This window comes from Enterococcus sp. DIV2419, assembly GCF_051711865.1.
GTDB classification, from domain to species: Bacteria; Bacillota; Bacilli; order Lactobacillales; family Enterococcaceae; genus Enterococcus; species Enterococcus faecalis.
Genome location: NZ_JBIONS010000001.1, coordinates 882,789 through 940,459, shown reverse-complemented (window position 1 = coordinate 940,459; position 57,671 = coordinate 882,789). Strand labels below are relative to the sequence as shown.

Here is a 57,671-nt window from a genome sequence, read left to right as displayed (position 1 = left end):
AACGGGCGCCCCGTAGTAAGTTCACTGCTTCGCTCACTTACTCTGCTCAAAGACCATCTTCCATCTTAAATCTGTTACCCATTCTCAGCAAACAGGGCTCTCTTCAAACGTCCTTAACATGTACTCTTCTTTTCAAAGCTTTCTTTTGATTAGATTGAGAAAATTATAGCAATAAACATTGGCCTTGTCAACGTAAGACTAAAGATTTTCAAATTCTGTTGGTTCAACATCTGCTAAAACAGCAATCCAGGCATTTTCTTCATCTAACGCACTTGGCTCTTGATCAGCCGCTTCATTAATCGCGACTACCTTACCAGATAATGGACTACTGAATTCACTGACTGCTTTTTCTGCTTCTAATTCAATTAAAGAATCACCTTTAGCTAATGTTTGTCCGACTTTTGGAAACGTTGCAAAAGTAATCTTTCCTAAATCCTCTTGGGCTTCGGCGGTTAAACCAATTTTATAACCTGCTTCTGTTGGTACGATCCATAATTGATCGATTTGTTTCATTTCACTCATTTTCCAAGCACTCCTTCGTAATCTGCTTCTTTAAAACCATTCGTTAGAAATGTATTGTCTTTTAAGAGAATTGGACGCTTAATCAACATGCCATCCGCAGCTAAACGCTGACTTGCTTCTTCAATAGAAAAACTGTCAACAAGATCTTTTAAGCCTTGTTCTCTATATAAAACCCCGCTTGTGTTAAAAAAACGACGAACAGGCAAGCCGGTCTCTTTCATCCATTTTGCTAATTGTTCACTACTAGGCGGTGTTGCTTTAATATCAATTGCTTGGTATTTAACGCCTTGTTGGTCTAACCACGCTTTCGCTTTTTTACAAGTTGAGCATTTAGGATATTCATAAAGTGTGTACATTTCTACCCCTTCTTTCTTCTTTCTTTAACGACCACTTCTGGTACGAACCGTTTCTTGTTGGTAACGCATGGACATAATTAAGCCCACCCCAATCATGTTACCTAAAATGGAAGAACCACCTTGACTAATAAACGGTAATGGAATCCCAGTTAATGGTAGTAAACCAATATTCGCTCCAATGTTTTCAAAAACATGGAACAAAATCATCATGATAATTCCTGTGGCAATGTAGGCATAGAATTCATTATTTGTATCAAAACAAACGCGAATCATGCGGTAGATTAAAATAAAATACAACAAAATAATGAAACAGCCACCAATAAAGCCAAAGTTTTCACCAACAACTGTAAAAATCATATCTGACTCACGAACAGGGACATACACATCACTCACGTTAAAGCCTTTTCCGAAAAGGCCCCCAGAACCAATTGCTGTTAATGCTAGCGCTGGTTGGAATGAGCGATCTGGATCTGTATGGAAAGGATTTAGCCATAAATCAATCCGATCAAATTGATAAGCTTTAATGCCAATTTTAGACAATAAGTCTCTTCCTGTTTCTGTTGTTACCAAGTAGATGGTTCCAGCTCCGACTAGAGCAGCTATGATAAAGGCGGGCACAATAATTTTCCAAGTAATGCCAGACATTAAGAAAACTCCCCCAAAAATGGCTAAGAAAACTAACATCGTCCCGAAGTCTTTTTGTAAAAGTACTAAAACAATTACCGGAATCGCCACTAATAGCATTTTAGCGATTAGCCAAAAGTCGCTTTTGAGTGTTCGGTCCACATATTTAACATTATGCATGGTCACTATATAGGCCAACATCAAAATAAACGCAATCTTCATCAATTCCGATGGTTGGAATGTGGTGCCACCAAAGCGAATCCAGTTTTTAGAACCTGTTTGCTCTGCTAGTACGGGGTCATAGAATTTCAGTAGTAATCCCATTAAGACTAATCCAAGTGCATAAAAAACGGGCGTTAACCGCCAGAGTAATTTTGAGCTAAAATGCATAATAATGACAATACTTAATCCTCCGACTAAATACCACAGTCCTTGTTTCATTAACAAGCTACCAATTTTAGGTTTGCTTGGATCATTGTAAAGCGCTACGTAAAGCGATAGCATACCAATTAGTGATAAAAGAAAAACTGGTAATATCACGCCGTAATCAATTCGACTATCTAAATTTGTTTTCTCTTTTCTATTCATTCGTCATCCCTTTTCCTTTGTTCATACGTTTTTTATTATATCTTTCTCACAGAAGAAAAGAAAGGAATTCTACTATATTTGAGAAAAACTTTAGAGAATTGGTCCTTCACTAGCAATTTTTTCTTTTTCTTCAATCCTATTTGGCTTTTATTTAAAATTTTTTACATCAGTGATAATGAGAAAGTTTACTATAAACATTCAGTAACAAAAAACAGTCGCAACTAAAACACGTTGCGACTGTTTTTATTCGCTTTTTCTTTGTTTCGTTTGTTGTAGCTCTTTATTAATTCGGACAATTTCGTTGCCAAAATTTTGCCAGTCACTGGCTCGCGGGGGCGCTAACCAAATTAAACATTTTACTGAAAATAACGTTTTTGGTAAATAATCCGAAACTACTAAATCAGTATCTGGTCGAATCGCTGAATGAAAGTGAATGCTGAAAGATTCGAATATTTTGATTTGTTCTTTGATAAACTGAGTATATTTTTCTCCTTGCGTAAAATTCACATAAAGATTGATCGTGCTTTTTTCATTCCTTTGGTCATAAAGACGGGATAACACTAATAGCAAATCAAAAAATAAAGAAAGCTTACTAAACTCAAACGCCGAGCAATCCAACGCAAATAAAAACTGACGACAGCTATTAAAAACAATTGGGTAGCGTTCCTGAAAAAATTCTAAATCCATAATTCGTAAGGTGATATCGATGAACGGCGTAATAAAACGATGTTGATAAATAATCGGAACAATTTCTTGATAAAATTCTTCGTCCGAAATTGTAAACGGCATATAAGAAAAGAATAATGTTTTCGTAGCCGTAATTGCCTCATTGTGAGAACTTAGCAAATGTTCCGAAATAAGTTCACTTTGATAGACCGATAAATTGCCGATAATTCCTTGAATTTCTGCGTTTTTCTCTGCATGAGTCGCCTTCATCACTTCGTTGATCCAACTTTGAATTTCTTGATAAATCGAACTTTCTTCATCAAAAGCGAATGGATTTTCTTCTTGGGATAAAAAATAATTAGCTTTTCTCTGCGTTCGTTCTAACGCCACCAATACATAATGTTTAAATAAATGAAAATTAGTGATATTTTCATAAGAGCCTTTCAATTGAGCCAATAATTGGTTCACTGCGCGAAGATCTGTTTGATTATATAATTCTTCAGAATCTTTGTAAATTCGGTAATAGAGCATAGTAAAATATTGTCTAATCGCCATTTCATTGCCGCTAAGTTGTAAATTTTTGGATAACTTAATACCGTATTGACCTAATTCTTTCCGGATATGGTCAACAATTTTGTATACAACCGTTCGACTCATCCCGTGCTTTTCGCCATATTTTTTGATTGAGGTAAACTGATGAAAGAAAATCGTTTTTAATAGATTAAATTCTAACGAGTCTTTTAAATAATATTCTTCAATAATACTTGAAGAAATACGAAGGCTTTGAGATAACAAAATTTCATTATTTTTTTCACAAATTTCCATCTCATTAATCAGACCAAAGCGTTGCAAATCTGCATTGATTTCTGTTATGTTCCGTTCTAGCAAATAAGGAGAAATAGCTAATTGCTTACATAAACGATCTTTTCGTTCAGAAAATGAATATTGTTGCTCTAACTTTCTAATAATCGCTAATTTTAAATTTTCCCGATCATCTAATAACAAGAATTCCATTTAAACTCTCCTTGTTCCATACAAAAGTGAGCCTGACAGGAAGCTTAAAGTGGTGCCAAATTGAGAGGACCCACTTGCCGCTCCTCCAGTAATTTCCACTGGGGCTATCGTATCTATTTTTTTCAACAACTCATCATTTAACAGCACCTTTTTATTTACTCGTTCCTGTTCAATTTTATTTTTCTTTTTCTCCTGTTTTGTTTGTTGCTCCTTGTCCTGTCTCGAGGCAATAATTGGTTTTTCTGGCCCAATCATTGCTTGACTATAAGGAAGCTCTGCAAGCATATTCCCCTCTGCAGCAAAATTAATAGGGTTGACATACACCTTCGCAATAGAAAGGTATGACTCGTAACGGAAGGTTACAAAATAAAGGCCTACTTTTTGAGTATTTACATTATTTTCTATAATTACATTTTCTAAATTTAAAGGGCGACCCTCTTTATCTTTTAGAAAAACGACATTGTCTAAGGGTGACCATGCTTGATTAACTCCTAAAAACGTGTCTTTTAATTTAAGTTCCGTTTGATTTTCTTTGACCGTAATGGTTGCTGTTTCAATTTTGCCATCCACTTCATAAGTCACGGTGTATTTGCCTGGTGTTGTCGCTTCGTTTGCATAGCTATTCACTGAAGCAATCAACATTCCTGAAGAAAGAAATAAGGCTGTGCCGATACTACCATAATAAATAGTTCGCTGGTTCATCTCGTTTATTATTCCTCCAAACTATTTCATAAAAATAACTATCTTAACAGAAAAACCTGCTAATAGGTGTTCTTAAAATAAAAGTCACTTGTAAAACTTCCTATTTTCCAAGGAAACAGCTACCCTCATTCATGCACTTATTCATCTTTTAAGCGTGGAACAAAAGTTACTTTAAACTTTTGCCCCACGCTCATTTAATTATTTTCGTTTCTTCTTGATGACTATACCACTAATAATCACAATAAGTAACACAACAAGTCCTAGCACACGATATAGACCATTAGTTTGTTCTCCCGTTTTTGGATAACGTCCTTGCTTGTCAGGTTTCACAATATGTGTGACATACTGACTACTTTTTATCGTGGTTTGATTCGTTGAAGAACTAGTCTGGTTGTTCTCATTTTTATCTGGTAGCGGTGTAGGATTACGATCAATCACATGAACAGTTGCTACTGTCGTTAATTGACGAGGTGTTTCGTTTGAAAATATTGAGAAAAGTCGTGACTGCACAGCTGGTTTGGTTTCATTAACTGGCTCAGTGGTATAGGAAATCTGGTACTCTCCTGTTTTCTTTGTATCAACTTCCCCTTTTACTTGAACCTTATCAAAGGATATAGCATGACCATCACGATCTGTCGCTGAAACGAAATTATCTTCTGGTTTCCAAGAATCACCAACATAAATCGTTGTATCTTTAACCTCTAACTTAGATTGGTCGGGTTTGACAGTCACATTAGCTGTTTCTTCTTTACCTTCGTAACTGTATACGATTGGATAAACGCCTGCTTTGCTAGTATCAACTTGACCTGAAACAGTGATTTTTTCGAATGGGACATCTTGGCCTGTTTTATCTGTTGCTGAAACAAAGTTCTCTTCTGGTTTCCATTTATCGCCGACATAAATCGTTGTATCCTTGACTTGTAAACGACGATCATCACGGACATGAACGATTGCTTTCGCTTCTTTTGTGCCATTTTTATAGACAATTTCATAATCGCCTATTTTATCAACATTCACTGTTCCCTGAACATCAATTTTTTCAAACGGAACGTCTTGACCTGTTTTGTCTGTCGCTGAAACGAAATTATCTTCTGGTTTCCACGAATCACCAACATAAATCGTTGTATCTTTGACCTCTAACTTAGATTGGTCGGGTTTGACGGTCACATGGGCTGTTTCTTCTTTACCTTCGTAACTGTATACGATTGGATAAACGCCTGCTTTGGTGTTATCAACTTGACCTGAAACAGTGATTTTTTCGAATGGGACATCTTGACCTGTTTTATCTGTTGCTGAAACAAAGTTCTCTTCTGGTTTCCATGAATCGCCGACATAAATCGTTGAATCTTTGACTTGTAAACGACTGTGATCAATTGTTTTAGTTAATGGAATTTTTAGTTGGTTGTCTCCTTTGACCAGCTTAATGGCTTTTCCTGTCAAATACTCTTCATCCACGGAATATTCCTGCGGTACATTCGTTACTCGCAAAGTATAATCACCTGTCATGATGGCATCAAAGGAGTATTGACCTTTTTCATCTGTTGTAAATTCGGTTGCTGTATGCGTGACATTATCAATTAGTTCAAAAGAAACCTTCGCAATTGCTTGGTTTTCATCCTCTATGTTATGCGTATAGAATGTGGCAGTTGCTAAATAAACAATACCTTCCGCATCGCCTTCTGAGAATTTCAATGTGATTGGTGCAGTGGTGACTTTTTTCTTGTTAGCAGACATCTGGTTCAATGTTTCAGAGTCGATTGTTGTTTCTGTATAGATTTGGCCAGCGTTTGCAGAGACAGTATTGTATTCAATCGTAATGTTTTCTGTCAATGTATAGTCTTTAAAAATAATTTTCGCACCGTTTGTAGTCTTCTCTAATGAATAAGCATCTTCTGGCACGCCTTTCACGGTAATAGAATTCAAATCGATTTGAGCATTGGTTGTGCCTTTTGGTGTTAATTCAATCGTTGGATTTTTCACACGATGTGTTTTATTATCAATATTTTTTGTTGTTACTGTTGTTTTTGTTACATTTTTTAATGTTGGATTCGCCGCTTGTGTTGCACTCAAAATGTCTAACGCTTCATTTTGAACAGAAACCGAAGCAGACCCTTCATTATTATTCGATTGTGGTTCTTTAGCTGTCCCTGTTATATAAAGAGTTGGCACGTCGATCCAGCCATTGGCGTTTTTATACTCAATAATGTAACGTTTGTTGGTTTTTCCAAAATCAAACGTGTAACTATTGGTATTTTCGTCAAAAGTAATCGTTGGGTATCCAGGACTGTCTGGTGACATTGGTTTATCAAAATAATAGCCACGATCCCAGTATTGTGGATAAATTGAATCTACCTGATCGTTTGAAACATCATAAATGTCAAAAAGAACATCGGCGCCAGCTGGAATTTTTGTACGGACGCTTAGTGAGTCAAAAGAATCATTTCGTGCATTGACAAGGAATTGATTTTTACTACTTTGAAGTGTTCGTTCAGAACCACGCTTACTATTAGTAGTTACTGTCGTATCAACTGGAGTTAAACCTTCAGCACTCATTGTTATCGGTATCGTATCGACTGGGATACTTTTATCTTTTGGCAAACTATCTGGCACGTAATTAAAACCTATTGGAATTTGGATTTCGTTGGTTATTGGCGTAGTGAACTTAATAACTGAACCATCTGACGTTGGCGTTACTGTATAATCCGTTCCTAACTTGTAATAAAAATAAATTTCTTTTGTAGCTCGTAATGAAAGATAATTAGGATGCTTTACTTTAATTTCTAAATTTTGAATCGGTGTCTCTTTGCTTCCCATAACTGAGACAGTTGTTCTTGATGAATAGGCACCATTTTGATCATAATTACCCCAAGCAGTTTCAGCATTCAAAGGATTAACAACACTAATTGGTTCAATATATTGATCAGATACTAATTGAATGGCTTTATTGGGACCAATTACAGGTGTACTTAATGATAGATTGATATCTTTCTTGTCAAAATCCATTGTTAAATCAGAAATATTTATTCTTAAATAGCTATCTTTTGTGGCCGTTAAAGTGAGCTTGCCACCTTCAGTTTTAATATCAAAATAGTCTTCCAATTTTACATTTTCATATAAAGGACCATACGCCGTAAATTTAGGATTCTTAATTTCTTGACCGTTTGTACTCTCTAATACGATTTGTTGACCCACTTTTGTTTCTGTTAACGTGCCATAAATTGTTACATAATATTTCCCTTTGCTTTGAAAACTGATATAGGACATACTACGCATTTCACGATCAGCAATTACTTTACTTGTTTGACTCGTCTTAGCAGTAAAATCGGTTGTTTGTTTAGTTCCTGTCGTACTTTTCAAGGAAATTGACCCAATTTTTGTGGTTGGATACTGCTGCGAATATAAGTAGTTATAGTCCGAAGCACTCTCTAAATAAATTGTCCGATTAATCGATAAGGAATAGGCTTTTTGTTGATTCATGTTTGGAACGGTTACAGCAATCCGCCCTAGCGAATTATCGCTTAATGTATAATCTTTGCCAGGTGTTAACAGGGTTTGCGTTTCTGGTAAAATTTGACCATTAATGTCGACATCGTAACTGAAAACTTGAGGTTCCAAGTTATCTTGTTTTCCAAAGAAAGCGCCTGGCGTCTCTGTTGTTAATAATTCTAATGTTTGATTGCCAGTTAACGTCCGGTCTAAATTATAAAAAATTTCGCCATCTAACCCTGTCGTTCTGGTTCGTTCGTTATATTGAATTGGTTCTACTTGTTCATATAAATCAAACGAGTAGGTTTTTTTATTTTTTCCTGGAGTTTCAATTTTGATTAATGGTTCCGCCTCTGTTGTTAGATAACTTTTTAGTTCTACTTTAAAGGAGGTATCCGAAACTCGCTGATTAAACGTAATACTTAATGTTTTGGTTGCCGCATCGACTGCCCAAGTTGCGCCAATGCCTGTCACTTCTCCGCTGACAGTTGAATAACCTAAATGTTCTGGTAATTGAACTGTATAAACTGATCCAGGTGCATAACCTGTGTTTCCAACAGCAAATTGGAACGTAGCGGTTACTGGTGTTGTATTTAATTCGCGGTGAACCTCTGTTTGGCTATATTCTGTTCCACCAATCGGCGCAAGACTCATACTGTCAAGTAGTTCATCTGTAATTGGCGCTTGAACATCTGGTAGGGCTTTTTCATTAAGTGAGGTGTCCTTGTCCTCCGTTGTTTGTTGTTCAGATGGTGTAGCAGCATCACTGGAAGCTGTTGTGCTCGCCTCTGTGGTTTGCGATTCAGTTATTGCAGTTGGTTGATTCATTTCTGAAGTATTCGTTGTTTCTAAAGGTAAAGATGGTGTTGAGTTCGATAACTCTGCCTCTTTTTTTGCTGTATCAGTGGTCTCTGTTTGTGCTTCTGTCGTTGTTACAGCATAGGCATTTACGGCAAACCCGAAATTTTGTGCGAGAAGTATACTCAACATCACAAAAGAAAAAGTTTTTTTCTTCATACTAATCCCCTTTCAATAAAATTCATATAACCTAATAATAGCTTGTTAAAAATGAAACAATTGATTAATTTTTTTTGAATCTTCGAAAAAAAAAAACAGCTTTTCATAAAAAAATACTTGGAAAATCAGCCACAATCACTGTTTTTCCAAGTATTTTTTTATTAATATTTGTAAATTATCGTTTCTTTTGACGAAAAACGACCACGAAATAAACTGCAATAAACAATAACACTAAGAGCGAGTTACTATTTTTAATGAAAGTTAAAAATTGACTTGTTTGCATTGAAATACCTTTGCCGCCAGTCAATTCTAATAAAAATTGTGTCGTGCCACCTTTGCCTACTACAGTGACTAACATAAGCGCCATCAAAATAAATTGATGGAATAAACTCCCTTTTGTTTGTGTTGTATATTTGATAAGGATGCGGCTATCTTTTGGCAAATCTGTCTCTTGATAATATCGCCTAGCTAAAAAGCTGTTCAATGTGCTTTTGAAAAAACTCAAGAGAAACAGGCCTAAAATAGTCCACGAGGTAAGAAGTAATATTCCCAAACTTCCCGCCAGTCCAACCATTGGTATGTTGTTTGACCATTGTTTCGTTTTACTAGCTGCAATCATTGCAAAAATCATCCCTAAAACATAAGGTAAATAGAGATAGATGCCCATATGAGCTCTGCCGTAAACCCCTGCAACATAAATGGAACCAAATAAAAATAAATAGTTCCCGACAATCCCGTTAATCAAGGTCGCAAGATTCATTTCTAATGATACTTTATATGCGCCGCGTTTGCCATAATGACTAACGAAAAGGACAGCCACCACAAAGAAACAGCAGGCGCCAACAATCGCGTAATCAAATTCCACCGCATTCGTTAATAAGCGACCACTTCTTAATAAAAGTAATAACACAAAAAAGATAACAAACAGAATTAATTCTTTTCGTGAAACTTCTGCTGATTCTTCTTCTAGCTCGTTTAATGAAACAGGATAGCTCTTGATTGCTACTAAAGCAACCAGAAAATAGAGCGCGTACACCAATAACGCCAGTCCAATCTCAGTCGCTTTAAAAAATAAAGCGCCAAATAAAACAGCGGTCAATAAGACTGTCGTTAAAAGATTGCTATGACTGATTTTTTGACCTTCTTCTTTTAAGAAAAAGCGAATTGATTGATTACTTGGTGGCAACAATGCCCCACTAAGTCCTAACAACATTCCTGAAATACTATAAAGCGGGAAAGAATAAGCGCCGGCAATCCCAATTAAGGAGCCTGCCAAGCCTAACAATAGAGAAATCTTTAGTAGACCTAGACTAGTTAAAGACAAATTAATTCCTCGAACCAGAAAAATGCCTGTCATACGCAATGTATAAAATAAGACAAATGGTAAAATTGTTAAAAGGTTGTGTCCATCACTTAATTGAATGTAAAGTAAATAAGGCACAACAATAATCGTATTACTTAGTAAACTTAATGCTGTATTACCAAGACTTTCAATTTTTTTATTCATTTTGACCTCTTCTTTTATCTTTCATTTTCTATTATTTTTAGGGTAGCATTGTTTACTTTTTTTGTCCATAAAATAACAGATGTAGCAATTTCCTAATGTCTATTTTCCACTGTTACGTATAATAGTTAATGACGACTGCTTGGACTTTCTCTGTTCCGTCATTTATATACGTGTGTACTTGATTAGCATCAAAATACATAGCGGCGTCTTTTGGAAGAAGGTATCTCTGACCGCCCACTTCAATAGCTAATGTTCCTTGAATAACCATGACATATTCTGTCGAACGTTTTGAATGCCCAACAGCTTGATACTTTTTCCCTGGATCTAATTCAAACTGAAAGAGTTCAAAGTTTCTTTCCTGGTTGTCTGAGTAGTAATTAAAGACTCGATAGGAGTGATCTTCAGAATGTTGTGTTACCGTCTCAGTTTTTTTTACCACGGGATTTTCTTTAACATAGTCATCTTCTAATAAATACGTATATGGAACATTGAGTCCATTACTTATTTTCCAAATTGTATTTATGGTAGGATTAGTGGTTCCTTTTTCAATCTGCGAAAGCATCCCTTTACTCACTCCGGTTATCCCAGCTAGTTCATCTAACGTAAGTTTTTTTTCTTGTCTAATTTTTTTTAAATTATTGCCAATAATTGTATTAATCTCCAAAATAGTTGCTCCTTCTGTTTCTTTTTATTATCTAAAAGTTTAATATATTGAACAAAAGTATTCTTTATTGTATTATACAATATATATCTTAGTTGTTCAAAAGGAGTGGTTAATAATGAAAACGCTCATTCGCTCGTTGTGTCTCATTATCGAAGGTCTAGATTTTCAGACACACGTGTTTAAATTTTATACAGAAAGAAGGAAAAAAAGAGAATGAACCACCAATTAGATGCACGCACTGGCATTCGTGAAGCCTTGCCAACGGTTTTTGGCTATATTGGTATTGGCATTGCTTTTGGTATCGTAGGACAAGCAGCAGGTTTTTCCCCTCTTATTGTTAGTGCGATGTCGTTTTTTATTTTTGCAGGATCTGCTCAGTTTGTAACAGTTAGTATGTTGACTGGTGGCAGCCCTATTTTATCCATTGTGTTAGCGACTTTCTTAGTAAATGCGCGTATGATTCTTATGGGAATGACCATTGCGCCTTACTTTAAAGCCGAATCTCTCGGTAAAAATCTCTGGTTGGGAACCTTACTGACGGATGAAAGTTTTGCACTAGGAATGAATAAATTAAACCACACCAAAGGACGTTTAAGTTTTGAGTGGTTTAATGCTGCCAATTTGATTTCCTATGCGACTTGGGTTTTTTCGACGATCATCGGTGCCTATCTAGGGCGCTTTATTGCAAACCCTCAAGCATTAGGTCTTGAGTTTGCGGTTGTGGCTATGTTCATTGGTTTACTCTATCTGCAGATAATTAGTGATCGTTCCATGAAAATCGCTTTACAACTCATCATGGTCCTGATTACTTTTGGGTTGATGTCTATTGGTCTAATTTTTATTCCCAGTAATTTAATTGTCTTAGTTGTCACGTTAATCGGTTGTGGAATAGGAGTGATGATAAAACATGCCTTCTTCTGAGTATCTCTTTTTAACAATTTTAGGCTGTACCGTTGCAACCTGGCTTTCAAGAATACTGCCATTTTTACTTTTAAAAAAAATCAGTCTGCCACAGAAATTATTAGAATATCTAAGTTTTGTTCCCATTGTGATTATGTCCGCCTTATGGTTTAGTAGCTTATTTGAACAAAGAATAGGGCATTTACCAAGCCTCAATCTTCCTTATTTATTCGCTTCATTTCCTACCATTTTAGCCGCAATACTTACTAAAAACTTATTGCTTATTGTACTGGTAGGCATTGCTTCATTTGCACTAATCCAATATTTTATCTAAAAAAACAGACAGGCACTACCATCTGGTAGTGCCTGTCTGTTTTTTTAGATGCCAGCTGCAGGGATCGAACCTGTGACCTACGCGTTACGAGTGCGTTGCTCTACCAACTGAGCTAAGCTGGCCTGAAACAAATCTATTATAGGACTTTCTACTTTATTTGTAAAGTCTGTTTGTTATTTATTTATGCAAAATCTCTTTAAAATAAGCCAAATAGCGACTTTACAAACTTTTTTCTGAAAATGTGGTATAATAGAGATATCAAGAAAGGATGGTTTTTTGTATGTCAAATTTTAATGGTATGGTTACTCCTGTTGTTCCATCGGATGCTGGTAAGGATTTCGCCGTTGACACCCATGTTACTTTTCTTGTTCACGGACAGCCACAAACAGGCGTTGTTACGAAACAATTAAAAAATGCCGCTGTCGTCGAAATTGACGAAACGCAAAAAAACAATCACTTAATGGTGCACAGCAATGGTGTGATTGTTATTAATTACAAACAATTGAAAAAGATTTAATTCTTCAAGCGTGGGAAATTTCCCCCGCTCTTTTTTATGTACAGAATTGGAATACTTTCCAATTCGTCGGAAACTATAATGCTGTAATAAACGCAAAAAAACCAAAAATAATTCCAGGAACATTAGCAAAAATAATGGACTTATCTCGTGTCTCTCCATCGTCTCCATATAACCCATGAATCGTCCAAAAAATACAATTAATCATTGCCACTAATGGTTGCGTCGGATTGCCTTTTTCCCCATGTAAATTTCCATAAATTTGTGGAATATATGAAACATACATCAAAACTGACATCACACTAGCAATCACAGCGATAGCGTGTAAGACTTTTTTATTCTTTTTCATAGCTACTCCTTTGTTTTTTTATTTTTTATTATACACCTAGAAAAGTTCTTTAAGCAAAAGAAAACCGTTAGTAACCATAATCGGTTATCTAACGGTTTTTTGTTATTATTTTGTTCCAAATAAACGGTCACCAGCATCCCCTAAACCAGGAACGATATAGCCGTCTTCGTTTAAGCGCTCATCTAAAGCTGCTGTATAAATATCTACATCTGGGTGCGCTTCTTGTAAAGCTTTCACACCTTCTGGAACGGCCACTAGACATACAAATTTAATGTTGCTAGCACCACGTTCTTTTAATGAATCGATGGCCATAATTGCGGAACCACCTGTTGCTAGCATTGGGTCAACAACAAATAATTGACGACTTGCAATGTCTTCAGGTAATTTCACGAAGTATTCATGTGGTTGCAATGTTTCTTCATCACGGTAAAGTCCAACGTGTCCAACTTTCGCTGCTGGAATTAATTCTAAAATCCCATCAACCATGCCAATGCCGGCACGTAAAATAGGAATGATTGCTACTTTTTTCCCTGAAAGTGTTTTTTGTGTTGATTTACCCATCGGTGTTTCGATGACAACATCCTCTAAAGGCATATCCCGTGATACTTCATAAGCCATTAACATAGCAATTTCGTTGACAACTTCGCGGAAAACCTTTGTCCCACAGTTCTTTTCGCGAATCATTGTTAGTTTGTGTTGAATTAGCGGATGATCAATTACTTGAAATTTTCCCATATCTATTCTCCTTCATTATTTTATTCTTTCTTATTGTAAAACAAAAGAGCCTAGGACACAAGTTGAATTCCTTAAATCCTAAGCTCCGACTCTTATTTGTACAGAGAATCGCGCTTCAGCTATCCCTGATGTTAGTTATATAATGGATATTTTTTAGTTAGCGCTGCTACAGCTGCTTTGACTTCATCATGAACTGCTGTATTTTCTGGATCTTTTAAGACTTGAACGATTAATTTAGCAACTTCTACCGCATCTTCTTCTTTAAAACCACGTGAAGTAATCGCAGGCGTTCCAATACGGATACCACTTGTTTTAAATGGACTTAATTGTTCAAACGGAATTGAATTTTTATTGACAGTAATATTTACACTATCTAAAATAGCTTCTGCTTCTTTTCCATTTAAACCAAAACCTGTCACTTCAATCAGTAATAAGTGGTTGTCTGTTGCCCCACTAATTAAACGAGCTTCTGGCGCTTGATTGAAAACTTTCGTCATCGCTTGCGCATTTGCAATCACTTGCTGACTATATTCAGCAAAACTTGGATCCAATGCTTCTTTAAAAGCTGCGGCTTTTCCGGCAATCACATGTTCCAATGGGCCACCTTGAATGCCTGGGAAAATACTACTATTTACTTTTTTCGCCAATTCTTCGCTATTTGTCAAAATTAAACCGCCACGAGGACCACGCAATGTTTTATGGGTCGTACTTGTTACGATATCAGCATACGGAACTGGATTTGGGTGCAACCCTGAAGCTACCAAGCCTGCAATATGCGCCATATCAACCATTAACTTGGCATCTACTTCATCAGCGATTTCACGGAAACGTTTGAAATCAATCGTTCGTGAATACGCACTTGCGCCAGCAACAATTAATTTTGGACGATGTTCTCTTGCTAAAATTCGCACAACATCGTAATCGATTACTTCTGTTGAAGGATCCACTCCATAACTGACAAAATTATAGGTTTTTCCACTAAAGTTAACGGGCGAACCATGTGTTAAGTGACCACCAGCTGATAAATCCATCCCCAAAATGGTATCACCTGGTTCAACCAATGAAAGGTATGCCGCTGTATTGGCTTGAGAACCTGAATGGGCTTGTACATTCGCGAATTTTGCACCAAATAATTCTTTGGCACGATCAATAGCTAAATTTTCTACGATATCGATAAATTCACAACCACCATAGTACCGTTTGCCAGGGTAACCTTCTGCGTATTTATTCGTTAAAATACTTCCTTGAGCAGCCATAACTGCTTTTGACACAACATTCTCAGATGCGATTAGTTCCAAGTTATTTTCTTGGCGCTCTTCTTCTCTTGCAATTGCATTCCATAAATCTGGGTCATACGTTTTGTAATCCATTCAAACAACACTCCATTTTGTTTTCTTTTGTCTGATTGTATCATACTTCTGTGTCAGCTTCGTTACAAATACCTCTTATTTTTCAAAAAATTTTTGATTGGCTGATTTTTTCAAGCGATTCATGTAAGCAGTGCCTAAACCAGTTTCTGCAAATCCTTGTGCAAAAATCGTGGTAGCTCCTTGCTCATCTAACGCTCTTAACCCTGCAAATAGTTCTTTTGTGGCATTTTCAACCGTTTCTGCACCATAAGAATAAACAAATACATTTTCTGTATCTAGTTGTGCTGCCTGTTCATCACTTAAAAATAAGCCGATTTTTTCCTGTTGCTCTTTTGCTTGCTGAATCGCCGCTTGCCATTCTGCTGTTTGACCGCTTATAATCCAAACTTCCGCATCAGGAGAATAGTGTTTGTATTTCATCCCTGGCGCTTTGGGTGCTGCAGTTTCACTAATCAAATGTGTATCGATTTTCACTTGAGGAATAATGCTTTCCAACTGCTCTTTGGTAATTGCTCCTGGTCGTAAAATAACTGGCACACCATCTTCCGCCGTTAAATCTAAGACCGTTGACTCCACCCCAATCTGCGTTGGGCCATCATCTAATATGGCAGCAATTTTCCCCTGCAAATCATGATAAACATGCTCTGCAGATGTTGGACTAGGCTTGCCAGAAGTGTTCGCACTTGGTCCAACCAACGGAACATTGGCTTGTTCAATCAAAGCTAAGGTCGCTTGGTTATCTGGCATACGAAAAGCGACTGTCTCTAAACCACCTGTTACTGTTTTAGAAAATGTATCGCTAGGCACATTAAAAATTAAAGTTAATGGTCCCGGCCAAAAGGCAGACACCAATTTTGTAGCGACTTCTGGTAAGGTCGCTACGTATTTTTTGACCATTTCAACGTTGTTCACATGAACAATCAATGGATTATCACTGGGGCGGCCTTTTACTTGGTAAACTTTTTTTACTGCCGCTTCATTTAAGGCATCGGCACCTAAGCCATAAACAGTTTCTGTTGGAAAAGCCACTAGCTCGCCTGCTTGAATGGCTGCTGCTGCTTGGGCTATTTCTTGTTTGGTTATTTTTTTTGTTTCCATTGCAAATCGCTCCTTCTAGAAAAGTGGCGACGAAGAACCTTAGTTACTCGGCTATCGCGAGGCGATCGTTGCCAGATAAATCTTTTTCAATTTTAATTGTTTTTTGTGGATAAGCGGCGCTCAATAATTCTTGGAGGGCCGCGCCTTGTTGAAACCCTATTTCAAAATAAATTTTACCGTCTGCTTTAAGCATCGTTTGACTTTCATGAATTAATTGTTGGTATAAAGCCAAACCGTTATTTTCAGCGAATAAAGCGGTTTTAGGTTCATACGTTCGGACACTTGCATCCATTAAATGCCATTCTTGTTCACTAATATAGGGCGGATTAGAAATAAGCAGATCAATTTTTTCAGAAGCAACTGGCTGTAAGCCATTCCCATGATAAAATTCGATGCCAGCACCTAATGCTTGCGCGTTTTGTTTAGCGACAGTCAACGCTTCCTCTGAAAGATCAATGGCAATAACTCGCCAGTTGGGCCGTGCCAGTTTCAAGCTAATCGCAATGGCACCTGTCCCTGTTCCGACATCCACGACCGTCAAAGGAGTATCTGGATTGGCTTTTAAGCAACGCTCGACTAATTCTTCTGTTTCTGGCCTAGGAATCAAAGTATGTTCATTAACAATAAAGGAATGTCCATAAAATTCAGCTTGTCCTAGCAAATATTGTGCTGGGTAATCTGTCAATAATTGGGCTAAATCCGTTTTTAATTGTTCCTCTTCTTCTTTGGGCATTTCTTCTTGCATATGCAGGAGCCACTGCGTTTTATCCCAACCTTTACGTTCTAAAAAAACATAGTGAATAGCATAGCCTTCTTTGCCTTGCGCCTCTAAAAAAGAAGAAGCCCAGTTAAGGACTTCAAAGTAACGTTTAGCCATTTTGCATCTCTTCTAATTTCGATGTTTGATCATATAAGACTAATGCATCAATGATTTCATCTAATTTGCCAGCAAGAATCTGGTCTAGTTTTTGGATGGTTAAACCAATACGATGATCCGTTACTCGATTTTGTGGGAAGTTATACGTTCTGATTCGTTCTGAACGATCTCCGGTCCCCACCGCCGATTTACGGTTAGCATCATATTCACTTTGTGCTTCTTGTTGAATTTGGTCATACACACGAGCACGCAAAACTTTCATTGCTTTTTCGCGGTTTTTTAGCTGTGAACGTTCATCTTGCATTGCGACTACGATTCCTGTTGGTAAATGGGTTAAACGAACAGCCGAAGCGGTTTTATTGACGTGCTGTCCACCAGCGCCACTTGCATGATAAATATCGACACGGATATCTTTATCAGCTAATTCGATTTCGACTTCTTCCGCTTCCGGCATAACTACAACGGTTGCTGTCGATGTATGAATCCGTCCTTGTGATTCTGTTGAAGGAACTCGTTGCACGCGGTGAGCGCCACTTTCGTATTTTAATTTTGAAAAGACGTTATCTCCTGAAATCATCATAATTACTTCTTTATATCCACCGATTCCAGTGACGTTCGCTTCTAAAACTTCCGCTTTCCACCCTTGTGCTTCTGCATATTTTTGGTACATATTAAATAAGTCGCCAGCAAAAAGTGCGGCTTCATCGCCACCGGCTGCACCACGGATTTCCATGATGATATTTTTATCATCATTTGGGTCTTTTGGTAATAATAAAATTTTAATGCGGTCTTCTAACACTTCTTTTTCTTTTTTCAAATCAGAAAGTTCTTCTTTCGCCATTTCGGCCATTTCCGCATCTAAGTTTTCACTTAAAAGTTCTTCGGCATCGCTAATCCCTTCAACAACTTGTTTATATCGGCGATAAACCTCAACCGTCTCACGTGTATTAGCTTCTTCCTTCGATAATTCCATGAAACGTTTTGTATCACTAATGACTGCTGGGTCACTTAATAATTCGCCCAATTCCTCATAGCGATCTTCAATAGATTGTAATTGATCGTACATAGTGTCTCTCCTTACTGTTCTTCATTCACTGTTTTTGGATGAAAATAATGTTTGCGACAAACAGGATAGTAGGCTTCATTCCCACCAATTTGGACTTGATCCCCTTCATAAACGGGTTTGCCATCAATATAGTGCAAGTTCATAGTTGCTTTTTTATGACAGAACCAGCAAATCGTTTTTAATTCTTCTAATTTGTCTGCATATAAAAGTAAATACTTTGAGCCTTCAAATAATTCATTTCTAAAATCATTCTTTAGCCCAAATGCCATTACTGGAATATCTAATTCGTCAACAATTCGTGCAAATTCAATGACATGATGCTTGTTTAAAAATTGACATTCATCGACTAATACGCAAAAAGGTTTGTAAGACAAATCATTAATCAAGTCAAAGACATTGGTTTCTTCAAAAATTGGAATAGCATCTCTGCGTAATCCGATGCGACTGGATACTTTCCCGACACCATCACGTGTATCTAGTCCACTGGTCATCAAAACAACTGGTTTGTCTTGTTCTTCGTAATTGTGTGCTACTTTTAAGATTTCAATGGTTTTACCACTGTTCATTGCGCCATACTTGAAAAATAATTGAGCCATGTTCACTACACCTTTCCGTTAGTTCCTTACGTATTTTACTATATTTTCAGCAAAAAAGCAGTATTTTTAGCTAAAATGGTCGTGCATTTTTCTGAAAAAAACAGAATCTACGCCAAAGTCATTTTAGCAGAGCTGTTTATACTCCAACTAATGATCCTGCTAGTATGCAATAAAAAAGCCCGAAATTGTAGTTATTTGACTACAATTTCAGACTTTTTAATGCTAGTTATTTTTGAGCAGAGGCAAATTCTGCTGATTGCGTACCTGCTTGACGACCATAAATGATAATATCGGCGATGGCATTGCCTCCGATACGGTTTTGACCATGTAAGCCACCTGTTAATTCACCAGCAGCATATAGACCTTTAATTGGTGTGCCATCTTCACGTAAAACTTCTGTTTTCGTGTTGATTTTCACGCCACCCATTGTGTGGTGAATCCCTGGTGCAATTTTAATTGCGTAGTAAGGCGCTGTGCTTAAGTCAGCTTCCATTCCAGTTGTCCGGCCAAATTGTTTGTCATCTTTGGCATTAACATCTTGGTTCCAAGTATCAATCGTTGCTTTCAATGTATCGGCAGGCATGCCAATTTTTTCAGCTAATTCTTCAATCGTTTCACCTTTTTCCACGAAGCCTTTTTGATCATAGAAATCAATGGCTTTTGCACGGTCGCGTACGCCTTGGTCAAAGACTAAATAAGCTGATTTTTCTGGTAAGGCATTGATTGCTGCGGAAACTTTGTCGCGTGTATCTAACTCATTAACAAAACGTTCTCCTTTTTGAGAAGCCAAGATTGCGCCTTCTCCACGAACTGCTTCACCAATTAAGAAAGCATCGCTTTGTTGAACAGTTGGGTGAATTTGAATTTCTTTCATATCCACTAACGCACCGCCAACTTTTTGAATCATTTGGATACCGTCACCTGTTGTTCCTTCTTGGTTCGTTGTAACATAGTTTTTCAATTCTGGTTTGTATTGTGTAATTAATTTTTCGTTGGCACCGAAACCACCTGTTGTGACAACGACTGCTTTTGCTTTAACTGTTTTTTCTTTATCATCTTTCATTTTCACTTTTACGCCATCGATTTGACCGTTTTCTTCAACTAAGTCTGTGACGTCAGCATCAACAAACAATGGAATTTTTTCTTCGCGAACGTTACGTACTAAACCGTCAACTAGATAGCCCCCAATTGCTGATCCGTCAGCAGGACGGTGTGTGCGTTTTTCGCTCATTCCACCTGTAATCGTTAAATTGCTCAATGTAATTCCTTTTGTATCTAACCAATCAATTGCTTCAGCTGAATGATCAACAAAATAACGTAGTAATTCTTGATCGTTGGTTCCTTTACCGCCTTTTAGTGTTTCTTCAAAGAATTTATCGTTGCTATCTTTAATGCCTTCTTTTTCTTGGAATTTTGTTTGTGAAGCATTCATTCCTGAAGACGATTTAATTGTATTCCCACCTGCAACAGGCATTTTTTCTAAAATAACTGGATTCATGCCAGCTTCTTTGGCTTGTAATGCAGCGGTCATCCCCGCACCACCTGAACCAACAATAACAACATCATAACTGTCTTTTAATTCACTTGGATCTGTATAACCATTAGCAGAGGCACCAGATGTTGCTTCTGTTTTTTCAGAAGACGCTTTTGTTTTACCAGCGGCTTTTTCTTGATCGCTTGTACAACCTGTTGCTGCACCTAATAATAACCCTAGGGAAAGAACTCCCATTAACACTTTTTTCATTGTTTTCCCACCTTATAAACTATTGATTTCTACCAACACAATTTCTTATTTTTCATTTGAATAAAAATAACAGTTTGTTACATAAAGTGAACACATTCACATATCAACCGAAATAAAAAAGCTACCACTACTTTTTAAAGTTGTATCGTTAGACAAACTGACCAATTATTAATAAGTTGTTTGGGGAACAACCTATTTTTCTATTCTTTCATAAAATATCATGTTCTCGCTTGTTTGTGGATGTTTTCCAATTATTTCTAACGAATTTCTTATTTTTATTTGTCATTTCAAGGATTTTCTGGCAGAATTATTCGTTTGAGGCGAAAAGTTTTGGTATACTTAGTTTAATTAGAATTGGGAGGTTATCTAGTGAACCATACACGTTTGCTGTGGCTGGCACAGCGAAAAAGCGATCGATTTATTCGCAAAAATTTTTCATCTATTCAAATCATCGTCGCTTACTACATATTAATGACGGTTATTTCTTATTTATTGTTTTGCCTCCCTATTTTCAGAGAACCTGACTCGCATGTTCCTTTTATTGATTTATTTTTCTTAGCAATCAGTACAGTCAGTGTTACTGGACTCACCACAGTCGATATTAATTCGGTTTTTAATGATCGTGGGATCGTCTTATTGGAGGTTCTTTTCCAAGTTGGTGGCTTAGGGATTATGATGATTTCAACGGTCTTTTTTATTTTATCAAAACGGCGAATCACATTAAAGCAACGTCAGTTAATTATGACTGACATGAATCAGCCGCGACTGAGCGGAATTGTTCGACTGATCCGCACCACTTTTTTGATTTTAATATGGTTCCAAGTAATCTTCGGCTCGCTCTTTTCGCTTTATTTTTATATAAGTGGTTATTATACGAACTGGCGAGATGCGATATTTTATGGATTTTATCAAGCTATTTCTGCAGTGACTAATTCAGGCTTTGATATTTCAGGTGATTCAATTATTCCTTTTGCTCATGATTATCTCTTTTTACTGGCAATTATGTTCTTAATTTTTATCGGCGGAATTGGATTTCCCGTTTTACTGGAAATTCATGAGTGGTTACATTTTAAGAAAAAGAACTTTCGTAAGAAGAAACGAGGCTTGCCTTTCCGCTTCTCATTGTTTAGTAAAATTGCTTTGCTAGCGTTTATTGTTCTGTTTATTGGTGGGACTATTTTGATTTACTTATTAGAAAAAGATCACCTATTTTTGACAATGAATGAAAGTGGCCGTTGGGTAAGTTCGATGTTTTATTCGATGACTACACGAAACGCTGGCCTCCAAATTAATGATTTAGGGGACTTCCAAATTACAACGTTGATTATTTTCTCTGTGTTAATGTTTATTGGTTGTAGTCCTAGCTCTGTTGGTGGTGGTGTTCGAACAACGACTGTTGCGATTATTGGTTTGTATTTGTTAGCCTTTTTAAAAAGTGAAGATGATATTAGCGTCTTTAGCCGTAAAATAGATGACGATGATGTCAAAAAATCGATTGTCGTCTTCATGTTATCTTTGATTATGTGCTTTTTCGCTGTCGTCTTTTTGTCAGCGACTGAAAATCTGCCCTTGATTTCAATCATTGTGGAAGTCGCTTCTGCCTTTGGGACAACCGGTCTTTCTTTGGGCATTACAGACGATTTAACAACAGTAGGTAAATTAATGATTGCCTTATTAATGTTTATTGGACGTATTGGTATGCTTTATACCTTAATGATTTTTGTACCAAAAGAAACACGTGACTTAGGCTACGAATACCCTTCAGAAAAAATTATTATTGGATAAAAAAACAAAGCCTCTCAAGGAAGAGGCTTTGTTTTTTTATTTTTTCATATGTGTGGCTAGTTTGTTATAACTTTCAGAGCGTTCAATTGCATCTTCTTTAGTTTTATCAAGTAAATGTTCGACTACTTCTTGATTCTCTTTAATTGTATGCAACGCAGAGTAACGTGTTTGTTTTTCAAGAAAATCACGCATTTTGTCAAAATCTGTTTTCTTGTAGTCAATGACCATCGGATCTTTGCCTTTCTTAACTAACTCTGGATTATAGCGATAAAGTGGCCAATAGCCAGATTCAACGGCTTCTTTGGCTTGATCTAACGTCCGAACCATTCCGCCTTTGACCCCGTGATTAATACATGGGGTATAACCAATGATAATTGATGGGCCTGGGTACCGCTCCGCTTCGTCAATTGCTTTAATCGTTTGCATTGAGTTTGCGCCTAAAGCCACTTGTGCAACATAGACATTCCCATAAGTGATTGCCATCATCCCTAAATCTTTTTTAGAGGTATGTTTCCCACCCGCTGAGAATTTGGCAATGGCTGAAGCTGGTGTAGCTTTAGATGTTTGTCCGCCTGTATTGGCATACACTTCGTTATCCATAACAAAAATATTAACATCTTCCCCACTAGCAAGAACATGATCGATGCCGCTAAACCCGATATCATAGGCCCAACCATCGCCGCCGACAATCCATTGACTCGTTTTCACTAATAAATCTTTTTGTTCGTAAATTTTTGTTAAAAGTGGATCTTCATCGGCTTCTTCACTTAATGCCGCCGCTAGTTTGGTTGCTCGCTGTTGTGTTCCTTCCCCTTCAGCCATGTGTTCCAACCAATCATTTAACAAGGCTTGAAGTGAATCTGATCCGACGTTTTTAGCAAGACTTTCTTCAACCAGACTAGCTAAATGTTGACGTTTCGTTCGATTGGCAATATACATACCATAACCATATTCCGCATTATCTTCAAACAGCGAATTACTCCAAGCTGGTCCTTGGCCACATTCGTTCGTTGTATAAGGTGTCACTGGTGACGAACCACCCCAAATTGATGAACAGCCTGTTGCGTTAGCAATCATCATTCGATCACCAAATAGTTGCGTCAACAACTTAATATAAGGTGTTTCGCCACAGCCTTCACAAGCACCTGAAAATTCCATCAATGGCTGGTTAAATTGGGAACCTTTAACAGAAAGTTTTTTGACTGGGTTGGCTTTTTGTTTAAGAGTCATCGCAAAGGCCCAATTCATTGCTTGCTCTTTCTGAGTTTCATAAGGTTTCATTAAAATCGCCTTGTCTTTCACAGGGCAAGCCTGAACACAAAGACCACAACCTGTACAGTCTTCTAAAGAAACTTGGATACGATACATCAACCCATCTGTGCCACGCATTTCGCGCATGGCAAAACCTGCAGGTGCTTCTTTCAGTTCTTCTTCATCCGCTAAAAACGGTCGAATAGCCGCATGTGGACAAACAAAGGCACATTCATTACACATCGTACACTTATCCATTTGCCACTCAGGTACTTCTAACGCAATGCCACGTTTTTCATAAGCCGCAGTGCCCATAGGAATGGCACCGCCCTTCATTCCGTTTTCAATCAAATCTGAAACGGTCAGCTGATCCCCTTCTTGACGATTGATTGGTTCTAAAATATTTGTCACAAAAGCTGGAGCTTCCGACTCTTGATTTTCTGGCTCTAAAACAATGGTTGCCCAATCTTCTGGAACTACAATTTCTTGCAGCGATTCAAAGGTAGCATCAATCGCTTGGTAATTTTTTTCAACAATTTCCATTGATTTTTTTCCATAAGTCTTTTTCACTTCTTCTTTAAGTAACGGTAAATATTGCTCTTTCGTTAAAATATCTGTTACTTCAAAAAAGGCAGTAGACATCACTGTATTGATCCGACGACCTAAGCCTACTTTGCGAGCTAACTCAACCGCATTGATAATGTAAAATTTGATTTGGTGCTCCCCAATATATTTTTTTAACTTAGCCGGTAATAAACGGTGAACCTTTTCTTGATCCCAAATAGTATTCAGTAAAAACGTTCCGCCATCTTTTAAACCTTTTAACAGGTCGTATTTATGCAAATAGGACGCATTGTGACAAGCGATGAAATCTGCTTGTTCAATTAAATACGTAGAAGTAATTGGCTCTTTACCAAAACGCAGATGCGAAACGGTTAAACCGCCTGATTTTTTAGAATCATAACTAAAGTAAGCTTGTGCATAAAGGTCGGTATGATCTCCGATAATTTTAATCGCTTGCTTGTTTGCTCCCACAGTTCCGTCAGAACCAAAGCCCCAAAATTTTGCTTGGAAGGTAGTATCTGGCGTTAAATCTAAAGTAGGTTCTTCTGGCAATGATTGATAGGTTACATCATCAACGATCCCTACCGTAAAGCGTTGTTTTAATTCTTTAAATGGCAATAACAAATGGTCATAGATCGCTTTAATTTGATTAGGCGCTACGTCTTTAGAACCTAACCCATAACGTCCACCAATCACAATTGGACGATTTTCATGTTGATAGAGAGCGCTTTGAACATCTAGCAATAACGGTTCCCCTTCGGCTCCTGATTCTTTTGTTCGATCTAAAACCGCAACCTTTTCTACTGTAGCTGGTAATTTTTCAAGAAGGTTTTCGGTAGGAAATGGACGATATAAATGAATATTGATAAAACCAACTTTGCGTCCTTGTTGATTGAGATAGTCAACTGTTTGTTTGATTACTGGCGAAGCCGACCCCATTGAAATAATGACTTCTGTTGCATCTTCAACCCCGTAATAATCGGTTAAATCATACGTTGTTCCACGAAGATTGTTAATTTTTTTCATGTATTTTTGAACAATTTTTGGCATTTCTTCGTAATTTTTATTGACTGTTTCTCTTTGTTGAAAATGAATGTCAGGATTTTGAGCTGTCCCTGAAACAGTGGGATGATTAGGATTCATGCCTCCCATTCTAAAACGAGTTACAGCTTCCTGATTCACCATTTCTTTCAGGTCATCATAATCAATCACTTCGATTTTTTGTAGTTCATGGCTCGTTCTAAAACCATCAAAAAAGTTTACAAAAGGTAAACTACCTTCTAAGCTAGCTAAATGAGCAACTGCCGACAAATCCATCACTTCTTGAACACTCGATTCTGCTAACATACAAAAACCTGTTTGGCGGGTAGCCATCACATCGCCATGATCACCAAAAATACTCAACGCACTTGTCGTTACTGCCCGAGCCGCCACGTGGAACACAGAAGGCAGCAATTCTCCTGCGATTTTATACATATTGGGAATCATCAACAGTAAACCTTGCGAAGCAGTATAAGTAGTGGTTAACGCACCTGTTTTTAACGAACCATGAACTACTCCCGCTGCCCCAGCTTCTGATTGCATTTCAATAACTTGAACTTTTTGACCATAAATATTTTTTAAACCACTTTCCGCCCATTCATCTACCAACTCAGCCATTGTTGAACTTGGTGTGATAGGATAAATAGCGGCAACTTCTGTAAACGCATATGAAATATAAGCCGCTGCGGTGTTTCCATCCATTGTTTTTTTCATTTTTTCACCTTTTATCTTTCCTAAACATTGCTTGTGACTGTTGTTTTTTGTGTTTTGACATACTGATCAATTGCATTAGCTGCGATTTTCCCAGCGCCCATCGCTAAAATAACGGTGGCAGCACCTGTGACTATATCGCCCCCAGCAAAAACGCCAGGTATTGAGGTTGCTCCTGTTTTAGGATCAGCTTGAATGTAACCCCATTGGTTTAGTTCTATTTCTGGATATGTTGATAACAAGACTCGATTTGCCCCTTGGCCAATTGCCTCGATTACTGCATCAGCAGGAATGGTAAACGTGCTGTCTGGAACCGGTTCTGGCCGTCGTCTTCCAGACGCATCTGGTTCACCTAAAACCATTTTGACACATTCAACACCGGCTAGATTTCCTTGTTGGTCATCTAAATAAGCAATTGGATTCGTTAACCAATAATAGTTAATTCCTTCTTCAAGGGAATGGTGATATTCTTCAATTCTTGCTGGCAATTCTTCTAACGAACGACGATACACAATGTTCACATTTTCAGCGCCTAATCGTTTGGCTGAACGAGCGGCATCCATTGCAACATTCCCGCCGCCAATCACAACAACATTTTTAGCACGTTTAATCGGTGTATCATATTCTGGAAACTCATAGCTATGCATTAAATTGATTCGTGTTAAAAATTCACTAGAAGAATAAACCCCATTTAAGCTAGTCCCTGGGATTCCCATAAAATTTGGTGCCCCTGCACCAACCGATAGATAACAGGCATCAAACTCTGACATTATTTCTTCCATCGTAATCGTTTTACCTACTACCACATTGGTTTCTATTGTTACACCTAAGGCTTCAATACTCGCAATTTCTTGTTTAACAATTTTTTTCGGTAATCGAAATTCAGGTATGCCATAGGTTAATACGCCGCCAGCTTCATGAAGCGCTTCAAAAATAATTACTTCGTAGCCGAGCTTTGCCAAATCCCCCGCAACTGTTAACCCAGAAGGACCAGAACCGACCACTGCGATTTTCCCTTTTGTTGGTTCCGCTGTTTTCTTAGGAAACTTGTGATTTTCTAATGCCCAATCGGCAACTAAACGTTCTAATTTGCCAATTGCCACTGGTTCAAAGTTTTTGGCTTTCCCTAATTTACAAACTTGTTCACATTGTTTCTCTTGCGGACAAACGCGTCCACAAATAGCAGGTAAATTCGTATATTTACTTAAAATATCGGCTGCTTGTTCCATGTTTCCTTCACGAATAGCTAAAATAAATCCAGGAATATCAATCATCACGGGGCATTTAGCAATACAAGGTGCATTTTTACATTGTAAACAGCGAATCGCTTCTTCTTGCCCTTCTGCTAATGTATAGCCTAAGCAAACCTCTTCAAAATTATTTTTTCTGATAGTAGGTGCTTGTTCCGCAATCGGTGTTTTTATACGACTTTTTCTAGCCATTTTTCTCCACCTGCTCTTTCAAACGATCTGTAAAGCAAACTGCTTCTTCTTCCTGATATTGCTTCATTCGATTAATGAATTCATCCCAATTTACTTCATTGCCTTTAAACTCAGGTCCATCAACACAGGCAAATTTCATGGTGCCATCAACAGTGACCCGACAACCGCCACACATGCCTGTTCCGTCAATCATAATAGGATTCAAGGAAACATAAATTGGTAATTGATGTTTTTCAGCTGTCAAGGTACAAAATTTCATCATGATGCTGGGCCCAATCGCCCAACTGCACGCTACAGATTCACGTGCAATAACTTCTTCCATCGCTTCTGTTACTAAGCCCTTTTTACCTAATGAACCATCATCCGTTGTAATGATTAGTTCATCCGAATAACGACGGCATTCTTCTTGTAACAGAACTAACTCAGCTGTTCGTGCCCCCAAAATCGTAATCACTCGGTTGCCTGCTTCTTTTAAAGCCTTGATAATTGGATAAATAGCCGCGATACCAACCCCGCCACCGACAACCATCACCGTTCCATATTGCTTCACTTCTGTGGGCATACCTAAAGGTCCAGTGACATCCAACAAAGAGTCTGAAGTTTTAAGTTGGGAAAGTGCAGCTGTTGTCTTACCGATTACTTGGAAAATAATTCGAATACTGCCTGCTTGTGGATTTGTCTCCGCAATCGTTAAGGGGATCCGTTCTCCCTTTTCGTCAATTCTTAAAATAACAAACTGTCCAGCCTTGGCATGTGTCGCTATTCTTGGCGCTTCCAGCCAAAAATCAAATGTATTACTAGATAATTGAGTCGACTGAAGAATATTAAACATTGAAATACCTACCTTCATCATTCCTTTTCATTCTGACTCCTACTTTCTTAAACCTTTAGGCAACGCTATCAGATAAAGTTGTGGCGACACTTTTAACAAATGTTTTTAGCATTTCGATGTCTTCTTCTTCTGCATTGTTTTCAATTTCAACTGTTTCAGCTACTTTTTTAGCACCAGCTTTTTCAAAAGCTCCTACAAAATCATGCGCTGATTTACAGAAAAATTCACCATATTCACGATCACCGGAGCCAACAACGCCAAATGGCTTACCTGCTAAATCCTTTTCAGTTAATTCATCAAAGAAATCTTCAAATTCAAAAGGCAGTTCTCCATCACCATAAGTATACGTTGCGATAATACAGGCATCTGCATCATCAAAGAAGTCTACATCAACTTCTGAACATTCTTCACGTTCTACTTCAACTCCAGCTTCTTGAAACTGTTCTTCCAAAATCTCGGAAATTTCTTCTGTGTTTCCAGTCATACTTGCATAAACAATTTTTACTAGTGCCATCTTCATTCATTTCCTTTCTTTTTTCCTAAATATTTCAATGCATTCAAATGCAATTGTAACCCCTTACATTAATTCTTAAAAAAATAACTTTTACAAATGATTTTATTCACAAACTAATCTAACTAAGTATGTACTCTTCCCCTTTCGAGATAGAGTATTTTTTACTACGTCTTTACTATACCACATTCCAAACCTTTTTAACAATATTTTTAAGGTAAAAAAAATATTATTTAGGTTCTTTTTTATAAAACGTTTTTCCTTCTTCCAATCATAAAAATTGCTTCTAAAACCGCTCCCCCTAATGCACGAGCTTTGTCGGAGATCGTCAAGCAATCGACTTTCTCAACTGGTCGAGGATCTACATCTGCACACTTCAACCCTTGATAACATGTTACCTTTTCTGAAATCAATCCTCTCAAAGTCCCTGTCAGAGGCGAATAAACTGGAACCTGATCGATTAAAAATAATGCTTCCCCTTTCAACACGAGATCCCCTATGTTTTTAAGGTGGGTGACTTGTCCTGAAGCAGGGGCATGGACAACTCGTTCCGCACTTTTTCCGCCAATTTCACCTGGAATACCTGTATTAGGTAAAGCTGTTCCTTCAAAGTATAAACGTCCCAACCTATGTCCACGCATTGTCTCAATCACAACATCGACATCTTGCGGTGCTGAAAAGCCTGGTCCTAAAGCAATCGTAATCGGTGCCATTCCTCGATGCGTACCTAAATTTTTCTTAGCCAAAATCGCATCGATAACAATCAGTGGTTTCAATTGTTGAATAGCACTTGCTGTTTGATCGACAAAAACAGGCAGCTTATTTTGCTGCCAACATTTCGTACAATCCTTTAATGAAGTAATTCGAACAGAAACCAAATCTTCCACTCTTTGTTCTTTCTGGAAAATAGCATCACAAACTGAAACAGTCCGCCGAATGGCCAGAGGACATTCTGTTTCTAATACTAGTATTTTAAAGCCAACGTGCCATAATTTTTGGATAACGCCTGTCGCTAGATCGCCCCCTCCGCGAACAATCACTAATTTTTCTTGGATGTTTTGACTGATTTCTCCCATAAAATAAGTCCTTTCTCTAATTCCATATTGCAAGCAATAATCTTGTCTAATTTTTCAAAACAGCTTTTGGGTAATTGAAGGCAGACATTCATCGCTTGAACGAACTCTCTTCGCGTATGGGTTTGATTTAAACACAAAATTCGTTTGCCTTGGCTCTCTTTAAACAATCCTTTTGGATGAGCAATGAGTTGAGCTAACAATGTTTCTGTGATTGGTTCTTGTTGTTGCGCATCGGTTAATTCCAAAAAAAGCGGCAACCGATGAATGGTCGTTTCATCTATCTTTTGACCAATTACAGAAATCGGAAGCACACCAATTGTGGTGGTTGTTTCCTTTAATATCACAGGTTCATAAGAGGACCAGCCTTTCAAAGGTCGTTGTTTGGACCCATCCGCTTCTAAAAAAACTTTCGTGAAGTGCTGAAACAATGTTTGAAACGAGGTCATTGCAGGCATCGTTAGTTTTGTTTGGTTGTTGATAGCGGTTCCTGCTAAAGTGATTCCGCAGATATTCGGCGTTATTTTTTCAAAATGGTTTGTATAAAAATAATCATACAATTGACGTTGGGGAAACCCAATTTTTGTAGTTGTACTAACCAGAACAGCTTCCTTTCGATATGTTTTTGCTAGCGCCCACATTAAGCTTGTTTTCCCACCGCTACCAACAATCGACACAATCTCCTTTCCTTGTAAATCAAAACACTTTTTTAAGGACTCCACAGTTGGTACCTCCTTTCCCCAAGATCATTTTTCACAGAAAAAATAGAGGCTACGCGTACTTTTGCTTCTTCTAAAAAACATACACTGTGAGTTATTTCTGCTTCATTAATGAGTAAACCGATCCCACAGCCATCCGTCAATGATGGTGGCAAAGTAAAGACGCGAACAGCCACCTTTCTTGTCAACAGTACTTGTTCTGCCTGAACAGCATAATGTGTATTCGGAAAGGTTAGCAAATACTCCATCTTTTCACCTTCTTTTTTGTTAAAGCGTAATTACTTTAGCCGCTTGATTCATTGTTTCAACAATTTCGTACATATTAGTAATAGAGCCGATAGCTAAGGTGTCTGTTAAATGATAAAAATCTAAACAGGCCCCACACGTTTGAATCGTGGTTCCCTTCTCCGCTAATTGTTGCAAATCAGCTAAGGTATTCGCTGCTTGATTCGTTAAAAACGCCCCTCGATTAAAGAATAATAGCTGTGTAGGAACAGTTTCTGCTTCTGATAATGATTGAAGATAACTTTTCATTAATAGTCGTCCTAGCTGCTCGTCTCCAGTACCTAATTGATCGGAACCAATCGTAATTACTAAATCTGTTGCTGACTGACTTGTTTGTTGAGTCGCTTCTTCAGGTACCGTAATTTTGACAGAGAAAACCGTGGCTTCTATCTGCTTCGCAGTCAAAGTGGCCTGTTTTTTAGCAGCTAATTTTTTTAAATTTTCAATGGCTACTTCGTTATCGACTAAAACCTCGATAGTGCCTCCAGCTAAACCTAACTCCGCCAAAGCTTTTTTTGTTTCAATCACAGGTATTGGGCAAGGTTTTCCCAACGCATCTACTAATTTCATATTTGGCCCTTCTCTCTATAAAAGTACTACTGCTTGTTGTTCTTTTGGCAGAACCTCGCCAATAATTTTGGCAACAGGGTCCTCTTTTTGAATAGCTGCTAAACAGGCTACCGCTTCATCAGCAGCGACACTAATTAACAGTCCGCCAGATGTTTGTGGATCAAACAAAAGTTCTTGCATTTCCATAGAAATTTTTGAATAATCGATTGTCGTTCCGATTGTTTGGCGGTTTCTTTGCCCAGCTGCAGTAACTAAACATTCTGCGGCGTAGGCCAACGCTCCTGTAATGGTTGGTAATGTTTCTGTATCAATCAGTAATGTTACCTGATTATCAGCCATTTCTTTTGCATGAATTAATAGACCAAACCCAGTCACGTCAGTACAAGCATGTACTGCGTAGGATCGAGCATTCGCAGCGGCATATTTATTTAAACGTTCCATCGAATCTTGTGCGATTTTTTGTTCCGTCTGCTTCGCCAATTGCCCCCGAACAGCCGCTTGAATAATTCCTACACCTAATGCTTTAGTTAAAATCAAGACATCCCCCACCTGTGGCGTATTATTATGCCACAAATTTTCTGGATGAACTTCTCCAGTTACCGCTAAGCCATACTTGGGTTCATGGTCATAAATCGAATGGCCTCCCGCCAGTAAAGCACCCGCTTCCTTTAATTTTAAACTGCCACCCAAGAGCATTTGTTCCAACCATTCTTTTGACATCTTTTGTGGAAAACAAACAAGATTTAACGCATAAAGGACTGTACCGCCCATGGCATAGACATCACTTAAAGCATTAGCGACCGCAATTTTTCCAAATGATAACGGATCATTGACCATTGGCGAAAAAAAATCTACCGTTGAAATCAAAGCTTTTTCAGACGTTATTTGGTAAACAGCGGCGTCGTCGGCATGTTCAAATCCGACGAGTAGCCGCTCATTTGCCGGTGTTTCAGGTAAGTGTTGCAACAATTGGTTCAGTACACGGGATTCAATTTTTGCCCCGCAGCCACCTGATGTACATTGTGATAAAAAATCCATGCTGTCCGCTCCTTCTCAAATTAGTAGTTCTTGTAAAGCGTGAATTGTCCAAGTAATTTCTTCAGGCGTTGTCTGCCAACCAAAGCTAAAACGTAAGGTGCCAGTTGCTAAAGTCCCAGCTGTTTCATGGGCTAATGGTGCACAATGCAAACCTGCGCGCGTCATAATGCCATATTGTTCTGCTAGTTGCTGTGCCACCACTGTTTCTTCCTGATTCCACAGTGTGATAGAAACAACAGGGACAGTTTGTGCCACGTCCTTGGTTCCTAAAATTGTGACAGGTAACCCTGATAAACCATTTAAAAAATTCTGCATTAAGGTTCGTTCGTGCTTTTGAATCGCTGCTAAACCAATTTTATTCAACTCTTTAACAGAACTATTTAAGCTTAGAATACCTAAACTGTTTAACGTACCAGCTTCAAATTTATCTGGTAAAAAAGAGGGTTGATCAAAGGAATTAGAATGGCTACCAGTGCCGCCCGTTATCAGTGGTTTGACCGCTTCAGCCCCTCGCTCACTAAAAGCTAACCCACCAATACCTGCTAATCCATATAAGCTTTTATGTCCAGTAAAGGCTAACACATCAATGGCCATCTGAGTCATTTTTATTGGTAGAAAGCCCGCCGTTTGAGCCGCATCCAAAACGGTTAATAATCCTTTCTGTTGAGCCCATTGAAAACATTCTTCAATGGGTAAAATGGTGCCTAAGACATTGGATGCGTGTGTCATCACCAAGGCTTTTGTATTCGTTCGCCAGGCTCGCTGAATATCTTCTACATCTAACAGGCCCGTTTTTTGACAAGCAACATACGTCACTGAAATGCCTCGTTCTTTCTCAAGTAAGTGAAGCGGTCTAGCTACTGCATGATGTTCTAACATGGTCGTAATCACATGATCGCCAGGTTGTAAAAGACCTGCTAATGCAAGATTTAAGGAAGTTGTTGCGTTATTCGTAAACGTAATCTGAGCCGCACTGGGTGCCTGAAAAAAGTCTGCTAACAATTGACGTGTCTCTAAAAGAGGAAGCCCCTCTCTAAGCAAAGGGGCATTTCTTCCGTAATTCATGAACTGATTTTCTGCTAAATAGGCAGTCAAAGCCTCAATGGTTGCTGGAAATTTTTTATAGGAAGTCGCTGCATAATTTAAATAAACCAAGTCCTTCATACGTTTTTCCTCTCTAACTATTGGTTTCTTGAATTAATTTTCTGTACTCTTCTGGCGTATCGATATCTTTTAAACGGCCAGGAGTCGCTATTCTCAGCATCTGAACTGCTTCTGGAAAGCGTTCATAAATCATGCGTCCGCCTTTTTCACCAGTCAATGTTAATAGTTCTTGTCGAAATTGATTACCGAATAACACTGGACTACTAGGACAGCCATCTTTTTGTAATGGCACTACAATTTTATTTCTCTGACATTTATCTAACACGGGTTGTAGCATTTTAGGTGTTAACAATGGTTGATCACTAGGTAAGTATAAATAGCCAGCTCCCCGAGCTTGTTCGGTTCCTAAACGAATACTGCTACTTTGCCCTTCTTGCCATTGATGATTGAGAATCAACTGAATGTTCTTAGGTAAAGGAAACGCTGGCTGATTCTCAGGCGAAACAACTAAAATCCGTTCTAATACGTCTAATTGATTCACTAAGGTTAACGTGTGCTCTAAAAATGTTTTTCCTTGATATTTTAAGAACAATTTATTTTGGCCCATCCGTTGTGAATTGCCCGATGCTAGAATAATGACACTAACGAGTGACATGAGTTGTCTCCTTTTATCTTTTTTTCTTTTGATAAGGGGTATTTTCTAAAGGCAGACTTGGTCGGAGCTGACCATCCAAGGCAAAATATGCGCCTGCTAAAGCTGGTGCGGTAGGGATCGTTGCTAACTCACCTACGCCTTTAATTCCATAGGCTAAACCTTCGTGAAGATTGTCAGCATGAACCAAAATTGTTTCGATTGGTGGTACTTGAGTGGCGTTCACTAATCCTAGCGTTGCATATTTTGCTTTAACATAGCCTTCTTCTAAGGCAAATTTTTCAGTTAAAGCATACCCCATGCCCATCGCAATCCCACCTTCAATTTGACCTTCAGCAGCTCGTGGATTCACCACTTGCCCCATATCATACGCAGCCACAAATTTAGCTACTTTTCCTTTGTCATCTAGAATAGCTACTTCAGCAGCATAACCATAACCAGCATGACTAACTGGACTTTTTTTATCATTAATTAATGGATCCGTTTTCGCTGAATATTCCCCATAAAATTCTTCGCCTTCCAAATCACTTAAAGCACGTCCCATATCAAGCTCATACCGTAATTGCATTGCCGCTCTTCTAGTTGCTTCTCCTGTGAAGAGTGACTGCCTCGAAGCCGTTGTCGTTCCTGAATTCGGCGTTCTTCTCGTATCAGGTGCTTCCGCAACAATCATTTCTGGTGGTAAATTTAATGTTTCACAGGCAATTTGCGTCGTAACGGTTGCCATCCCTTGACCGATACAAGCAGCACTTGTGCGGACATGTATTTTTCCTTCTTCAACAGAAATAATACAACGCCCTGTATCAGGTAGCCCCACACCCACACCACTATTTTTAAAGAAACTAGAAATTCCAGCAACTTCCGCTTGTTCATAGACGTCTTTAACCGCTAACAAGGCTTCTTTTAACGCCGCATTTTTCGAGACCAATTGTCCATTCGGTAAAGTATCTCCTGGGGCGACGGCATTTTTAAAGCGTAATTCCCATGGTGATAGTCCGACTTTTTCTGCTAACAAGTTTAAATTACTTTCAATTGCAAAAGCCGTTTGGCAAACACCAAATCCACGAAATGCACCTGCTGGCGGATTATTAGTATATACAGCAAACCCTTCCACATCAATCGTTTGATACTTGTAAGGACCTGCCGCATGTGTACAAGCCCGTTGCAATACCGGTCCTCCTAAAGAAGCATAGGCCCCAGTATCCGCATAAATCACTGCTTTCATTGCAGTTAAATTGCCTTCTTCATCACAGCCGGTCGTAAAGTCCATTTCCATGCCATGGCGTTTGGGATGAACCATCAAACTTTCTTCACGGCTTAGCAGTACTTTTACTGGTTTCTTCAATAACCAAGCGACTAAGGATGCATGATGCTGAACACTCATGTCTTCTTTTCCACCAAAACCACCACCAACAAGTTTTGATTGAACATGAATTTTTTCCTTGTCCAGACCTAACATCCGAGCCACTTCCCGTTGTTCATCATAGATACTTTGACCCGCACTAAAGAGTAAAATGCCCTCACCTTCAGGCTGTGCAATCGCACACTCGGGTTCCATAAAGGCATGTTCGTTAATTGGTACGGAATAATGTTCTGTCACTACAAACGCAGAATTTGCTAATACTTCCTCTGCATTGCCACGTACCAAGTGTTCATGAGACAAGATATTGCCCTTTTCATGAATAGCTGGTGCACCTTCTGCTAAAGCAGCTTCACAAGAAGTAAGCGGTATCATTTCTTCGTAATCAACTTCCACTAAATTTTTTATCTCTGGTAAGGTTTCTTTTCTTTTTGAAACAACGAGTGCCACTGCATCCCCAACATACCGTGTTATTTCTCCTTCTGGAATCATTACATCCCAATCGGAAATAAATTCTAAATGACCAATTTTATTATTTCCTGGAACGTCTTTAGCTGTGAACACAGCCACACAGTCAGGATGCGCCAATGCTTGGGTACTATCGATTGATAGAACTTTTGCGCGAGGATAGGCACTCCGCAAAGCAGATGCATGAAGCATTCCTTCTATGTCAATGTCATCTACATAAATCCCTGTCCCTAAGGTTTTCTCCACTGCATCGACCCGTTGGAAGTCTTCCCCTAATTTACCATTTGAATGTTCTTCTTGAATGCTCGCTTCTTCACAAAACATTTTAGCAGCTAACTGAATGGCTTCTATTATTTTCACATATCCTGTACAACGACAAATGTTTCCTCGTATAGCTTTCTGAATGTCTTCTTTTGTGGGTTCGGGTTTCTTGTTCAATAATCCTTGTGCCGAAATAACCATCCCAGGGATGCAATACCCGCACTGAACTGCACCCGTTTTTGCGAACGCATAGGCGTAGACATCTTTTTGCCGTTGGCTTAAACCTTCGATTGTCGTGACTTCTTTACCAGCTAATTTTTCTAGAGTAAACAAACACGCTTTGGAAGCCTTTCCATTTACTAACACCGTACATGCACCACAAGAACCTTGGTTACAGCCATCTTTTGTTCCAGTTAGGCCCAGATCCTCCCGCAAAAAGTCCATTAATTTTTTGTTTGTTTCACAGGTTTCACTTTGACCATTTACAATAATTGAATACATTTCTTGCACCTCGATTTCTGATATAGTTTAGTGTTCAATCACCTAGATTATACCACAAATCTTCATTCTAAAAATTATTTTTTAGCAAAAAAAAGTTTTTTATTTAACTTAAAGGTCCTCATTATTGATAGCGCTGTTGAATTAATTCTCCCGCGATGCTAATCGCTAACTCTTCTGGTGTTTCGGCTGCAATGTCTAAGCCAATTGGCATGAAAATTCTTTCAATTTCATTCATTGTATAACCGACCTCTTTTAACCGTCGAACTTGTGAAGCAATTTTGTGTTTGCTCCCCATCACACCAATATATTTGGCTGGTGTTTCCAATAACTGTTTGGCAACGATGAAATCAAAATTGTGTCCTCTGGTAATTACTATACCATAATCGTCCGCCGTTATTTCAATAAATGCAGCTAAATTTTCTAAAGGAATCACCCGTAGTTCCTCAGCTTGTGGAAAAGCTTGTGCCGTCAAAAATTCTGGACGATCGTCCACTACAACGCAATAAAACGATAAATAGTTTAAAATAGGTACCAATGCGCGTGCGACATGTCCACTTCCAAAAATATATACTTTCCCTACTTGGAGGATCGCTTCTGTTAAAAAAGTGATTTCCTCTTTTTGCTCACAATGGATACCTTTAGGTAGCAAACTTAATTCCCCCTCCCAAGAAGTGGAACCAATCAATTCGCCTGTTTCACTATAAAAGGATACTTTTCCTAAATTGTTTTGATCTAGTTCAGTCATTAACCAACCTTGTTGATTATTTTGAAAATGCGTTTCTATGGACTCACACAACTCTTTTAAAAATGGCGTTTCCCATGAAAGATAATGGAAAAAAATCGTGACATTCCCGCCACAGACCATGCCTAAATCAGCAATATTATTCGGTGCTAAAATAAATTGACGTTGTGCATTTTCTTTCTCAATAAGTAGCTTTTTTGCCACTTGTTCAGCCTGAAATTCAACCGCCCCACCACCAACAGTTCCGGCTATTCTACCTTCGGCGGAAACCAGCATTCTAGCCCCTTGGCTTCGTGGTGTAGATCCTGAACTTGTACCAATCGTTAATAACATCGTGTCTTGCTTTTCCAATATTGCCTGTTTCAAATGCTGAAATACTTCTCTCATTTCAGTTCCTCCGATACTACATCCTGTTCTTTAAAGATTTCTTCAAAGCATGCCTCTACCTGTTGATACACTTTTTTCTCAAATAAAAGATATTGATCAATCAATTCTTTTCCTTGGTCCGTAACAATTGACCCGCCACCATTACAACCACCAACACTTTTGATAATTAATGGAAAAGATAGCTCTTCTTCAGCTACCCGCACAATCCGCCATGCCTTATTATAAGACATTTTCATCTCTTTTGCCGCTAAGTTTAGTGACCCAGTTTGCTGAATTTTTTGTAAAACTTCGACAACGCCAGGACCAAAAAAGTTCCGATCTGTTTTTAATTTTAAGTTTAAGGAATACGTAAACATCTTCTCCTCCTTTATTCGTTCATTTTTTTATAGATAACGTAAGGGAAAAAGGATACGAAAGCTTACTCACTTTCGTATCAAAAAAAGCAATCTTCACTCAAGTGCTACGCGCTTTTTTGGTTTTAAAATGACATTTAAAAGGACTGCTACCAAAGTGGTTAAGATAACTTCCGAATTACCGAAAATCGTTGTTACCCAAGTTGGAAAACCAGCTAAGCTTCCAGTAGACAATGTGACACCAATTCCAAATGCTAGAGCTGTTCCGACAACCCCAGTATTTCGAGGAGTCATTTCCTGCGAAGCAATCATCCGAATACCTGTCATAGAAATAGAAGCAAAAACTGAAATCGTTGCACCACCAATTACCGCGTAAGGAATCGTAGTTAATAACGCAGCTACTTTCGGAACAAAACCAGCAATTAATAATATAACTGAAGCGAAAACCAGAACATACTTATTAATCACTTTTGTTACCGTAACCAGACCAACATTTTGTCCAAAAGTTGCCACTGGGATTGATCCAAATAAACTGCCAATAAAGTTAGTGAAACCACTCCCCATAATTCCGCCAGATAATTCTTCATCCGTTGCATCCCGATCCATTGCCCCAACCGTTGTTGCTGTAAATTGACCGATGGCTTGAACAGCATCAACAATAAACATCACTACAAGCGTAAAGATAGGTACCAGTTGAAAATCCAGTCCAAAATGAAACGGGGTAATTACCTGAACGATTTTAGCATTTTGAACTGGTTCAAAACTAACCATCCCTAAAGCTAAAGAAATCAAATAACCAATAACCATTCCGTTTAAAATTGCGGATAACTTCAAAAATCCTTTTGCAAAATAATTGAAGTAAAAGACAATCGCAAAGGTTAATAATGCAACTAACCAATTCCGGGCTGAACCAAAATCAGCACTACCAGCTCCTCCTGCCATATATTTAATCGCAACTGGAAACAAGGATAGTCCAATGCTTAAAATAACCGTTCCTGTTACTAAAGGCGGAAACAACACACGGATTTTTTTAATGAACAAACCAACAATAATAACAAGAATACTGCCAACTAATTGGGAACCAAAAATTGCTGCAATCCCAAAATCAGCTCCGATGGCCATCAAAATCGGTACATACGCAAAACTTGCCCCCATCATAACTGGTAACCGTGAACCCACTTTTCCAAAAATAGGGAAAAGTTGAATTAACGTTGCAACTGCTGAAAAAATCAATGATGTTTGAATCAAAATAGTCGTATCACTAGGACTTAATTGGCAAACTTTGGCAATCATGATTCCCGGTGTGACAATCCCTACTACTGCTGCGACAACGTGTTGCAATCCCATCGGAATTGCTTCAGAAATTGATAGTTTCGCATCATATTCAAATAATGCTTGCTCTTTTTTTTCATTCATAGGATCGTTTCCTTCTTCTTTTTATTCTAAAAGGATTGTTCCCCTTAATCAGTAAAGAATGCAATCCTTTTTCCCTCAGAAACATCTTAAAAATTATCCTTTGACAGCAACTGCTTCAATTTCAAATAAACCATCTTTTGGCAACTTGGCTACTTCTACACAAGAACGTGCAGGCAAAACTTCTGAAAAGTAATTCCCATAGATTTCGTTAATTTTGCTAAAATCAGACATATGTTGTAAAAACACCGTTGTTTTCACAACATTATCATAGGTCATCTCGACCTCTTTTAAAATCGAACCTAAATTGATAAAAGCTTGTTTTGCTTGTTCTTCCACTGTAGTCTTCATTTCGCCCGATTGCGGATCTAATCCTAGTTGTCCAGAAATGTACAACGTATTTCCCGCTAAGACAGAATGTGAATAAGGTCCTACAGCAGCTGGTGCCTGTGCAGAATTAATCATTTTGTTTGTCATCGTTTTCCTCCATTCTATGATTCTTTATTTTCAATTAAAGTCCCTGTTTTTCCAGATAATCCTTCTTTGGCTTTTTCTAATAACGTAATCAATGTTTTTCGACCTGGCTTAGATTCAGCAAATTTAATCGCTGCTTCAACTTTTGGTAACATTGAACCTGGAGCAAACTGACCTTCTTGCGCATATTGTTTCATTTTTTCTGTTGAAACATTCCCTAAGGCTTCTTGATTTTCTTTACCAAAATTAATACAAACTTTTTCAACTGCTGTTAAAATCACGAGCAGATCAGCATCCACTTGTTCAGCCAGTCGTTCACTACAAAAATCTTTGTCGATGACTGCATTTACACCTTTCAGTCGGTTCCCTTCTTGAATGACCGGGATGCCACCACCGCCGCCAGCAATGACTGTTTGGCCAGCATCAACCAATGTTTGAATCGTGAGAAGTTCGACAATATTTTTTGGTTTAGGAGAAGCGACGACTTGGCGATAACCACGGCCAGCATCTTCCATCACTTGTATATTTTTTTCTTTGACTAATTGTTCTGCTTCTTCTTTTGTCATGAAGCGGCCAATTGGTTTCGTTGGTTTTTTGAACGCCGGATCATTTTCATCCACGACCACTTGAGTGACTATGGTGGTGACTGCTTTACTTATATTTCGCTGACGCAACTCTTCTTGTAGCGCATTCTCTAAATCATAGCCAATGTAACTTTGACTCATGGCTACGCACATGGATAACGGAACAACTGGATATTGTGGATTATTAAAGGAAAATTCTTCCATAGCTAATTGAATCATCCCCACTTGAGGACCATTGCCATGAGATAAAATAACTTCATATCCTGCTTCAATCAAATCTGCAATCGCTTTGGAGGTCTGTTTTACGGCAGTCATCTGCTCCGTCAAATTATTTCCTAAAGCATTGCCACCTAAAGCCACTACGACGCGTTTGCCCATTGCTTCACCTCATTTTCTGTTTTATAAAAAGGACGATGCTTTTTCTTTTTCACAACGAGTTTTCGTATTAACTGTCTGTTGTCGTTGCATGAAGTCAACGCACATGACTAAGCGTTCTTGACTCGAGACAATCACACATTCATGAATAGACTTGGGAAGGTCTTATTTGTTCATGTTGAAGAGGCAACTTCTAATGATTCATTGTGTAAAGAAAAAGCATCTGTCTTCATGCCAAATTCATTATTTTACTTCTCTTGGTGTCGCTTTATCCGCTAATTCTGTTAAGGTTTTTTGCGGATTTTTTACTTTACTTAAGAAAATCATAGCCGCAATAACATACGGTTTGTAGCTAGCTTCTTTGTAAAGTTCGACCCGATAACGATCGAAAACAGAAGCTTCCACTTCGCCTTCTTCACAACTAACGCCAGTAATATCAGCTGGTAGACAATGCATATACAAAGCTTTGCCGTCTTTCGTTGTTTTCATCAATTCTTCTGTACATTCCCAATCTTTGTGCTTTTTATTTTGAGAAAGTAATTCTTGTTCTAATTGATCAATTCCTGCTTGGTCACCATTGCCATATAATTCAGTTCGCTTTTCCATTGCCGCAAAAGGTGCCCAGCTTTTCGGATAAACAACATCCGCATCTTTGAATGCTTCTGCCATACTATTCGTTTTAGTAAAGTTTCCTCCAAATTCTGCCGCATTTTTCTTCGCAACTTCTTCTACTTCTGGCATAATTTCATAACCTTCTGGATGTGCTAAGACGACATCCATTCCTAAACGGGTCATTAGACCAACAATTCCTTGAGGAACAGATAATGGTTTTCCATAAGATGGTGAATACGCCCAAGTCATGGCAACTTTTTTCCCTTTCAGGTTTTCAATGCCACCAAATTCATGAATTAAATGCAACGCATCTGCCATTGCTTGTGTCGGATGGTCAATATCGCATTGTAAATTCACTAACGTTGGACGTTGTTCTAATACCCCATCTTTATATCCTTCTTGGACAGATTCTGATACTTCGTGCATGTAAGCATTGCCTTTACCAATGTACATGTCATCACGAATACCAATGATATCAGCCATAAAAGAAATCATGTTTGCTGTCTCACGAACAGTTTCTCCGTGAGAAATTTGACTTTTTCCTTCGTCTAAATCTTGAACTTCTAAGCCCAAAAGATTACACGCTGAAGCGAAACTAAAACGTGTTCTTGTAGAGTTGTCGCGGAATAAAGAAATCCCCAAGCCACTATCAAAGATTTTAGTTGAAATATTATTTTCTCTTAAATAGCGTAATGTATCGGCAACTGTGAAAACAGCTTCTAATTCATCTCTTGTTTTTTCCCAAGTTAGGAAAAAGTCATTTTCGTACATTTTTTCAAATTCTAATTTATCTAATTTCTCAATATATTCTTTAAACGTTTCCATTCCATCTGCTCCTTTTTTCTTGTCTAATAATCCTTTACTTAACCACAATAGACCGTTGGTAATGCCGCATAAACGGCTGCACAACGAACCAAATCATCTTTCCAAGTTTTTTCATTTGGTGCATGTGCTTGTGCTTCGGCCCCTGGCCCGAAACCAATACAAGGAATGCCATTACGTCCCATAATTGAAACGCCATTTGTTGAGAAGGTCCACTTATCTAACAATGGGCGTTCTTCACGCATTTCCACTGTTTCTACAGAGCCTTTCCGTGTTTCTCCATAGAGATTTTTATGCGTTTCCATCAAGGCTTTTGTTACATCATGATTTTCTGGAATTACCCACGTTGGGAAATAACATTCAATTTCATAAGTTAAATCCGTATAAGAAGGACGATCATAGTTGTACATTGAAACCGTCACATCATCTCCATATTTTTTAACAGCTGGTAAATTGCGAATTTCTTCCAAACAACTTTCCCAAGTTTCTCCAGCAGTCATTCGACGGTCTAGTGAAACGGTACAGCCATCCGCAACAGCACACCGACTTGGTGAAGAATGGAAAATTTGCGAAACAGTCACCGTACCACGACCTAAGAAACGGGCTTCTTGCCACTCTGGATTGTACTTAGGATCTAACATACGAACTAAACCACGAATCGCTGTGCTTTCTGTATCTCCATTGTTGTTTAAGGCACGAACATCTTGTAAGATATCCGCCATTTTGTAAATGGCATTATCTCCACGTTCTGGAGCTGAGCCATGACACGAAACGCCTTTGACATCAACTTTAATTTCCATTCGGCCTCGTTGACCACGATAAATCCCACCATCTGTTGGCTCTGTTGAAACAACAAATTCTGGACGGATACCGTCTTCTTTGATAATGTATTGCCAGCATAAACCGTCACAGTCTTCTTCTTGGACAGTAACTGTTACTAAAGCAGTATATTTTTCTGATAATAGACCTAAATCTTTCATGATTTTAGCGCCATAAATAGCCGAAACAATCCCGCCCTCTTGGTCAGACGTACCGCGACCACCGATCTCAGTTTCTGTTTCATAGCCATCGTAAGGATCAAATTTCCAGTTACTCATTTCACCAATTCCGACAGTATCCATGTGCCCATCAAAAGCAATTAATTTTTCACCAGACCCCATATAACCAAGTAAATTCCCTTGAGGATCAATGTCAATTTTATCGAAACCTAATTTTTCCATTTCGGCTTTTGCTCGCGCAATTTTGTTGCCTTCTTCTGCACTTTCTCCTGGAATTTTGACAAGGTCTCTTAAAAATTTGACCATATCTTCTCTGTAACCTTCTGCTGCTGCATTTACTGCATTAAAATCCATTCCTTTTACCTCCATAAAATTTTTTTATAATTGTCTGGATCAGTGTCCCCTTCGGTAGAAAACATTAAAACGTTTGACGTCTCATCCAGTTGCAATGCCTCACGTAATTCTTGATAGTCGGGATCTTGCATCACTGTAGCTACTAAGCCCATTGCTACTGCCCCAGATTCGCCTGATACAACTTGCGGATCCCCTTTTAATGGTGCGCCCAACATACGCATTCCTTTTTCAGAAACCCAATCCGGTGCTGAAACAAAGAAGGATGTATGATTTTTTAGAATATCAAAAGAAATCGTATTAGGTTCTCCACATGCTAAGCCAGCCATAATTGTCTGTAAATCACCATCGACAAAGCGAATTTCTCCGTCTTTTTTAATTGCTGATTGATATAAACAGTCAGCCGCCTGTGCCTCAACTACGACCATAATCGGTGGGTTTTCTGGAAAAGCATTAGCAAAATAACCAATAACCGCCCCAGCTAAACTGCCGACACCAGCTTGAACAAAAACATGACTAGGTCGTTCAGAGCCAAATTTTCTTAATTGTTGAGAGGCTTCTAACGCCATCGTTCCGTATCCTTGCATAATCCAAGTCGGAATTTTTTCATATCCGTCCCAAGCGGTGTCTTGAACCATGACACCGTTTTCAGTTTCTTCGGCCATTTTATTAGCCATTCGCACACATTCATCGTAATTAACTTCTTCGATTGTGACGGTTGCGCCTTCTTTTTCAATATTTTCTTTTCTCGTCTGTGTTGAACCCTTCGGCATGAGTACAACTGATTTTTGGCCTAATTTATTCGCAGCCCAAGCGACTCCTCGTCCATGGTTACCATCAGTTGCTGTAAAAAACGTAGCTTGTCCAAAAGCTGATCGTAATTGATCAGAAGTTAATTCATCATATGTTAGTTCCGAAACATCTTTCTTTAATTTTTCGGCAATATAGTTAGCCATGGCAAATGAACCACCTAATACTTTAAAAGCATTTAAACCAAAGCGATAAGATTCATCTTTAACAAAGAAATCATTTAACCCCAGATACGCGGCCATATGATTCAATTCTGCTAATGGTGTTTCTGAATACTGTGGAAAACTTTTGTGAAAAGCCAAAGCTTTCTCAATTTTTTCTTTAGACATCAGAGGTAAGTACTTATCCTCCGTCTTCGGCATTTCATTTGCTGTCCATTTAATTTTTTCCAAAAATACTTCTCCTCCTTCTATTTTTAAGTTGCTTTACGAAAAACAAATTTTCCTTGATTTGCCAAGATGACTTGCCCAGCTTCAGCAACTTTTTGACCTCTTAAATAAACCATTCGAGCCTGTCCTTGTGTTTCAAATCCTTCATATGGCGTATAATCGACATTTTGTAACTGCGTTCTCGCAGCAATCACGCCGGTTGTTCTGGGATCCCAAACAACTAAATCGGCATCACTGCCTTCTTGCACCACACCTTTTTGTGGATACATCGAGAATTGTTTAGCAATATTTTCAGAAAGCAGAGCAACCATTTTTTCCAAGGTGATTCGGCCCTTCGCCACACCTTCCGTGTAAATTAATTCTGGTCTCGTTTCAACACCTGGCATCCCATTTGGAATTTTACTAAAATCATCTTCGCCAACTGTTTTTTGTCCGTGAAAATTAAAACTGCAGTGATCTGTCGATATTGTATTGATTGCCCCCTCTTTAATCCCTTGCCACAAAGCCCGTTGATCCTCTCGTTTGCGTAGTGGCGGTGAGCAGACATATTTTGCTGCTTCAAAATTAGGCGCATCATACAAGTGATCATCTAGTAAAAGATATTGAGGGCAAGTTTCTACATAGACTGATTGTCCTCTTTGACGAGCCCGTTCCACCGCTTCTAATGATCGTTTTGTGCTTAAATGCACAATATTAACCGGCAAATCAGCCATTTCCGCTATCATCAAATATCTTGCTACCGCTTCTGCTTCAACAGCCGCCGGTCTTGATAACGGATGATAGTGCGGGGTTAGCTTTCCTTGAGAAACATATGATTGGATTAATTCATCTACTAAATCACCATTTTCACAATGAACGCCTAACATTCCATTAACTTTTTTTATTTCCTTCATCGCTTCAAAAATTTCCGCATCTGTGGTTCGCAAATTATCATAAGCCATATACATTTTGAAGGAAGTAATACCTGCAGCAATCATTTCCTGAATTTCAGCAGCTATCGTTGGTTTCCATTCAATCATGGACATATGGTAAGTATAATCACATGAACTCTTGCCTTCAGCCAATTGATTCCAAGTAGCTAAACAGTCTTTCAATGAGCCGCCTTTATTAGGTGTAGCCATATCAATAACCGTAGTCGTACCTTTGGCCACCGCCGCTTGGCTGCCAGTAGTAAAGTTATCCGCCGTACTTAACGAACCTTTGCCATTATTTAATTCCAGATGCGTATGCGCATCAATAAAGCCTGGTAATACATAACACCCCGTAACATCCTCAATCTGAGAATTTTCTACTGGTAAATTTGCCCCCATCTCTACAATTTGCTCGCCGTCAATTCGAATATCCAATTGACGACGATTATATGCAGATACGACGGTTCCACCTTTGAGCAGAATAGACATCTATTTATCCCCCAGTCGTAAATTTCCTTTTATGCTTGCATACAATAAGCATATTCTTCAATCATAGTTACCATTAATGCGATTAAATCTTCTGGTACATCTAATCCTTGATCCGTTAATTGGATTGTTGACACCGTTCCCCATAAACGCAGTAAACAAATTTTATCCACAGGATTTTGAACATAGAAACCTGAATTAGTACTGTCATAAAAATCAGATTCACTGTTAAATAAGGTAAATTTGTCTTTGTAAGGGGCACTTGCATAAGGGCAAAATGTTTCACAGTTGCCACATTCGTTACACATCCGATCAACATGAACAATTTGTGGTTTTCCTTCGACGTACACAACAATATTTGCTCGGTTTGGACAGACATCCATACAAGATTCGCAAATTGTGGAGCATTCTAAGCAACGACTAGCTTGACTACAAGACATCTCGTCTGTCACAAGGATACCCCGTTTGTTTCTAACAAATGCAACATCACTATTTAAATTATCTTTTTCATAGTGATGACTGTGGACAAGACAAATATTATTGGCCGCTTTGGTTGCATCAGCGATTGCTTCAACTATTGTGGCTGGTCCTAAATTAGCGTCACCAATGACATAGACGCCTGGTATATTTGTTTCCAATGTTTCTTGATTTGAAACGACTTTCCCATAGTTGTCTGTGTGAATGCCTAATGCTTGGTAAAATTCTGTATCTACTTTTTCACCAACAGCGGCAATCACTGTATCAGCAGGAATATCAATCATTTCTCCTGTACCAATTGGACGACGGCGTCCAGAGGCATCTCGTTCACCTAGGACCATTTTTTCACAAGTTAATTGTTGATTTTCATGTTTAATTGGCGAAAGTAATTCTAAAAAGTCAACACCATCTTCTAAGGCTAAATAAAGTTCTTCTTCATCTGCTGGCATATTGCGTTTATTCCGACGATAAACCACTGAGACTTTTTTAACACCAGGTAATGTTGTGGCTGCACGAGCACAGTCCATAGCTGTATTTCCGCCACCAACGACGACAATCTGTTCTCCATAAGGATTAATTGTTGGATTTTCTCGGTTTGCTTTTAAAAATTCTAACGAGTTCAATGCTCGCCCAGATTCTAAACGAAGGACCCCATGTTTCCATGCACCAATGGCATAAATAACATTCGTATAGCCTTGGTTTTTCAATTCTGCCAATGATGGCGCCTCTTGTCCTGTACGGAATTCAGCTCCCATAAATTCCGCTAACTGAACGTCTTTTTGAACAGATTCCATAGAAATTCGAAATTCTGGTACAATCTGGCTACAAACGCCCCCAATTGTCTCGGATTTTTCAAACACAGTAACAGGCATGCCTTCACGTGCTAATAAATACCCAGCAGAGATCCCTGCAGGACCTCCACCCACAACAGCTGTTTTAGGTGCATTTTCTTTTGGCTGTGGCTTTTCTAGTGTCGTCAATAATTCATCATAGGCATGTTCAGCTGCTTCTAACTTCACTTCCCGAATATGAATAGATTCTTCATAAAATTGACGTGTACATTTAGTCATACAAGGATGTGCACAAATGGTTCCAGTAATAAAAGGCAACGGATTTTTATCGACAATTACTTGCAAGGCCTTTAAATAATTGCCTTCACTTACATAACGAAGGTAAGCAGGAATATCCTGATTGATCGGACAACCACCGTCACTTCGACAAGGAGCAATATAACAATCTGTTAACGGAACTGTTTTTCTTAGTTTGGTACTTTCTGGTAATTTAATTGATTTTTGGTAACGCGCTTGTGTTTTAGCTTTCTCAACAACTTGGGCTAATTTATCCAAGTTGACATGAACCATCTGAGGATATTCTGCTGCGCCCAATACATTAGCAACTTGATTCATTCGTTGATAGCCACCAGGTTTCAACAGCGTCGTTGCCATAGTGATTGGCCAAATCCCAGCATCAAATATTTCTTTACTATTGAAAATATCTGCACCGCCAGAATAAGAAATTTGTAGTTTCCCATCAAATGCTTCTGATAATTTTTGTGCCAATGAAATACTAAGAGGAAATAGCGAACGTCCTGACATGTACATTTCATCACCAGGTAATTCATTTGCTGCAATCGTTACTGGGAAAGTGTTCGTAATTTTAACTCCGAAGCTTAGATTTTTACTATTAGCTAATAATTGCAGACGTTGTAACATCGGTACTGCTTCTTCAAATTGTAAATCTTCTTTAAAATGGTGATCGTCAAAAACCATATAATCAAACCCTAGCTCATCCATCGTTTGACGCGCATATTCATAACCTAACATGGTTGGATTACATTTAATAAAGGAATGGAGCCCTTTTTCACTTAATAAATAGGCCGCAATTCGTTCAATTTCATCTGATGGACAGCCGTGTAAAGTCGACAGCGTAATAGAATGACAGACTTTAGGACTAATTGCTTCGATATATAAGTCATCTACTTTTTTAAAATAAGATAGATATTTTTTGGCAGCTGCTTGGCATTCCGCCCAAATCGGCGTTCCTTCTGCGTTCTGCATTTCGTTAATATAACGATCAATTTTTGGTGATTGAATCCCTGCCAAATCATAGCCAACACTCATGTTAAAAATGAAACCATTCGGGTCACCTAGCTCGAACTCTTTACTCAGTAACTTCAAAACGAACCATGCTTTGACGTATTCATCATAAGCTTGGGGAACACGCAATTCTGTGGACCACTCAACGTTGTAACATTCATCCGCTGCTGCGATACATGGTTTACTCACCGGTAAATCTTCTCCATCCAGTATCTGGACTGTCTTAACTTCAAAAAAACGAGAACCTGTTAAATAGGCCGCAATAATATTTTGTGCTAATTGTGTATGAGGACCTGCTGCTGGACCACAAGGGGTTTCCATTTTTTCTCCAAATAAGGAAATCGTTTTTGTAGGATCCGCATGATAAAATTTACGAATGCCAAAAATTGTGCCATCTTGTTGATACTCACTAAAAATCCAATTTAATAAAGCCTCAATTGAGATGGGATGCATAATATCACTCATTAACGTCACTCCTTTTATTTATAATGAAAGCTATTGATTTACTCGTTTCCAGAAATATTGTGCTTGCGTTTGCGCATCATGCCAAACTTTCTCTTCATCAATTCCTTGAACTTCACGATTACGCATCCGAATTTCTCCATTAATCACCGTGTCAGTGACCATCCCACCATTCATGCCGAATAAAATGTGCATGTTATAATTCTCTTTTGTCATTGGTGTCGGGCCATGATAATCAACAATAATGACGTCTGCTGCTGCATCAGGTTCTAAAACGCCTAGCTTTGTTTTAAAATAGCGATTAGCCATTTGCGGATTATTATCAAACAGCATTGCGGGAATTTCTGCCCAAGCAGCATTTGGATCAGCTAAATGATGCTTGTGGATAACATTTCCCACCTTATAAGATTCCGTCACATCATTCGTATAACCATCTGTGCCAAGACCCATCAAAATACCATACTCATTAAACATGCGCATCGCAGGTGGGCAACCGACCGCATTCCCCATATTCGACTCTGGATTCGTGACCACCATTGTGTCTGTATCTCTTAGTAATTCCATCTCATGAGGTCCAATATGGATGCAATGGCCTGCCATTGTCTGTTTTCCTAAAATTCCTAAATCAAATAATCGGTTCACAATCGGCTTCCCATATTTTTTCAAAGAATCATGAACATCGGCTAAATCCTCTGCAATATGAATATGATAACCAATCCCATCTGGCGTATTGGCTGCACATAATTCTAAAGAAGCATCTGATAAAGTAAATGCTGCATGCATACCCATCATCGCTTTTTGCATATCATCATTTCTTAAGGAACTGGCTTTAATAAAGGCGGCATTTTCTTGAACTGCTTCCCGCATTTTCTGCTCACCATCGCGATCAGAAACTTCATAACAAAGGCAGGTCCGAATCCCTAACTCGTCCGCTGCATTAGATAATTGGGTTAAACTCCCTGTAATTTCTCCGTAACTAGCATGATGATCAAAGACAGTTGTAACACCGTTGCGAATACTATCTAAATAAGCAACCTTACCACTTTGATAAGTGTCTTCTAATGTCAAGGCACGATCAATTCGCCACCATTGATCTACCAAAATATCCATGAAATTTTTAGGATGATAATTCGTTAAACTTAACCCACGTGCAAAGGTACTATAAATATGATTGTGCATGTTAATAAAGCCTGGCATAATCACTCCACCTTTAGCATCAATAAATGTCGCTTCTGGATAAGCTTGTTTTAAATCTTCTGTCGTTCCGACTTGTTTCACAACTTGACCATCAATCGCCACACACCCATTTTCAAAAAAATGATTCTGCGCATCCCGAGTGATTAAACGCCCATTTCCAATTAATAACATGTATTCTCCTCCTATTTTTCAACCTATTCCCCACAAGTGGCAAACGCTTACAAATCTATCGCTCAATCATTCACGAATATAGCTTGACTGGCTTGGCTAATCTATATCCCCTACGAAAAGCATTTGAAGCGCTTGCATTTTTTACTAACGAACTCATTAACTTGATTAAAGTATATCACCTTACCTTAAAAAAAACAATGCTACCTAAAAAATATTTTTTAGAATTTTGACAGCCGTTATCTTGTATTATTATTTTTATCATGCTATCATTATTTTTCAGAACAGGTAGTACGCGACATTAAAGGATTTAGCCCTGCCTATTCCATTTAAAAATATTATGTTAAATTTGACACAATCTTATAAAAACTGTTTGTGCCAGGCACATTAGAAAGGAGCTTATTTATGTTATCCGACGAAAAACTTACTTTTTTAACACAAATTGCTAAAGGTTTAGCTGGTCAATTTGGGGAAAACTGCGAAGTCGTTATCCACCAAATCAATGAAGACAATATTAACAATTCTATTGTTTCCATCGAAAATGGTCATGTCTCTTCTCGTCATCTGGGCGATGGACCTTCTCAAGTAGTTTTAGAAGCCTTAAAAAAAGATCCCAGTGAGTTGAATGATCATATTAACTATCTAACCCGTACCCATGATGGTCGTATTTTAAAATCTAGTACAATGTATTTTAAAGATGAGAATGGTCAACTCGATGGTATTTTTGCTATTAACTACGACATCACTACATTGATCGCTGCAGAGTCAAACTTAAAATCTTTGATTTCCACTGCAGAACCTGAAGAAGATAAAGACCCTGATTACATTCCTCAGGATGTTAATGAGTTGTTAGACGATTTAATTCATGAATCAGTCAAATTAGTTGGCAAGCCGGTCCCATTAATGACGAAGGACGATAAAATCAAGTGTATTCAATTTTTAAACAATAAAGGCGCCTTCTTAGTCACTAAATCTGGGGACAAAGTCTCTAACTTCTTCAATATTTCTAAATATACGCTATACAGTTATATTGATGCGAAATAAAAATGGAAATCGATGGAGGTCGGGACAGAAGTGTTTAACTCCAAGAACCACGTAGGTACTGTTCAACATCTATTTGCTTTGCAAATAGTGTTTCTCAGCAATAAGAAGGAATTTCCGAAAATTGTCATAAAACACAACGAGGTACGAGTTGATGTTGCATGATACCTACCCGGTGTTCTTTAATTTTTGGAGACCAAGTAGGTATTGTTCATCATCGAATCACTACGTTCTTCGTGATTATCAACAATTCCGGCTTATTTCCGAAGGACCTTCACCAAGTAGGTACGATGATTTCATCTGTTCATGCTTCACAGTGAAACATCGCAACTCTTAGAGCTGTAGCTCTTTTGAAGGCTGTACTGTGACGAGACGCATGTCGAGAAAACACCTTAGAAGTTGTTGAGATCGAAGCAACGCGGAGTGTTGCTTCTGTTCCCGCCGTTTATCAGTTTTTTAAGCCTGGGACAAAAATCCAAAGTGATTTTTGTCCCAGGCCCTATTCTTTTTTCCTTCACTATTCTACTTTTTCTAAAAGACTTTTTAAATAATAGTAAGAAAAAGTAAAAGGAATTAATTTTTTATTTTAGTTATGGTATGATAGATTGAGTTTAATTTAAAATAACGAAAAATTAAAGATATAGAAATTGGGGGACAACAAATGGGGATTCGAAGTCATTTAGCAATTGCTGCAGGAAAAACTTCGCAATGGGTTTTACAAACATTTTTTAAAGGCGGCAGTAGCTACCCAGGGAAATTAGCCCTAAAAATCGATCCTAAAATTTTAGATACATTGGCAAAAGACTATGAAATTGTCGTAGTCACTGGAACGAACGGCAAAACATTGACAACTGCTTTAACTGTTAACATTTTACGCCAAGAATTTGATGAGGTATTAACAAATCCAACGGGTGCTAACATGGAGCAAGGAATTGTCTCTACTTTTTTAAATGCCAAGGCGAAAAAAGGACAAAAGAAATTTGCGGTGTTAGAAATTGATGAAGCAAGTTTAAGCCGTGTCACTAAATATATTCAACCAAAATTATTTGTTTTTACGAATATTTTCCGCGACCAAATGGATCGCTATGGCGAAATTTATACGACGTATCGCTTAATTATGGAAGGCGCCGCCGCTGCTCCTGAAGCAACTATTTTGTGCAACGGTGATTCGCCAATTTTTAATTCAAAAGAAACTGTAAATCCTCGCAAATACTATGGATTTAATCATTTACCACCGAAAGAGCAATTGGCTCATTACAATACAGATGGGGTTTTATGTCCAAAATGTAATCATATTCTTCATTATAAAATGATTACGTATGCTAATTTAGGTGATTACTATTGCCCAAATTGTGGCTTCAAACGGCCTGAGTTGGATGTGCAGTTAACGGAAATGGTCCGGATGGATAACACATCTGCTGATTTTGTGATTGATGGCGAAGAATACGGCATTGCTGTTGGTGGGATGTATAATGTTTATAATGCGCTAGCGGCCACAGCGGTAGCAGAATATTATCAGGTGGCACCAGATAAAATCCGAGCGGGCTTAGCTTATGATGAAAAAGTTTTTGGGCGTCAAGAAACCATTAAAGTTGGCGATAAAGAATGTACGTTAGTTTTAGTAAAAAATCCCGTTGGTTTAAATCAGGTCATTGATATGATGGGCTTAGCCCCTTACTCTTTCTCGCTGGTTTCATTATTAAATGCCAATTATGCAGATGGAATTGATGTCAGTTGGATTTGGGATGGTAATCATGAAGCCTTTGCTGATATGGACATTCCAAAAGTAATTGCTGGCGGTGATCGCCATGAAGATATGGCCTTGCGTTTAAAAGTTGCGGGTATTCCTGAAGAAAAATTACTAGAAATTGCTGATTTAGAGCAAGTAATTTCAGAAATTAAAAGGTTGCCGACAGATCATGTCTATATTTTGGCAACCTATACTGCTGTTTTGCAATTAAGAAAATCATTAACAGCCCAAGGGTATATTCAAGGGGGAATGAATGGTGTCTAAAGAATTAGTCGTTTGTCATTTATATGGCAACTTATTAAATACTTACGGAGATAACGGAAATTTATTGATGCTTAAATATTTAACCGAAAAAATGGGCGTTACCTTCCGATCAGAAATTATCAGTATCTACGAACCGTTTGATCCCGAAAAATATGATTTAGTCTTTGTTGGTGGCGGTCAAGACTTCGAGCAACTGATCATCTCAGAAGACATTCAGAATAAAAAAGAAGCTTTGACTTCTTATATTGAAAATGACGGCGTCTTGTTAGCTATCTGTGGTGGTTATCAACTTCTAGGACATTACTATGTCGGCGCACAAGGCGAAAAAATTAAAGGAATCGGTGCGTTAGATCATTACACTTTGAGCCAAGACAACAATCGTTTCATTGGTGATATTGAAATTTATAATGAAGAATTTGATGAAACGTATTATGGTTTTGAGAATCATAACGGCATGACTTTTTTAGGCGAAGGTGAACGACCTTTAGGAACAGTCAAACAAGGCAAAGGCAATAACGGTCAAGATAATGGCGAAGGCGTTGTCTATAAAAATGTGTTTGGCTCCTACTTCCACGGTCCAATCTTAGCACGCAACAAAAATCTAGGGATTCGGTTAATTCGGACCGCTTTAGAGAAAAAATATGGTGAACCGATCGCTATTCCTGAAACGCTTTATAAATAAAAGAAGAATCTAGTTCCTACATATAGGACTAGATTCTTTTTCATTTCTCCGACAACTATTTACATCTTTACAAAATATAGTAAGATAAAGAGGTGCATTTAAAATCGAGAATTTCTCGGACTGGTTCGGAAACTTCCAAGAATAAAAAACTAAGTATCTCTCAATACTAACTCAAGTCATAGCTTTTTTAACAAGAGTTATCATTTGCAGTTAACGAAAAAGGAGGATTGGAAAAAATGCAAAAAGTAATTATTGATTGTGATCCTGGAATTGATGACACGCTTGCTCTCTTGTATGCACTTGCTTCACCAGAGCTAGATGTCCAAGCGATTACAGTTGTTTGCGGAAATGTCCCTGTTGAGATTGGCGTGGAAAATGTTTTTAAATGTTTGGAAAAAGTTAATCGCTTAGATATTCCTGTCTACCAAGGGGCTGCTAGCCCTTTAAAACGGCCATTTGTTAGTGCACAAGATACACATGGCATGGATGGTTTAGGTGAAACATATTTCCCCAGAACTAGCAAAATCCAAGCACAAGCGCTTTCCGCTGCCGACTATTTAGCACAAACCTTTCAACAAGCTACCGATTGCTCAATCATTGCCCTTGGTCCTTTAACAAATATTACTTTGGCTTTAAAAAAAGAACCTCTTCTGGGGCGAAATCTTCAACGTTTTGTCTCAATGGGTGGTACCTTTAAAAGCCACGGCAATTGCTCTCCTGTTGCAGAATTTAATTATTGGTGTGATCCTGATGCAGCAGCTTGGGTTTTTGAGAAATTAGGTGCAAAAATCGAAATGGTCGGCTTAGATGTCACACGAGAAATTGTTTTTACACCAACAATTCTCAATTATTGCCAACGACTCAACCCCAAAATGGGGAATTACCTCGCTGAGATTACTCAATTTTATTTTGATTTTCATTGGAAATATGAACGTATTTTAGGGTGTGTTATCAACGATCCCTTAGCGGTTGCTTATTTTATTGATCCTACGCTCTGCCAAGGCTTTTCCAGTTACGGACAAATTGTTCCTGACGGCATTGCTATGGGGCAATCAATGATCGATCAATATCATTTCCAGCAGCAACCAGCTAATTGTCATGTCTTGACTACGGTTGATAGTCAACAGTTTTTCGTGAAGTTTCTATCCATTCTTTTAAATGTACAAATAGATGAGATCGAAAGAGATTTCAAAAATTTAAGGATGGGATAACCATGAAAAAAATAACACCACGAATCATTACAATTATCGCTTTTAGTGTTGCTTTAAATTACCTTGGCAGTACCATTGCATTGCTCCTTCGCTTACCAATCTATCTTGATAGCGTGGGAACTATTTTTACAGGTGCGTTATTAGGCCCACTCTTTGGTGCACTGACAGGTATTTTAACAAGTCTACTAACTGGATTGACAACGGATATCTTTTCTCTATATTATTCACCTGTCCAACTCTGCACAGGAATTTTAGCAGGTTTGCTCCTTCATCAGCAGTTAAAAGTAACCAAATTACCATTTAAAACGTTGTGGTTAACGATACCAGGAACAGTAATTTCTTCCTTGATTACAGTTTGTTTATTTGGTGGAATAACTTCTGCTGGCTCCAGCATAATTGTCCAATTTTTATATGGTTTAGGCTTAAATCAGTTAGCAAGCGTCCTGTTGGTTCAATTGATAACAGATTACGGGGATCGTCTGCTATCAGTCATCATCGTCACAGCTGTTATCGCTGCCTTACCTAAACGTTCCTTTATAACAAAATAAACTGTTTTAATGCCAAAAAAAGAGGAAATCATCTGTTGATGATCTCCTCTTTTTTTTTAGCGACTGCCAGGTTCTGAAGCTATAATCGTTAGATCACCTTCAAAACGCCAGCTCGGAATATCTGTCGGAAAGATAAAGCTATCGCCTTTTTTCAAATCAAAAGTAGCCACATCTGCTTTTGCAGCATCTTCTGTAATCAATCGACCCACACCTTCAATAACTGTTGCTAATGTATAAGGTGCTTGTTTTTTAACTTTTAGAATCCCACTGACACGCCACTCATAGACATTAAAGAAATCTGTTTTTACATAAGTAACAATGCTTGATTGTCCTTGATTTTCTTGTTGAATAGAGAGGTCAGGATCCTTTGCCGGAACGGTTGTCACATCAATGGATTGTTGAATATGCAATTCCCGGGTCTTTCCTTGATCATCTGTTCGATCATAATCATAAACCCGATACGTAGTATCACTGCTTTGTTGCGTTTCTAAAATTAAAATACCCGAGCCGATGGCATGAATAGTGCCGCTTGGTACATAATAAAAATCGCCTTTTTTCACTGGTACTTTTCTTAAAAGATCGTCCCAACGACCTTCTTCAATCATTTCTGCAAGTTCTTCTTTTGTTTTCGCGTGATGTCCATAAATGATTTCAGCGCCAGGTTCTGCATCAATAATGTACCAACATTCAGTTTTGCCTAGCTCGCCTTCATGTTTTTGGCCATATGCATCATCAGGATGAACTTGCACGGATAAATCATCTTCAGCATCTAAAATTTTCGTTAATAATGGAAAGACAGCGCCACCTGCATGGCCGAATAACTCTTGATGGTCTGCCCACAATTCATCTAATTTTTTTCCTTTAAATTCGCCATTTAAAACAGTACTAACGCCATGTGGATGTGCACTGATTGCCCAATCTTCACCAATTTTATCGCTCGGTAAATCGAAACCAAATAGCGTGTGTAGACGATTGCCGCCCCAAATTTTTTCTTGAAAAACAGGTTGTAAAAATAATGGTTCTTGCATTGACTGTGACCTCCCAAATTGAATTCGCTCTCATTATATCACTAAAAACTAGTCATTTCATCTGAAACTGATGATTTCTCTTTTAAATAGGTTGCCAACAACTGATCTCTTTCTTCGATATAAGTATTCCGGTGGTCCTCTGG

General features: G+C 38.3%; 50 protein-coding genes, 1 tRNA gene and 1 other annotated feature (2 of these 52 cut by a window edge). Of the genes, 9 read left to right on the top strand and 42 right to left on the bottom strand.

The annotated features are described in order from the left end of the window. Positions 1–145: a binding site (T-box leader), on the bottom strand; it reaches 103 nt to the left of the window's first position. Positions 146–198: 53 nt separating this feature from the next. The 8 genes from IGI97_RS04445 to IGI97_RS04410 form a co-directional block, all read right to left on the bottom strand. Further along, a complete protein-coding gene (locus IGI97_RS04445) occupies positions 199–513 on the bottom strand; it encodes a glycine cleavage system protein H (protein WP_002413422.1) in 315 nt (104 codons plus the stop codon). A gap of 5 nt (positions 514–518) precedes the next feature. Further along, complete coding sequence (locus tag IGI97_RS04440; RefSeq protein ID WP_002359675.1) at positions 519–878, bottom strand: arsenate reductase family protein; 360 nt, start codon at positions 876–878, stop codon at positions 519–521. A gap of 24 nt (positions 879–902) precedes the next feature. Beyond that, positions 903–2,090, bottom strand: coding sequence for an FtsW/RodA/SpoVE family cell cycle protein (locus IGI97_RS04435; RefSeq protein WP_002367107.1), 1,188 nt, complete (start codon positions 2,088–2,090; stop codon positions 903–905). 243 nt (positions 2,091–2,333) lie between these two features. Continuing rightward, positions 2,334–3,770: a helix-turn-helix domain-containing protein gene (locus tag IGI97_RS04430; protein ID WP_002368936.1), complete on the bottom strand. Its 1,437-nt coding sequence runs from the start codon at positions 3,768–3,770 to the stop codon at positions 2,334–2,336. Next, positions 3,771–4,472, bottom strand: a complete 702-nt coding sequence (locus tag IGI97_RS04425) for a bacterial Ig-like domain-containing protein (RefSeq protein WP_438738058.1) — start codon at positions 4,470–4,472, stop codon at positions 3,771–3,773. It lies immediately after the preceding gene. Between the two features lie 198 nt (positions 4,473–4,670). Beyond that, the gene (locus IGI97_RS04420; RefSeq protein ID WP_438738056.1) at positions 4,671–8,975 is read right to left on the bottom strand and encodes a bacterial Ig-like domain-containing protein; all 4,305 of its coding nucleotides are present in this window, start codon (positions 8,973–8,975) and stop codon (positions 4,671–4,673) included. A gap of 175 nt (positions 8,976–9,150) precedes the next feature. Next, on the bottom strand, positions 9,151–10,482 hold the full coding sequence (locus IGI97_RS04415) for a hypothetical protein (RefSeq protein WP_002396222.1): 1,332 nt from the start codon (positions 10,480–10,482) through the stop codon (positions 9,151–9,153). A gap of 112 nt (positions 10,483–10,594) precedes the next feature. Then, on the bottom strand, positions 10,595–11,146 hold the full coding sequence (locus IGI97_RS04410; protein ID WP_002376638.1) for a helix-turn-helix domain-containing protein: 552 nt from the start codon (positions 11,144–11,146) through the stop codon (positions 10,595–10,597). 213 nt (positions 11,147–11,359) lie between these two features. On the opposite strand from IGI97_RS04410, the gene IGI97_RS04405 reads away from it, so the two are divergent. Beyond that, positions 11,360–12,067: an AzlC family ABC transporter permease gene (locus IGI97_RS04405; RefSeq protein ID WP_002356628.1), complete on the top strand. Its 708-nt coding sequence runs from the start codon at positions 11,360–11,362 to the stop codon at positions 12,065–12,067. Next, entirely contained in the window at positions 12,054–12,380 is a 327-nt protein-coding gene (locus IGI97_RS04400) for an AzlD domain-containing protein (RefSeq protein ID WP_002359670.1), read from the top strand. The genes IGI97_RS04405 and IGI97_RS04400 overlap by 14 nt, the downstream gene beginning before the upstream one ends. 49 nt (positions 12,381–12,429) lie before the next feature. On the opposite strand, the gene IGI97_RS04395 is transcribed toward IGI97_RS04400, so the two are convergent. Continuing rightward, positions 12,430–12,502, bottom strand: a tRNA-Thr gene (locus IGI97_RS04395). Positions 12,503–12,660: 158 nt separating this feature from the next. Here IGI97_RS04395 and IGI97_RS04390 point away from each other — a divergent pair. Beyond that, the gene (locus IGI97_RS04390; RefSeq protein WP_002381528.1) at positions 12,661–12,897 is read left to right on the top strand and encodes a hypothetical protein; all 237 of its coding nucleotides are present in this window, start codon (positions 12,661–12,663) and stop codon (positions 12,895–12,897) included. 73 nt (positions 12,898–12,970) lie between these two features. On the opposite strand, the gene IGI97_RS04385 is transcribed toward IGI97_RS04390, so the two are convergent. The 8 genes from IGI97_RS04385 to IGI97_RS04350 form a co-directional block, all read right to left on the bottom strand. Beyond that, positions 12,971–13,243: a membrane protein gene (locus IGI97_RS04385; RefSeq protein ID WP_002356625.1), complete on the bottom strand. Its 273-nt coding sequence runs from the start codon at positions 13,241–13,243 to the stop codon at positions 12,971–12,973. A 105-nt stretch (positions 13,244–13,348) separates the two neighbouring features. Then, positions 13,349–13,978, bottom strand: a complete 630-nt coding sequence (upp, locus tag IGI97_RS04380; RefSeq protein WP_002356624.1) for a uracil phosphoribosyltransferase — start codon at positions 13,976–13,978, stop codon at positions 13,349–13,351. A gap of 131 nt (positions 13,979–14,109) precedes the next feature. After that, entirely contained in the window at positions 14,110–15,348 is a 1,239-nt protein-coding gene (gene glyA, locus IGI97_RS04375; protein ID WP_002356623.1) for a serine hydroxymethyltransferase, read from the bottom strand. A 75-nt stretch (positions 15,349–15,423) separates the two neighbouring features. After that, entirely contained in the window at positions 15,424–16,446 is a 1,023-nt protein-coding gene (locus IGI97_RS04370; protein ID WP_438738054.1) for an L-threonylcarbamoyladenylate synthase, read from the bottom strand. 43 nt (positions 16,447–16,489) lie between these two features. Continuing rightward, entirely contained in the window at positions 16,490–17,323 is an 834-nt protein-coding gene (prmC, locus tag IGI97_RS04365) for a peptide chain release factor N(5)-glutamine methyltransferase (protein ID WP_002362237.1), read from the bottom strand. Continuing rightward, on the bottom strand, positions 17,316–18,389 hold the full coding sequence (prfA, locus tag IGI97_RS04360) for a peptide chain release factor 1 (RefSeq protein WP_002356619.1): 1,074 nt from the start codon (positions 18,387–18,389) through the stop codon (positions 17,316–17,318). The genes prmC and prfA overlap by 8 nt, the downstream gene beginning before the upstream one ends. 11 nt (positions 18,390–18,400) lie before the next feature. Continuing rightward, on the bottom strand, positions 18,401–18,985 hold the full coding sequence (locus IGI97_RS04355; RefSeq protein ID WP_002356618.1) for a thymidine kinase: 585 nt from the start codon (positions 18,983–18,985) through the stop codon (positions 18,401–18,403). A 226-nt stretch (positions 18,986–19,211) separates the two neighbouring features. Next, positions 19,212–20,729: a flavocytochrome c gene (locus tag IGI97_RS04350; RefSeq protein WP_002356617.1), complete on the bottom strand. Its 1,518-nt coding sequence runs from the start codon at positions 20,727–20,729 to the stop codon at positions 19,212–19,214. Between the two features lie 369 nt (positions 20,730–21,098). Here IGI97_RS04350 and IGI97_RS04345 point away from each other — a divergent pair, with 369 nt between their 5' ends. Further along, positions 21,099–22,514 (top strand): Ktr system potassium uptake protein D, encoded by a 1,416-nt coding sequence (locus IGI97_RS04345; protein WP_002385738.1) that lies wholly within the window; start codon positions 21,099–21,101, stop codon positions 22,512–22,514. A 36-nt stretch (positions 22,515–22,550) separates the two neighbouring features. Here the strand turns inward: IGI97_RS04345 and nifJ are convergent, their stop codons facing one another. The 23 genes from nifJ to ssnA all read right to left on the bottom strand — a co-directional run bounded on the left by nifJ (position 22,551) and on the right by ssnA (position 51,007). Continuing rightward, entirely contained in the window at positions 22,551–26,084 is a 3,534-nt protein-coding gene (nifJ, locus tag IGI97_RS04340) for a pyruvate:ferredoxin (flavodoxin) oxidoreductase (RefSeq protein ID WP_002367116.1), read from the bottom strand. A 20-nt stretch (positions 26,085–26,104) separates the two neighbouring features. Continuing rightward, positions 26,105–27,523 (bottom strand): NADPH-dependent glutamate synthase, encoded by a 1,419-nt coding sequence (gene gltA, locus IGI97_RS04335; RefSeq protein WP_010776028.1) that lies wholly within the window; start codon positions 27,521–27,523, stop codon positions 26,105–26,107. Beyond that, entirely contained in the window at positions 27,516–28,373 is an 858-nt protein-coding gene (locus IGI97_RS04330) for a sulfide/dihydroorotate dehydrogenase-like FAD/NAD-binding protein (RefSeq protein ID WP_438738784.1), read from the bottom strand. Before IGI97_RS04330 ends, gltA begins: the two co-directional genes overlap by 8 nt. A 37-nt stretch (positions 28,374–28,410) precedes the next feature. After that, entirely contained in the window at positions 28,411–28,875 is a 465-nt protein-coding gene (locus IGI97_RS04325) for a flavodoxin (protein WP_002382673.1), read from the bottom strand. A 236-nt stretch (positions 28,876–29,111) separates the two neighbouring features. Next, a complete protein-coding gene (gene yqeB / locus IGI97_RS04320; protein WP_162781140.1) occupies positions 29,112–29,942 on the bottom strand; it encodes a selenium-dependent molybdenum cofactor biosynthesis protein YqeB in 831 nt (276 codons plus the stop codon). Next, entirely contained in the window at positions 29,906–30,661 is a 756-nt protein-coding gene (gene yqeC / locus IGI97_RS04315) for a selenium cofactor biosynthesis protein YqeC (RefSeq protein WP_002362599.1), read from the bottom strand. Before yqeC ends, yqeB begins: the two co-directional genes overlap by 37 nt. After that, on the bottom strand, positions 30,649–30,906 hold the full coding sequence (locus tag IGI97_RS04310) for a DUF3343 domain-containing protein (protein WP_002367121.1): 258 nt from the start codon (positions 30,904–30,906) through the stop codon (positions 30,649–30,651). Before IGI97_RS04310 ends, yqeC begins: the two co-directional genes overlap by 13 nt. A gap of 19 nt (positions 30,907–30,925) precedes the next feature. Next, positions 30,926–31,513 carry a sulfurtransferase-like selenium metabolism protein YedF gene (yedF, locus tag IGI97_RS04305; protein ID WP_002382672.1) on the bottom strand — a complete coding sequence of 196 codons (588 nt, stop codon included), beginning with the start codon at positions 31,511–31,513 and terminating at the stop codon, positions 30,926–30,928. A 15-nt stretch (positions 31,514–31,528) separates the two neighbouring features. Further along, positions 31,529–32,551, bottom strand: coding sequence for a selenide, water dikinase SelD (gene selD, locus IGI97_RS04300; RefSeq protein ID WP_002396232.1), 1,023 nt, complete (start codon positions 32,549–32,551; stop codon positions 31,529–31,531). A 15-nt stretch (positions 32,552–32,566) separates the two neighbouring features. Then, a complete protein-coding gene (gene sclA / locus IGI97_RS04295) occupies positions 32,567–33,715 on the bottom strand; it encodes a selenocysteine lyase SclA (protein WP_438738050.1) in 1,149 nt (382 codons plus the stop codon). A gap of 13 nt (positions 33,716–33,728) precedes the next feature. After that, the gene (gene mocA / locus IGI97_RS04290) at positions 33,729–34,310 is read right to left on the bottom strand and encodes a molybdenum cofactor cytidylyltransferase (protein WP_002356598.1); all 582 of its coding nucleotides are present in this window, start codon (positions 34,308–34,310) and stop codon (positions 33,729–33,731) included. A gap of 13 nt (positions 34,311–34,323) precedes the next feature. Then, entirely contained in the window at positions 34,324–36,897 is a 2,574-nt protein-coding gene (gene xdh, locus IGI97_RS04285) for a selenium-dependent xanthine dehydrogenase (RefSeq protein WP_438738048.1), read from the bottom strand. A gap of 121 nt (positions 36,898–37,018) precedes the next feature. Next, complete coding sequence (locus tag IGI97_RS04280) at positions 37,019–38,026, bottom strand: XdhC family protein (protein WP_438738046.1); 1,008 nt, start codon at positions 38,024–38,026, stop codon at positions 37,019–37,021. After that, positions 38,023–38,382 (bottom strand): winged helix-turn-helix domain-containing protein, encoded by a 360-nt coding sequence (locus tag IGI97_RS04275; RefSeq protein WP_002356595.1) that lies wholly within the window; start codon positions 38,380–38,382, stop codon positions 38,023–38,025. Before IGI97_RS04275 ends, IGI97_RS04280 begins: the two co-directional genes overlap by 4 nt. Before the next feature lie 93 nt (positions 38,383–38,475). Then, positions 38,476–39,795: a nucleobase:cation symporter-2 family protein gene (locus IGI97_RS04270; protein ID WP_002356594.1), complete on the bottom strand. Its 1,320-nt coding sequence runs from the start codon at positions 39,793–39,795 to the stop codon at positions 38,476–38,478. A gap of 93 nt (positions 39,796–39,888) precedes the next feature. After that, complete coding sequence (locus IGI97_RS04265) at positions 39,889–40,269, bottom strand: RidA family protein (protein WP_002362244.1); 381 nt, start codon at positions 40,267–40,269, stop codon at positions 39,889–39,891. A gap of 14 nt (positions 40,270–40,283) precedes the next feature. Beyond that, positions 40,284–41,228, bottom strand: coding sequence for a carbamate kinase (arcC, locus tag IGI97_RS04260; RefSeq protein WP_002362589.1), 945 nt, complete (start codon positions 41,226–41,228; stop codon positions 40,284–40,286). A 240-nt stretch (positions 41,229–41,468) separates the two neighbouring features. Further along, the gene (gene ygeW / locus IGI97_RS04255) at positions 41,469–42,662 is read right to left on the bottom strand and encodes a knotted carbamoyltransferase YgeW (RefSeq protein ID WP_002379712.1); all 1,194 of its coding nucleotides are present in this window, start codon (positions 42,660–42,662) and stop codon (positions 41,469–41,471) included. Positions 42,663–42,700: 38 nt separating this feature from the next. Then, positions 42,701–44,026, bottom strand: a complete 1,326-nt coding sequence (locus tag IGI97_RS04250; RefSeq protein ID WP_002362247.1) for a YgeY family selenium metabolism-linked hydrolase — start codon at positions 44,024–44,026, stop codon at positions 42,701–42,703. After that, entirely contained in the window at positions 44,017–45,210 is a 1,194-nt protein-coding gene (gene dpaL / locus IGI97_RS04245) for a diaminopropionate ammonia-lyase (protein ID WP_002356589.1), read from the bottom strand. Before dpaL ends, IGI97_RS04250 begins: the two co-directional genes overlap by 10 nt. A 23-nt stretch (positions 45,211–45,233) precedes the next feature. Next, on the bottom strand, positions 45,234–46,607 hold the full coding sequence (gene hydA, locus IGI97_RS04240; RefSeq protein WP_438738044.1) for a dihydropyrimidinase: 1,374 nt from the start codon (positions 46,605–46,607) through the stop codon (positions 45,234–45,236). A 29-nt stretch (positions 46,608–46,636) separates the two neighbouring features. After that, positions 46,637–49,642: a putative selenate reductase subunit YgfK gene (ygfK, locus tag IGI97_RS04235; RefSeq protein ID WP_438738042.1), complete on the bottom strand. Its 3,006-nt coding sequence runs from the start codon at positions 49,640–49,642 to the stop codon at positions 46,637–46,639. A gap of 30 nt (positions 49,643–49,672) precedes the next feature. Further along, on the bottom strand, positions 49,673–51,007 hold the full coding sequence (ssnA, locus tag IGI97_RS04230) for a putative aminohydrolase SsnA (RefSeq protein ID WP_061691136.1): 1,335 nt from the start codon (positions 51,005–51,007) through the stop codon (positions 49,673–49,675). 402 nt (positions 51,008–51,409) lie between these two features. Between ssnA and IGI97_RS04225 the strand changes: the two genes are divergently transcribed. From IGI97_RS04225 to IGI97_RS04205, 5 genes are all read left to right on the top strand, one after another. Further along, the gene (locus IGI97_RS04225; RefSeq protein ID WP_002381503.1) at positions 51,410–52,048 is read left to right on the top strand and encodes a helix-turn-helix transcriptional regulator; all 639 of its coding nucleotides are present in this window, start codon (positions 51,410–51,412) and stop codon (positions 52,046–52,048) included. Positions 52,049–52,706: 658 nt separating this feature from the next. Further along, positions 52,707–54,059 carry a Mur ligase family protein gene (locus IGI97_RS04220; RefSeq protein WP_086318029.1) on the top strand — a complete coding sequence of 451 codons (1,353 nt, stop codon included), beginning with the start codon at positions 52,707–52,709 and terminating at the stop codon, positions 54,057–54,059. Further along, entirely contained in the window at positions 54,049–54,741 is a 693-nt protein-coding gene (locus IGI97_RS04215) for a type 1 glutamine amidotransferase (RefSeq protein ID WP_002356583.1), read from the top strand. The genes IGI97_RS04220 and IGI97_RS04215 overlap by 11 nt, the downstream gene beginning before the upstream one ends. Positions 54,742–54,977: 236 nt before the next feature. Next, a complete protein-coding gene (locus IGI97_RS04210) occupies positions 54,978–55,952 on the top strand; it encodes a nucleoside hydrolase (RefSeq protein ID WP_379896896.1) in 975 nt (324 codons plus the stop codon). A gap of 2 nt (positions 55,953–55,954) precedes the next feature. Then, positions 55,955–56,500, top strand: a complete 546-nt coding sequence (locus IGI97_RS04205; RefSeq protein ID WP_002356581.1) for an ECF transporter S component — start codon at positions 55,955–55,957, stop codon at positions 56,498–56,500. Between the two features lie 56 nt (positions 56,501–56,556). On the opposite strand, the gene manA is transcribed toward IGI97_RS04205, so the two are convergent. Together manA and IGI97_RS04195 are read right to left on the bottom strand one after the other, a co-directional pair. Continuing rightward, entirely contained in the window at positions 56,557–57,528 is a 972-nt protein-coding gene (manA, locus tag IGI97_RS04200) for a mannose-6-phosphate isomerase, class I (RefSeq protein WP_002356580.1), read from the bottom strand. A gap of 41 nt (positions 57,529–57,569) precedes the next feature. Next, a protein-coding gene (locus tag IGI97_RS04195) for a serine hydrolase domain-containing protein (RefSeq protein ID WP_002391690.1) crosses the window boundary here: on the bottom strand, positions 57,570–57,671 show its end. Its footprint extends 942 nt past the window's final position; 102 of the gene's 1,044 nt are visible here — the last part of the coding sequence; its start codon lies beyond the right edge, outside the window; it ends in the stop codon at positions 57,570–57,572.

Excerpts from the sequence above, each read along its gene's own strand:
- IGI97_RS04445 (WP_002413422.1), bottom strand. The coding sequence starts at position 513 with ATGAAACAAATCGATCAATTATGGATCGTACCAACAGAAGCAGGTTAT.
- IGI97_RS04440 (WP_002359675.1), bottom strand. The coding sequence starts at position 878 with ATGTACACACTTTATGAATATCCTAAATGCTCAACTTGTAAAAAAGCG.
- IGI97_RS04435 (WP_002367107.1), bottom strand. The coding sequence starts at position 2,090 with ATGAATAGAAAAGAGAAAACAAATTTAGATAGTCGAATTGATTACGGC.
- IGI97_RS04430 (WP_002368936.1), bottom strand. The coding sequence starts at position 3,770 with ATGGAATTCTTGTTATTAGATGATCGGGAAAATTTAAAATTAGCGATT.
- IGI97_RS04425 (WP_438738058.1), bottom strand. The coding sequence starts at position 4,472 with ATGAACCAGCGAACTATTTATTATGGTAGTATCGGCACAGCCTTATTT.
- IGI97_RS04420 (WP_438738056.1), bottom strand. The coding sequence starts at position 8,975 with ATGAAGAAAAAAACTTTTTCTTTTGTGATGTTGAGTATACTTCTCGCA.
- IGI97_RS04415 (WP_002396222.1), bottom strand. The coding sequence starts at position 10,482 with ATGAATAAAAAAATTGAAAGTCTTGGTAATACAGCATTAAGTTTACTA.
- IGI97_RS04405 (WP_002356628.1), top strand. The coding sequence starts at position 11,360 with ATGAACCACCAATTAGATGCACGCACTGGCATTCGTGAAGCCTTGCCA.
- IGI97_RS04400 (WP_002359670.1), top strand. The coding sequence starts at position 12,054 with ATGCCTTCTTCTGAGTATCTCTTTTTAACAATTTTAGGCTGTACCGTT.
- IGI97_RS04390 (WP_002381528.1), top strand. The coding sequence starts at position 12,661 with ATGTCAAATTTTAATGGTATGGTTACTCCTGTTGTTCCATCGGATGCT.
- IGI97_RS04385 (WP_002356625.1), bottom strand. The coding sequence starts at position 13,243 with ATGAAAAAGAATAAAAAAGTCTTACACGCTATCGCTGTGATTGCTAGT.
- upp (WP_002356624.1), bottom strand. The coding sequence starts at position 13,978 with ATGGGAAAATTTCAAGTAATTGATCATCCGCTAATTCAACACAAACTA.
- glyA (WP_002356623.1), bottom strand. The coding sequence starts at position 15,348 with ATGGATTACAAAACGTATGACCCAGATTTATGGAATGCAATTGCAAGA.
- IGI97_RS04370 (WP_438738054.1), bottom strand. The coding sequence starts at position 16,446 with ATGGAAACAAAAAAAATAACCAAACAAGAAATAGCCCAAGCAGCAGCA.
- prmC (WP_002362237.1), bottom strand. The coding sequence starts at position 17,323 with ATGGCTAAACGTTACTTTGAAGTCCTTAACTGGGCTTCTTCTTTTTTA.
- prfA (WP_002356619.1), bottom strand. The coding sequence starts at position 18,389 with ATGTACGATCAATTACAATCTATTGAAGATCGCTATGAGGAATTGGGC.
- IGI97_RS04355 (WP_002356618.1), bottom strand. The coding sequence starts at position 18,985 with ATGGCTCAATTATTTTTCAAGTATGGCGCAATGAACAGTGGTAAAACC.
- IGI97_RS04350 (WP_002356617.1), bottom strand. The coding sequence starts at position 20,729 with ATGAAAAAAGTGTTAATGGGAGTTCTTTCCCTAGGGTTATTATTAGGT.
- nifJ (WP_002367116.1), bottom strand. The coding sequence starts at position 26,084 with ATGAAAAAAACAATGGATGGAAACACCGCAGCGGCTTATATTTCATAT.
- gltA (WP_010776028.1), bottom strand. The coding sequence starts at position 27,523 with ATGGCTAGAAAAAGTCGTATAAAAACACCGATTGCGGAACAAGCACCT.
- IGI97_RS04330 (WP_438738784.1), bottom strand. The coding sequence starts at position 28,373 with ATGAAGGTAGGTATTTCAATGTTTAATATTCTTCAGTCGACTCAATTA.
- IGI97_RS04325 (WP_002382673.1), bottom strand. The coding sequence starts at position 28,875 with ATGAAGATGGCACTAGTAAAAATTGTTTATGCAAGTATGACTGGAAAC.
- yqeB (WP_162781140.1), bottom strand. The coding sequence starts at position 29,942 with ATGGGAGAAATCAGTCAAAACATCCAAGAAAAATTAGTGATTGTTCGC.
- IGI97_RS04310 (WP_002367121.1), bottom strand. The coding sequence starts at position 30,906 with ATGGAGTATTTGCTAACCTTTCCGAATACACATTATGCTGTTCAGGCA.
- yedF (WP_002382672.1), bottom strand. The coding sequence starts at position 31,513 with ATGAAATTAGTAGATGCGTTGGGAAAACCTTGCCCAATACCTGTGATT.
- selD (WP_002396232.1), bottom strand. The coding sequence starts at position 32,551 with ATGGATTTTTTATCACAATGTACATCAGGTGGCTGCGGGGCAAAAATT.
- sclA (WP_438738050.1), bottom strand. The coding sequence starts at position 33,715 with ATGAAGGACTTGGTTTATTTAAATTATGCAGCGACTTCCTATAAAAAA.
- mocA (WP_002356598.1), bottom strand. The coding sequence starts at position 34,310 with ATGTCACTCGTTAGTGTCATTATTCTAGCATCGGGCAATTCACAACGG.
- xdh (WP_438738048.1), bottom strand. The coding sequence starts at position 36,897 with ATGTATTCAATTATTGTAAATGGTCAAAGTGAAACCTGTGAAACAAAC.
- IGI97_RS04280 (WP_438738046.1), bottom strand. The coding sequence starts at position 38,026 with ATGAGAGAAGTATTTCAGCATTTGAAACAGGCAATATTGGAAAAGCAA.
- IGI97_RS04275 (WP_002356595.1), bottom strand. The coding sequence starts at position 38,382 with ATGTTTACGTATTCCTTAAACTTAAAATTAAAAACAGATCGGAACTTT.
- IGI97_RS04270 (WP_002356594.1), bottom strand. The coding sequence starts at position 39,795 with ATGAATGAAAAAAAAGAGCAAGCATTATTTGAATATGATGCGAAACTA.
- IGI97_RS04265 (WP_002362244.1), bottom strand. The coding sequence starts at position 40,269 with ATGACAAACAAAATGATTAATTCTGCACAGGCACCAGCTGCTGTAGGA.
- arcC (WP_002362589.1), bottom strand. The coding sequence starts at position 41,228 with ATGGGCAAACGCGTCGTAGTGGCTTTAGGTGGCAATGCTTTAGGAAAT.
- ygeW (WP_002379712.1), bottom strand. The coding sequence starts at position 42,662 with ATGGAAACGTTTAAAGAATATATTGAGAAATTAGATAAATTAGAATTT.
- IGI97_RS04250 (WP_002362247.1), bottom strand. The coding sequence starts at position 44,026 with ATGGAGGTAAAAGGAATGGATTTTAATGCAGTAAATGCAGCAGCAGAA.
- hydA (WP_438738044.1), bottom strand. The coding sequence starts at position 46,607 with ATGTCTATTCTGCTCAAAGGTGGAACCGTCGTATCTGCATATAATCGT.
- ygfK (WP_438738042.1), bottom strand. The coding sequence starts at position 49,642 with ATGAGTGATATTATGCATCCCATCTCAATTGAGGCTTTATTAAATTGG.
- ssnA (WP_061691136.1), bottom strand. The coding sequence starts at position 51,007 with ATGTTATTAATTGGAAATGGGCGTTTAATCACTCGGGATGCGCAGAAT.
- IGI97_RS04225 (WP_002381503.1), top strand. The coding sequence starts at position 51,410 with ATGTTATCCGACGAAAAACTTACTTTTTTAACACAAATTGCTAAAGGT.
- IGI97_RS04220 (WP_086318029.1), top strand. The coding sequence starts at position 52,707 with ATGGGGATTCGAAGTCATTTAGCAATTGCTGCAGGAAAAACTTCGCAA.
- IGI97_RS04215 (WP_002356583.1), top strand. The coding sequence starts at position 54,049 with ATGGTGTCTAAAGAATTAGTCGTTTGTCATTTATATGGCAACTTATTA.
- IGI97_RS04210 (WP_379896896.1), top strand. The coding sequence starts at position 54,978 with ATGCAAAAAGTAATTATTGATTGTGATCCTGGAATTGATGACACGCTT.
- IGI97_RS04205 (WP_002356581.1), top strand. The coding sequence starts at position 55,955 with ATGAAAAAAATAACACCACGAATCATTACAATTATCGCTTTTAGTGTT.
- manA (WP_002356580.1), bottom strand. The coding sequence starts at position 57,528 with ATGCAAGAACCATTATTTTTACAACCTGTTTTTCAAGAAAAAATTTGG.